This window comes from Dolichospermum sp. FACHB-1250 (genome assembly GCF_014696335.1).
Taxonomy (GTDB): domain Bacteria; phylum Cyanobacteriota; class Cyanobacteriia; order Cyanobacteriales; family Nostocaceae; genus Dolichospermum; species Dolichospermum planctonicum.
Map to the genome: position 1 here is coordinate 1 of NZ_JACJPZ010000038.1, position 47,537 is coordinate 47,537.

A 47,537-nucleotide genomic window follows, 5' to 3' on the forward strand; every position below is an offset into this window, starting at 1 on the left:
TTCCTCAATATGGGCTGCAACTATTTTTTCTCGGAGATCCACTGAATATGCTTTCATGACAGTATTATCTTTATTATTACTAACTGTACCTCATAACTTCGGAAACTGCTGTATAAAAATTGATAGAGTAGAACCACAGTAAAAGCAAGAAATAATTGAGATTTTACAAAGTTTATTAATGGAATATAAGCCTACTGGTGAGCAAACGAATGATGGTAATTTACGCAGGTATAGCAATATTTTATTAGAATTGGGAACAGCTTATATTAGTCAGCATCAACCGAAAACAGCGAGGGAATATTTAGCAGAAGCTTTGCAAAATGCGGAAAAATTAGCAGATGTTAATTTTAAGCGTCAGGTTTTGAATGAAATTGGTGATGCTTTTGCTGAGGAAAGAAAATTTGCAACAGCGATTAATTATTATCAACAGGGTTTAAATATTGCCCAAGAATTAAATAACCGTAATGGTGAAAGTTATGCTTTGTTTAAATTAGGTAATGCTTATTTCGATTTACGGCAATTTTTAGAAGCTAGGAAATATTATCAACAGTGTTTAGCAATTTATCAAGAGTTAGATGATCATGATAACGAATCTCGAACCTACAACCAGTTGGGAATATTAGCCCAAGAAATGCGGGAATATGCCCAAGCACGGGACTTTTATCAACAAGCTTTAGCTATCTGTATCGAATTTGGCGATCGCTTTTCTCAAGCCGCAACCTACCACAATTTGGGAATATTAGCCCAAGAAATGCGAGAATATGCCCAAGCACGGGACTTTTATCAACAAGCTTTAGCTATCTGTATCGAATTTGGCGATCGCTATTCTCAAGCTAGAATCTACCACCAATTGGGAAGAGTAGCCGAAGAAATGCGGGAATATGCCCAAGCACGGGACTTTTATCAACAAGCTTTAGCTATCTATATCGAATTTGGGGATAGATATTCTCAAGCCTCAACTTACCACCAGTTAGGAATATTAGCCCAAGAAATGCGAGAATATGCCCAAGCACGGGACTTTTATCAAAAAGCTTTAGCTATCTATATCGAATTTGGCGATCGCTTTTTTCAAGCTAGTACCTACCAACAGTTAGGAATATTAGCCCAAGAAATGGGGGAATATGCCCAAGCACGGGACTTTTATCAACAAGCTTTAGCTATCTATATCGAATTTGGCGATCGCTATTCTCAAGCTAAAACCTACCACTGTTTAAGCACACTTGCAGAGGCACAGGAAGATTATACAGAAGCAAGGGTAAATTTACAAACAGCCTTAGAGATATATATTGAATATAAAGATGAATATTGGGGGAATATTGCGAGGGAGAATTTAGAGAGATTACCAGAGTGATGCTAAAAGATAGAGTTTTCAGATTCATTCAGACGCTATCTTTGTGGGATTAACAGCTATTATTTCCGAGTAACGAGCAAAATCCTTGGTGTTAAATGTCAGAATGTGAGTTATCCCATGAACAAGCATTGCAGCTACAAGTTTCGCATCATGCACATTGATACCAATAACAGAATGAGTAATAACAAGCCCTTCCCATTCTGAATAAACTGCTTCGGTGTCTAAAGCAAGATGAAAAATAGTTTTTAATCGTTTTATTTCTACTTCTGCTTCTATTGCTGTACGTCCTAATCCATTTCTCTCAATGGGACGAGTGTAAACATTCCAAAACTCAATTAAGTTTTGCGGGACGATATGTAATGTTTCTCCCTGGCCTAGCAATTTATTGATAGCATTGACAGCATCACTATTCATGGGATGAGATAAATCAACGCTACGTAATAATATATTTGTGTCTATAAGATAAGGCATTTAACCCCTGTCACCATAAATACTTTCGCGGCTGATTGCTTCATCAGAAAGGTTTGGGAAATTCAGATTTTTGTGACTCTCTACCCATGCTTGAAATGCAGCTATCTTTTGTTCTGGAGTAGCAGTTTCATCAACCTGAGTTTCTTGTTGCGGTTTTACCAATTGCGTTAGTATTCTATCTAAATATGGTTTAATTTCTTCAGGATTACGGTTAGTTATATCAACCAAAATTTGAGTGATTGTTTCCAAATCCTGTTTATGTGATTCTTGTAAAAAATGCAAAACGTCTGTATTCATAACTTGAGTTATTTGTGAATATTTTTACCTAAATTCCTAAACTTCCAGGACGGGGAAATCCCGCCCCTACATCATAAATTATTTGGCTGGGGGTAAAGTTCCACCACTAGCAGCCGGCGGTTCTGTGTAATCGCAAAAGATATTGACCCCTATTTTCAGGATATATAAAACTATCACAGTGGCGATCGCCGGATCAAGAGGTAAACCACTGGATGAAGCTAAACCCACTCAGAAAACTATCACACCAGTGAGTAAAGGAGAACTACTGGGATTTTTGGTATATTCTTTGATTTGACCACGAAACCCGTCATCACCACAAAGTTCATTTCGCAAGGCTTTGAGGGTGATTTGTAACGGTGACTTATCTCTCCCCATCATAGCTTGACCATTTTTTGCCTGCCATAAATCTTGAAAAGCCCTTTCCATGTCGCCATTGTGCCTTTCTAAATGATCCATTGCTTCGGGGTCCAGGGGTATAATCGGGCATTAATTCCCGCATAGCTTGGATTTCACTATTAGTGATTTGCATAACTAATTCAGATTTTTTACTGAGTGGTGACAAAATTAACTACATTATAGAAAAGGTTTAGTCATTAAGAAATGATAAAATGTCACCAATATACACAAAAAGTTTGTACTTTTATAAAGTATAATTAAGAAAAATATCAATATATCTAGCTCAAGAGGCTCAGTTAGTTAGCTACTGCTGCTAGATGCGGTTAAAGTTTTTTTCTCAAGAGAAAACTACCGTGATCCTGTACAAACAACTAAGTTAGCACGGGATCATGGCGACGGTGTAAAATTCCCAGTTGGAGAGGCAAATAAAGGCGTGGGTCAGTATCAATCTACTGAATTAAAACAGTATAATCCAGAAGCGATCGCTCGTTACTTTCGTTACCGTCCCTGGCTGGTTTGGGGACGACTACTGAGCATCATCTGGTCTTTTGCGGGATTTGTATTTAGTCTCAAGTGGGACGAATGGCAAGAACAAATCGAAGAAAATCAAGGACAAAGAGCTATTGAGTTAAGAAATTTACTCACCCGTTTAGGTCCGACATTTATTAAAGTTGGTCAAGCTCTCTCAACCCGTCCTGACTTAATCCGCAAAGACTTTTTAGCAGAACTAGTAAAGCTACAAGACCAGTTACCACCTTTTGATAATGCTCTAGCATATCAGATTATTGAAACAGAGTTAGATCGCTCCATTGGCGAGATTTTCCGCGATCTTTCCCCTCAGCCGGTAGCAGCGGCCAGTTTAGGTCAAGTCTACCACGGGTGCCTGGTCAGTGGAGAAGAAGTGGCTGTGAAGGTACAACGCCCCAATTTACGCCCCTTACTGACAAAAGACCTGTACCTCATGCGTTGGGTTGCCAGTTGGCTCGCACCCTGGCTACCACTGAATCTCGGTCACGATTTAACTTTAATTGTAGACGAGTTTGGCACAAAGTTATTTGAGGAAATTGATTACATCAATGAAGGGCGCAATGCGGAAAAGTTTGCCCATAATTTCCGTAATGACCCCCAAGTAAAAGTTCCAGGTATTTATTGGAATTATACCAGTAATCATGTTTTAACTCTGGAATGGATTAACGGCTTTAAACTCACAGACACTCAAAATATCCAAGCCGTAGGTTTAGACCCAGAAGCAATTATTCAAATAGGTGTAACTACTGGGTTACAACAACTATTAGAGCATGGTTTTTTTCATGCTGATCCTCATCCAGGTAATTTGTTCGCCATGTCCGATGGTCGCATGGCTTACATTGATTTTGGCATGATGGATCAATTGGAGGAAACAACCAAAGAAAGTTTAGTTGATGCCTTAGTGCATTTAGTAAACAAGGATTACGCCGATTTAGCAGCAGATTTTGTCAAATTGGGCTTTTTAACTGCAAATACCAATATTGCCCCCATTGTACCAGCATTGGAAGCCGTACTAGGAAACGCTATTGGTAAAAATGTCAATGACTTTAACTTCAAAACCATTACTGATGAGTTTTCGGAATTGATGTATGAATATCCTTTCCGTGTCCCGGCGAAATTTGCTTTAATTATTCGTTCTCTCGTGACACAAGAGGGTATTGCGCTAAGTCTCAACCCCAATTTCAAAATCGTAGAAGTTGGTTATCCTTACATAGCACGGCGGTTATTAACTGGAGAATCTCCCGCACTACGGCGGCGGCTATTGAATGTATTGTTTAAAGATGGTAAATTTCAATGGCAACGGTTAGAAAACCTGATTACCATTGCTCGTACTGATAGTCAATTTGATGTTTTACCAACAGCGCGAATGGGTCTGGAATTTATACTCTCAGAAGAAGGTAAATTCTTACGTCGTCAGTTGGTATTAGCCCTGACCGAAGATGACCGTTTACACACGGAAGAAGTCCAACGCTTATGGGATTTGGTCAAGGATGATTTACCACCAAATCGCTTACTAAATGTGGCAATTAGCCTGTTAACAGAGTTTTCCAAAGAAAGTGTAGCAGCTATTTTAGCAAAGTAATTTGTTACCAAATAAAAACGAATTTTAATAACAACCAGGAGTTTTCATGTACTATTACCCTTTACAACCGCCCTACTTTTTACTATTAGTTGGTTTTCTCACGGCTTTAACTTCTGGTCTGGCTCTATCTGGGACATTAAAAGTAATTGTCCAGCAATGGCCTGATGATAAGTCTACTCAAGAAAATACTAATACTCGTTCTTTTTATAAACAATTATTAGTCCCATTTATTGGTATTACAAGTGGTGTTTGTTTATTTCTTGCTTGCGGTTTAGAGATATTCGGTTTTCCCTCTGAACTGGCTTTGGGTGTGGGTTTACCAATAAGTTTGTTAACTTGTGTATTTCTTTGGTGGCAATTAGGAGGTTTGCTAGATTATGTGAAAAGTCAAGGCATGCAATCTCTAGATTTAGATTCTTGGTCTTAATAGATGTTTGAAAAGTCATCAAATGTATAAATAAAACCCTTTTGTAAACCTCTCCTGGCTTAGAGGAGAGACCTTTAAATACCCTCTTTTCTCTTAGTCAAGGGGGTTAGGGGGTTTTATTTATGTAGACGCGGTTTCTAACCGCCAAAACTTCTCAGTTCATTCAATGAAAATACTTCCAAAACGATAACCTTTCCCATAAACAGTATAAATAAGTTGAGTTTTATTCCCTACTTCTACCTTACGACGCAACAGACGAATTAAAGCGGGAACAACATTACTATTAGGTTGTTCCTCATGTTGCCATAAATGCTGTAAAATTTGGGCATGAGTTAATAATTGTCCAGTGTTTTCCATAAAGTATTGTAATAACTGACTTTCTTTTTGCGAGAGTTCAATCATTCTTCCGTGACGATAAGCTATTTGATTTTGGATATCAAGTTCTAAATCTCCTACAATTAATTTTCCCGTTATATTGCTATGAGATTCTGTACCACCACGACGCAATAAAGCCCGAACTCTTGCTAGTAATTCCCGCAATTCAAAAGGTTTTACCAAATAATCATCAGCACCCGCGTCTAAACCTTGAACTCTATCATCAAGAGTATCTTTGGCCGTCAGAAATAACACAGGAGTTGTTTTACCTTGAGAACGTAATTCCTGGCAAATCTCCAACCCCGTTTTTCCTGGTAACATCCAATCTAAAATCAGTAGATCATAACTGCCTATTTTTGTCAAATTGCTGCCACTGATGCCATCATAAGTAGTATCAACACTGTAACCTTCACGGGTTAAAAGACGACTTAAAGGGTCAGTTAGTTCAATTTCATCATCAACTAATAAAATTTTCATTTTGTTGGTAATGGACAATATAGATATATTCTCAATATAGTGAATTATAAACACATTAAGGACATCAAAAAAAGAATGTTAACTGTTGCCATACCAAAAGGTGTATTACTTAAACCTACTCTTCAGCTATTACAATCTGTGGGATTAGATTTTAGTGCTTTCTTAGAATCAGGAAACCGTCAATTGCAAATTCCTGATACTAGTGGACAAGCCAAAGGGCTGTTAGTCCGAGCGCAAGATGTGCCTGTTTATGTAGAATATGGTCAAGCACAGTTGGGAGTTGTGGGTTACGATGTTATTAGAGAAAAACAGCCCCAAGTAGCGCAATTAGTAGATTTAAAGTTTGGATATTGTCGAATGTCTGTGGCTGTAAAAGCAAACAGTTCTTACAAATCTCCTTTAGATTTACCCGCACATGGTCGGGTTGCTTCTAAATATGTAAATTGTGCGCGAGAATATTTCCAAGGTTTAGATTTACCCATAGAAATTGTCCCTTTGTATGGTTCTGTGGAATTGGGTCCAATTACGGGAATGTCAGAAGCAATTGTTGATTTAGTTTCCACAGGCAAAACTTTAAAGGAAAATGGTTTAATTGAAATTGCCACTTTGTATGAAAGTACAGCGCGGTTAATTGTTCACCCTTTAAGCTACCGTTTGAATACAGGTAATTTACATCAATTAATTGAACAAATGCGGTTAGAAATACTCAACCCAGTTTAATTTATTAGTATAAGCAATTAGTAGGTTGGGTTGAAGAATAAAAACCAACATTTTCGAGATTTTTTTGGATTTCCCAAAGCCTCAACCCAACCTACAAAATTATTCACCTTTTTCTATTTTGCTGACCGAACTAAGTTGATCTAAAATTGTCAAAACTTCTTGTTCAAATGCAACTTGAGCGCGGTTAGTTTTACCCCCAATATATAAAGTCTCACCTTTTTGTAAAGCCCAAATTTGGGAATGGGAAAAATAACTCATGACTACACCCAACATTAATAAACCAAAGCCAGTATAAACAATGGGAATACCAGGATCAAATTTAATTTGTAAACCTGTACTACCAATGACATCAATAATTTTTAAATTGACTCCATTTACAGGGATAGACATTCCTGCACGCACAGTATTAATTAATTTACCTTGAGCATCATAAATTAATACCATTCCTTGTAAATCTTTGGCTAATAGGGAAACACCTTCGCTTAAATCAGGTTTTGTTGGTATCCAAGTTCCCCAAATTCTACCTTTACCTTTGGTGTCTAATTGTGCCATTGGTAATTGGAAAATTGGACTTTTATTTAATCTTACCTGAACGCTGGAAATTCCCCAATCTGTTTGATAGAAAACTACACCATGATAACGCAGAGGTTTGTTAACATAAATCTTCTCATGATTAACTTCTTCACCCCGATTATTCAGCACAGACATATCTGAATAAAATTGGTCAATTCCTCCCGTTGGTGTGTAATCAATCCAAAAGCGATTGACACGCACAGACCAATCTTTTAACACATCTTGAGAAGACCAAGCACCAGCATCAACAATATTTTTTACTTGGAATGTATCCCCACTAGAAATCATTTCTTGAGCCATAAATCCCGTCATTGATCCACAAATTCCGCCTAATAAAATGGCGACAATACCAATGTGAACAATGATCGGACCAATCCGACCAATTATACCTTTACGAGCATAAAGAATATCATCTTTCTCTTGAAAAATTCGATAACTTTTTTGCTGCAAAATTGGCATAATTGACTGTAGGGAAACACCATCTAATTCAGCACTCAAAGCTAATTTTTGAAATTGGCGAGGTTCTTCGTAATATTTCCATTTTTGAGCAGCTTTCAGGGCTGGTAATTGACGAGTAAAAGTACAAGCTGTTAAACTCGTTCCAAATAGAACTAATAAACTCAAAAACCACCAAGTTCGATATACATGATCTAACCCGACTACTTGAATAACTTTCCAAGTGAGAAACCCAAATAAAGCGGGATGTTCTGGATAGTTAGATTGGTAAAATGCAGGTAATTGTCCTTGTTCAATGACAGTACCACTAACACTAAATAAGGCAATTACTAATAAGAGGATAATTGCCAAACGTAAATCAGTTAATATGGGTAAAATTTTTCGCCGCATAAATTTCCCAGGTATTAACCACCAAATTAATTCTGTGGATGTTGTTTGATCTAAAGTCATTATTTAGAAACTACTAATAGGGATACGAGAAACTAAGGAAAAAACACCAAAACCTACTAATAATGCCCCGCTAACAGGATTTATCCAGCCAGACCAACGGCGCAATTCTAATAGTTTTTTAATACTAGCAGTAAACGTACCTGCTAAAATTAATGGAGCTACATATCCCGCTGTATAAGCAAGTAGTAAAACAGCACCTAAAACTAAATCTTGGCTATTAGCAACCCAACCCAATAAACTCGCTAAAACTGGTGTGCTACAGGGGGAAGCAACCAACCCAAATGTTAACCCAATGGAGTAGGAACGCACTCCGGGTGGCAAATCTTCAGAAATCCAAGTGTCATTTAAAGAAGGAAATTGTATGGGTAATGCTTCTAATAAGTTTAATCCCATAATAATAGCAATAATACTGACAATAATTGGTAAACCAATTCCTATTTGACCGTAGACTTTACCTATTAAACCTGCTATAATGCCCATTCCTGCCAGTGTAGTTGCTAATCCTAACGCAAACCAAGTTGATTGAACTGCTGCTTGCAAGCGGGTTTTAGCTTCATAACCACCAATATAGCCAATAGTAATGGGCAACATAGACAGCATACAGGGCGTGAGACTCGTAAGCAAGCCCGCAGTAAAAATAATGCCAATACTCACAATACTTAAGTGGGTGAGTTGGTTAGTAACCAGGGTATTAGCAAATTGTTCCAGTTCGTAAATTCGGGTTTCTAGAATTTCTAACATGAGTATGTTTAAGTAAAAAATGCTTACTCTGGTTGAATTTTAACATATTTTGGGTGATCAAGTGATGAAAACAAGTAAATATTAATTAGGATTAATTAGGGTGTTGCCAGATATTTTCCCGGATTTTTGTGAAAGATTGATGAATTTATAGTAAAGATTGCCCATAATCAGGTTAATTATCCTGAAGATTATTTTAGGATCAAATCAACATCAAATATCCGCATAAAACAGAAAATAGTAGTTGAAAAGGAATCTACCACCATGGCTCAGAAAACCAGCAAAGTTTTACAACAATCTGGAGTTATTCCCTATAGAATAATAGAGGGAAAAGTAGAAATTTTATTAATTACAACTCGTAAACGTCAAGGTTGGGTGATTCCTAAAGGGGGACTTTGTAAAGGTATGAGTCCTCATGAGTCAGCAGCAAAGGAAGCATGGGAAGAAGCGGGAGTTTTAGGTAGAGTCACAACGGAAAAATTGGGTAATTATAAATATCGAAAACGGGGGAATATCTATCGAGTAAATTTATTTTTATTACCTGTAGAAGAAGTATTAGAAGATTGGCCAGAAGCCACTGCAAGAGAAAGAAAATGGTTAGAAGTTAACCAAGCTGCTGAATTAGTGAAGGAAAATTCACTAAAAAGAATTATTCAGACTTCATTAATAATGAACCAATAAAAGAGTATTTAAATTATCTCAAAGGACAAATTATGACTTTTGAGATAATTATGGGTAAAATGGTCTACTAAATTTGTATCACTTAATTCTAAATTATAAAAATCTACAAACTCATGATCAAAATATGGTCCTGCGTGCCAAGTTCCCACATCTAATTTAATAAAACAACTACCGGGAATCTGAAAAGCCGCAATTTTTGATAATTCAGGCTCATTTATATGATTATTTGGTGGACAAACTACCATGAACCAATCTTTACCATCTAAAGAACCCAAACATTGAGTACATTTGACATGACGAGTAATGTGGTGAAATTTTCTACCTTTTTCCTGTAACCGCATAATATAAAAACGGGGAATACCATTTTGTAAATTTAATTGTGCATCTTCTTGATCAAAATTTTTGCCATCTTTACTTACATATATTACCTGTCCATAGGGTTGAAAATTCTCTGGTGTAATTAATTGAGATGGTAATTTTTGTATTTTTGATAATGTACTCATAAGTTCTTGACTAAATATTTAGGTGTGACTGAATTAAATTAGAAAAAACCAAGATTTGAAATCTCAAACTTTGCGACTTTGCAACCTTGCAGCTTGGCGCGAAAAATACAGCAAGTTCAGCTTGAATGAGCTACAATGCGGGCAAGATGCCCGCACCACTGTAATACCGAGAAAAAGAGAGAGGAAATATATTTTCCTTCCTCTAATTTCCAGTTAGCAAAATTTAGATTTTGCCAATGTAATGTAGTCCTAAAATAATACCGGCTCCCAAGATATGTCCAAAAGAAGCAGTTGCTAATACAGCGGGTAAACCAAAACCACCGAAAAATTGAGGCGCTGGTAATTCTGGTTTAGCGTTAGGCTGCTGAATGGTAAATTTGCCCACAGCGATCGCAAAAATATTGGCTACAATCATAATGATGCCAATATTGGGACTCCATTCTAACGTTGTTGTAGCTGTAGCCAACAAAGTTGAAGTTAACATCTAAATTTACTCCTGATATTTGGGGATACTTAACAATATCATCTAAATATTCGGTAATAAAAATCTATATCATTGCTTACTTTGTAGCGAAATTTAACATTTGTTTGCAATTCACAATAGAAACAATCCTTGTACTGAATAGCCAGTTTTAGTGTTTGATCATACTTATGGTATCTGGAAGGGCTGATAATTGGTAAGATAAGAGTAATTACTTCCTGAACTTGATCATGTCCTCAACTCTTAACTCTTTACCACCTGCGCTGAAAAAAATTGTCGAACGCTTTCAAAGGGCTACAGAACCCAAAAGACGCTATGAACAGTTAATATGGTACGCTCAAAAACTGCAAGAGTTTCCTGAAATTGACAAACTCCCAGAAAACAAAGTTCCCGGTTGTGTTTCTCAAGTATATGTCACCGCATCTTTAGCAGATGATAAAGTAATATTTCAGGGTGATTCTGATTCCCAATTAACCAAAGGATTATTAGCATTATTGATAGAAGGATTAAATGGATCAACACCTACAGAAATAGTCCAACTTACTCCCGATTTCATTCAAGAAACTGGCTTAAATGTTAGCTTAACGCCTTCTCGCGCTAATGGCTTTTACAACATTTTTAAAACTATGCAAAAAAAAGCTTTAGAATGTAAGTTAGAAAGTTAGAGATGAGGAAATAAGTAAATTCTTTTTAATTATGAACTTAATCAGATGTCTACTAATTTATTAACAAATCCCGCTGCTGCATTTGGTGGTAAAGTACAGGAATATCCTTGGCAATGGGAAAATCAGGAATTACGAATAGTATATGAAACCATTGGCCAAGGTTCACCCATTCTATTATTACCAGCCTTTAGCAGCGTTTCTACCAGGGCAGAAATGGCAGAATTAGCCAGACTACTCGCACCCCATTTTCAAGTCACAGTCATAGACTGGCCTGGGTTTGGTGACTCTTCCCGACTCGGTTTAGATTACAGACCAGTCATATATCAGCAATTTTTGGCGGATTTTGTCAAATCTGTATTTAATACGACAGTTTCCGTAATTGGTGCCGGTCATGCTGCTGGTTATATTCTAGAACTAGCGTTTAAAGAACCGCAAATACTTAACAAAGTTGTATTAATAGCCCCAACTTGGCGTGGACCTTTACCAACAATGGGCGCAACTCAGGAAATAGCGGCTATGGTACGGGGAATTATCAGATTTCCCATTATTGGTCAATTCCTGTATAAGCTCAACACAACACCATCTTTTTTAAGATGGATGTACACTCGTCACGTTTTTAGTAATGCTGACAAACTTACACCCAATTTTATCGCCAATAAATGGCAAACTACCCAAAAAACAGGAGCAAGATTTGCTTCAGCGGCTTTTGTCACAGGTAATATTGACACATTTTACACTCAATCAGAATTTCTTTCTCTAGCTCAATCTTTGTCTGTACCAATTATGGCAGTTATTGGCGCATCTAGTCCGACAAAATCACGTCAGGAAATGGACGCATTAGCAGCTTTACCAAAAATAGAGAGTGTGGTAGTTCCTGGTTCTTTAGGACTTCATGAAGAATTTCCAGCAGAGGTTTTTCAGTTTATACTACCATTTTTAAATCGGTTATCATAGGCAAGATTATCAAAGTTGCTTTGACATTATGATGAATTCAGAAACATTTAGTTCAATACCAGTAACCGTTTTAACTGGCTATTTAGGTGCTGGTAAAACCACCTTATTAAACCACATTCTTACCTATGAACATGGTAAAAAAGTCGCCGTCATTGTTAACGAATTTGGAGAAGTAGGTATTGATAATCAATTGGTAATTGATGCGGATGAAGAAATATTTGAAATGAATAATGGCTGTATTTGTTGTACAGTGAGAGGTGATTTAATTCGCATTATTGGCAACTTGATGAAACGTCGAGATAAGTTTGATCATTTAGTCATTGAAACCACTGGATTAGCTGATCCTGCACCTGTAATTCAAACCTTTTTTGTAGACGAAGATTTGCAAAGTCAATTGTCATTAGATGCAGTGGTTACAGTTGTTGATTCCAAGCATATTTGGCAACATTGGGAAGCAGACGAAGCCCAGGAACAAATTGCTTTTGCTGATGTGATTTTATTGAATAAAACCGATTTAGTTACAGCAGAAGTTTTAGATGAATTAGAAACCCGGATTCGGTCAATGAATGCAATGGCAAAAGTTTACCGCACTCATAATTCTCAATTAGCAATGTCAGCTTTATTAGGAGTAAAAGCATTTGATTTAGATCATGCTTTAGAAATTGATCCTAATTTCTTAGGAGAAGATGCTCATGTTCATGATGAAAGTGTTTATTCAGTCGCTATAGTATCACCTGGGACTATCAATGGTGAAAAATTAAATGTTTGGCTATCAGAATTACTCAGAACCCAAGGAACAGACATTTTCAGAATGAAGGGAATTTTGAATATTGAAAATGAAGATAACCGCTTTGTTTTTCAGGGAGTACACATGATATTTGAAGGTAAAGCAGATAGACCTTGGAAAGCAAATGAAACTCGCAAAAATGAACTTGTATTTATTGGGAGAAATTTAGATGAAGCACAGTTAAAAAAAGATTTCTTTGCTTGTATGAGTTAAGTGAATAAAATTCACAGCTATACAGACAAAACCCACATAAGTGGGTTACAAATCTAGTAAACTTAGTCCACCTCGGTGGACTTTGATGGTGTAGTAGCTACTTCTATTCGCCTAGTATTTCTGATCAATAAAAGATAACAAATATGAACCTAACAACCAGCAAATCTCCAGAATTTACTCAACACTATTCCACAAAACTTACAGATTATGTCACCGCTTTAGCTTGGTCTTCTCAAGCAGAAATACTGGCTGCTAGTTCCGCTGCTGGTGAAATTGTTTTATGGGAAAATCACCAATTAATTACCTTACAAACAGCTACAAATCAAGCAGTAAATTGTCTAGCATTTTCCCATGATGGTAAATATATAGCCATTAGCGGACAAGATGGAAAAGTAAAAATTTGGTGCGAAAATCAATTAATTACAACTTTAGAAAATGCACCTGTTTGGGTTGATCAATTAGCATGGAGTTATACCAATAATCAACTAGCTTTTAGTTTAGGACGTTATGTGCAAATTTGGGATGCAGACACATCAGAAGTCGTTGTCACTCTTAACTTTAATGATTCCTCTATTTTAGGAATTGACTGGCGTAAAGATGGCAAATATTTGGCTATTAATGGTTATAAAGGTGTAAAAATTTGGTCTACTCAAGATTGGAATGCAGAACCATTTATCCTTTCCATGCCTACCGCTAGTATAACAACAATTTGGTCAGGTGATGGTGAATATTTAGCCTCTGGAAATATGGATCGCACTCTCACCGTTTTACAATGGGAAAATCCTGATCCTTGGGTCATGCGCGGCTTTCCGGGAAAAATTCGTCAACTAGCTTGGTCAGACCTCAAAACCCCCACAGGTGCGCCAATTTTGGCTGCTTCCAGCGTTGAAGGTATAGTAATATGGGATAAGTCCGTAGATGAATCTGTGGGTTGGGAAGCCCAAGTATTAACCAATCATCTGGATATTATTCAAGCAATATCTTTTGCACCCCAAAGCTTGATTCTCGCTTCCGCTGGTGCTGACGGTTGGTTATGTTTATGGGATGAAAATAGGGAAGTATCACAGATTTTTACCGATACAGAAGCAGGTTTTTCTACTCTATCTTGGCATTCCCAAGGACAATTATTAGCCGCAGGTGGTGAACAAGGAGAATTAATTATTTTGTCGACTTCTTTGGGGAATTAAAAATTTAACCCTGAAATTGTGTAGGTTGGGTTGAAGAACAAAACCCAACACATTCATTAATGTAGAGATAATTTAGAGAATTTGTGATAAAAATTTCTTAGTTCTCTCTTCTTTGGGATTAGTAAAAAAAGTGTCGGGGGTAGAAGATTCAACTAATAAACCGCTATCCATTAGTACCACTCTATCAGCAACTTCTCGCGCAAATCCCACTTCATGGGTAACAACTACCATTGTCATTCCCTCACTAGCGAGATTTCCCATGACATCTAAAACTTCTCTCACCATTTCTGGATCTAATGCTGATGTCGGTTCATCAAATAGCATAATCTTAGGTTGCATTGCTAATGCACGCGCTATAGCCACTCGCTGTTGTTGTCCACCAGATAATTGTCCGGGATATTTTTGTGCTTGTGCTAAAATTCCCACTCTTTCTAATAATTGCATTGCTAATTCTTCCGCTTTTACTTTGGATATTTTGCGGACATATATTGGCGCTAAAGTGATATTTTGTAAAACTGTTAAATGGGGGAATAAGTTAAATTGCTGAAATACCATTCCCACTTCTCGACGAATTGTTTCAATGTTTCTTAAATCATGACTGAGGATAATTCCGTCAATACTAATAATTCCTTTTTGATATGCTTCTAAAGCATTAAACGTACGAATAAAAGTTGATTTCCCTGAACCAGAAGGACCCATTAAAACAACTACCTCTCCTCTTTCTACACTTAAACTTATACCTTGGAGAACATGAAATTTACCATACCATTTATGGACATTTTCGGCAATTATTATCGGTTTTATTTCTGTCATATTTTACTCTTTTTTGAATTTGAATCTTTTTTAACTAACCACAGAGGCACAGAGGACTCAGAGTAAAAGAGGAAGAAGCGTTCAGCTTACTCTTTGGAGAACATGAAATTTACCATACCATTTATGGGTATTTTCGGCAATTATTATCGGGTTTTTTTCTGTCATATTTTACTTTTTTTTGAATTTTTTTTAACCAACCACAGAGGCACAGAGGACTCAGAGTCAGAAAGGAATAGATGTTTTATTAAGTTTCATTAAAATTAGTTATTTAATTGGTTTTCTAATTTTTTAGCAGCTAAGGACATTGAATAACAAAATAGCCAATAAATCAAACCAATAAATAAATAGACTTCTGCATATCTTCCTAAAAATTGCGGTTGGGCTAATATGGAACGTGCCATTCCTGTTAATTCCACTAATCCCACTAATGATAAAAGAGATGTATCTTTAAATAAGCCAATAAATTGACCCACAATTGCAGGAATAACTGCGCGTAATGCTTGAGGTAATATTACTAATGTGAGTAATAAGGGTGTATTTAATCCTAATGCTTTTCCTGCTTCTATTTGTCCCCTGGAAATTGATTGTAGTCCTCCACGCACGTTTTCGGCCATGTATGCTCCACTAAATAATATTAGTCCCACAATACTTCTGAATAATCTATCTAAACGCAAATCTGCTGGTAAGAATAAAGGTAACATAACTTGGGCTAAAAACAAAATACCAATTAATGGTAATCCTCTGACAATTTCAATATAAAGAATAGAAAACCACCGCACTACAGGTAAATTACTTGTTCTTCCTAATGCGAGTAAAACTCCTATGGGGAAGGAAAGCACAATACTAATTATTGCTATTAATAGGGTTAGTAATAAACCATTCCATAAATTTGTAGATACAGCTTGTAACCCTAAACCACCACCAATTAACCAGATAATTATCGGAAAGGATAATAACCACATTAGGGAAAGCCAAGGTGTGATAATTTGAGCAAATTTTTGACCAATTATCACACCTAAAATTATTAAACCTGTAATTAATAATAAAGACAAACGACTAGTTAATGGTAGAGGTAAAATTAATAATAAAACCCCAACAATAAAACCAAAAATTAGAGAATTGCGTTTTGTGAATATTGCTTCTTTAGTAAAAGCACCCCCAGTAATTGCGGTTAAAGTTGTAGATATTCCCAAAACCAGCCAAATTCGCCAATATAAATTCTGGGGAAACCTTCCCACCAAAAATAAATGTAAATTAACTGCAACTACTTGCCATTGTGCCTTAGTAATTAACCAAATTGCAAATCCTTGAAATAGCCAAAATAGAAAAATCGAACAAACAACAGTTAATAAACAATTGTACCAATTATTAAACAGATTTTCTCTTAACCAAATAAACTTAATCATCATAGAGATCCTAAATAAAATATTTTCCTATAGCGTACCATAAACATAAAATCTCTTCCTCTCTTCCTCTGTGGCCTCTGTGCCTCTGTGGTTCGATAAAAAATAAATCCTGTTCACAAATCAAATAAAATTGCTATTTTTTATCTTTCCTGAATTTGAACAGAACGATTAAATAAATTCATAATTAGAGAAATAACTAAACTCAAAATCAGATAAGTAATCATAATCAATAGCATTACCTCCACGGCTTTTCCAGTTTGGTTAAAAGTAGTAGAAGCAACAAAATAAATATCAGGATAACCGATAGCGATCGCTAAACTGGAATTTTTTGTTAAACTGAGATATTGACTAGTTAATGGGGGAATAATCACCCTTAAAGCTTGGGGAAAAATTACCAATTGCATTGCTAAACCTGGCTTTAAACCCAGAGATGTTGCTGCTTCCCATTGTCCTTGAGGAACTGATTTAATTCCCCCCCGCACAATTTCCGCAATAAACGCACCCGTGTAAAAAGTTAACCCTAATAACAAACTAGAAAACTCTGGAGACAAGGTAAACCAAGGAAATTCAATGCCATTTTGACTAAAGTTAGCGAAACCGAAAACAGAAATTTTATTTTCGGCTTTGGGGAAACTCAAGAAAATTGCAAAATACCAAAATAGCAATTGTAATAATAATGGTGTATTCCGAAAAATCTCCACATAAACAAAACTAATCTTCCTGACTAACCAATTATCTGATAGTCTAGAAATTCCCGCAGTAATTCCCACAATTGTAGTTAGTAAGATACTCATTATTGCTATTCGTAAAGAATTAATTAATCCCACTAATAAAGCATAATTATAAGTATCCGTTGGTTGATAATTAACGATAGTTTCACCAATATCAAAAGATGCTTGTTGCTTGAGAAAATTAAATCCAAATTGAATTCCTAATTGCTGTAAATTCCGTCTGACATTACTCCACAATATCACGACTATAAATACTGCTAAAAATACAAAAATTAACTGAATAGCATTTTGCCAAAAACGATGATCACGCCATAAAGGAGGTTTAGAATTAGTCATTATTTTAATTTAGTATTATAGTATTACCGGAAGGGTGGGGAATAGAGTAATCCTCCTTTTGTCGCTAATTGATTTTGACCACGAGGGAGATTTAGTTTTGTCTTGGTTCCCAAATTGCGTTCATAAATTTCGCCATAATTACCAACGTGTTTAATAATTCTGGCTGCGAAATCATTTGTTAAACCAATTCCTGCTCCCAAGTTTCCTTCTGTTCCTAAAAAACGTTTAATATCGGGATCTTTACTATTTGCAAACTGTGATAAATTTTGAGAATTAATTCCCAATTCTTCACCTTTGATCAAAGCATAAACAGTCCACTTAACTATATCACTCCATTGAGTATCACCCTTAGCAACTGCTGGCGCCAGGGGTTCAGAAGAAAGAATATCATCTAAAATGATGTTATCTTCCGGTTTCGGTAGGGTTGCGTACCGGGAAACCAAACCAGAACGGTCTGTGGTGACAGCATCACAACGTCCTTCTGCATAGGTAGCAAAGGTAACATTCACATCCTCAAAAACAACGGGTTTATAAGTCAAATCCCGTTTCCGCATTTGGTCTGCTAAATTCTGTTCGGTTGTCGTCCCTGTTTGGACACAAATAGCTTTGTCTTTCAGGTCTTTAATAGATTTAATATTCCTATTTTTGCGCACCATAACCGCCTGACCATCATAAAATACCACAGGTGCAAACTCTAAACCCTGAGCAGTCCCACGGCTAAAAGTCCAGCTGGTATTGCGACTCAAAATGTCTACTTCTCCAGTTTGTAAAGCTGTAAATCTCTCTTTAGCGTTAAGAGGACGGTATTCTACTGCGTCTGGATTATCAAATATCGCCGCTGCTACAGCCCGACAAATATCAACATCAATACCGCTATATTTACCGTCAGTCCCCACAAAACTAAATCCCGGTAATTCACCGCTAATTCCACAAACAAGCTGACCACGGCTTTTAATGCGATGACCGATCACGCGAGTAACCTGTCCTTGGGGAGTATTAACCTTACCCCCTGGCGTTTGCGGTTGATCACTACAAGCAGTTAGAGAAAATATTAACTTCAGTGTGACAATACCAGATATAATAGGTCCAATAGTAAATAATTTCCTAGACTTCATAAGTAAGCAATGAGCGATATTTAATCCCGATCTAATCTAAGTTTTGCACAAAAACGTCAAAAAAGCACAAGATATATCAAAGATCTATCGAGGATCACATTTAATTAAAACCAAACTTCCCAATTAACAATATGCTAAATTTTCTCAATTCCTTTCTCGGTCGTCATCCAGAGCGCGTCAAAGCCAATGTAGAGATTTATACTTGGCAAACTTGCCCCTACTGCATCCGTGCGAAAATGCTACTATGGTGGAAAGGTGTTAATTTTACAGAATACAAAATTGACGGTGATGAAATAGCCAGGGAAAGTATGTCCATACGCGCTAATAATCGCCGCAGCGTTCCCCAAATATTTATTAATAATCAACACATTGGCGGTTGTGATGATCTGTATCGTCTAGATACGAAAGGTCAACTGGATGATCTTCTTTATTTACACTGATGATGACTTGGTTTAAATAAACCAAATCACCCAAATTTAACTAGATGTTGTAGTGCGGGCATCTTGCCCGCTAGAATTATACTTAAATGTAGTACCGCTAGAATTATACTTAAATGTAGTACCGCTAGAATTATACTTAAATGTAGTACAGTTTATAGCTATATCATAATCATAGCGATCGCCTGATTTTTAGCTGTTCTAATATTGTATCAGATAAAATAAAAACAAATCAACCAGAGGCAGTGATTATGATCACCCAAATCAGTGAAATCAAATCTCCCACTGAACTGGTAATCTCTTGGGAAGCCTTACCCGATGATTTTCAGTTAGAGGACGAACCGGTGGAAAATACAGGACAGCCACTTTTGGCTGGTGCTTTGCGAGAAAGTTTAGAAATTGGGGGTTTTATTCAACCGCAGATGTTGATAGCCTCGAATTTTGGTTTATGTGCGACATTAGACGGTAAATTTATTGCTAAAGCACCTGATTGGTTATATATTCCCGCAGTCAAAGAAATTTTACCTGAACGCAAAAGCTACACACCGAATTTAGAAGGAGATATTCCCGCTATAGTTATAGAATTTTTATCAGATCAGGAAGGTGGAGAATATTCTTTTAAACGCACATATCCACCGGGAAAATGGTTTTTTTACGAGCAAATTTTGCAAGTTCCCATCTATGTAATTTTTGATCCAGATGGCGGTTTATTGGAATTATATCAACTGGAGAATGGTCGCTACGAGTTAAAACAACCCGATGAAAATGGTCTACATTGGATTGACGCAATGGGCTTATTTTTGGGAACTTGGTGGGGGGAAAAAGAAGCTAGAACTGGATATTGGTTAAGGTGGTGGAATGAAGCAGGTAATTTACTACCTTGGTCTGTAGAAAAGATTGTAGAAGAACGTCAACGGGCTGAACAAGAACGTCAACGGGCTGAACAAGAACGTCAAGAGAAAGAACGGCTAATAGCGTACTTAAAATCCCAGGGGATTGATCCGAGTAATTTACCTTAAATAGTAGGGTGCGTTAGCTGTCTTCGTAACGCACCTAATTGAAATCAATAATAACTGACCACAATAATAAATATAAATCAATAATAAATATAAATATATGCTGGAATTACCAGAATATTTAATACATAGAAAATGGATGAATCACGCCCTAGAATTAGCACGAGCAGCGGGTGATGCGGGTGAAGTTCCCGTTGGTGCTGTAATTGTTAACACAAATAACCACCTGATTGCTGTAGGAGAAAACCGGAAAGAACGGGATCAAGACCCTACCGCACACGCGGAAATTATGGCGATTCGCGCTGCTAGTCAAATTTTACAAAGTTGGCGCTTGCATCAATGTACATTATATGTCACTCTAGAACCCTGTCCGATGTGTGCCGGTGCTATAGTTCATGCACGATTGGGAAAATTGATCTATGGAGTGGACGATACCAAAACTGGCGCAATTCGGACTGTTCTCAACATCCCTGATCACCCTGCGTCTAATCACCGTCTAAAAGTGCTAGGAGGTATTCTGGAATCAGACTGTCGAGAACAATTACAAAATTGGTTTGCTACCCAACGTCAGCAAAAATAACAGACACAGATAAAACTGTCCAGATGGGAAAACAAAAACTACCCAAGAAAATATACGGTGGACATAAGCAATTTGTGTAATTTTTTATTCTTCTAAAAACTAGCCACCGTAATGATTAAATCAGACTCTGCTTCTACTACCCGTCATTCACAAACCATAAATAAGTCTGTAAGTTCTCACCTCAACTCCGCTCGGAGGCCTTTGATAGCTCACAGTATACCAGGGATTTCCCCTTGGTTAATTCCTTTAGGGTATTTTATTGGACGTTATATCATTCTGCCATCTTTCTTTAGGCAGATTAAAATTACTGGACTAGAAAATATCCCCAAAAGTGGTCCGGTAATTCTTGCTCCTACCCATCGTTCTCGCTGGGATTCATTAGTTTTACCCTACGCTGCTGGTCGTCATCTCACAGGTAGAGATATGCGATTTATGGTGACAATTGATGAATGTCAGGGGTTACAAGGTTGGTTTATTCTCAGAATGGGCGGTTTCCCGGTCAATACTCAACGTCCAGCGATCGCTACTCTCCGTCATACAATAGAGTTAATGCAACAAGGGGAAATGTTAGTTATTTATCCTGAAGGTGATATCCATCGTGATGGTCAAGTTCACCTGCTGAAGCCAGGAATAGCCCGTTTAGCCTTAAATGCTGAATCTAAATACCCAGGGCTGGGGATTAAAGTTATACCTGTTAGCATCCAATACAGCGAATCCTATCCTCACTGGGGTGCAGATGTCAACATTCGCATTGATGAACCTATCAAAGTCACAGATTATCTAAATGGAAATTTCAAGCTGGAAGCTAAAAGGCTCACAGCAGATTTAACCCATCAATTAAAACAATTAAGTCAGGAGTCAGGAGTCAGAAGGAACATAGAACCAGAAAATTCCTCCCCTGCTTCTCCTCCCTCCCCCTGCTATACATCAACTACTTCCCGTGTCCAATCCAATTACCAATTCCCAGTGATTAAGTTTGCCCACATCCAGGGCAGCGTAGTCAATAACTTGTAATTCCCAGTTACCTTGTGCGGGTAGGGAAAGTAATTGTTTCAGGGCTGGATGTGATCGCACTGTGTAAGTATTTTGTAATTGGTTACGACGGCCTAATGTGCGACTTTGCAATAAAATCCGCTGATTGTTAGGAGCAATTAAATAAATTTCTAAATCTCCTAAAAAATCATGGGTGATATTAACCGTAACTTGGATATCACCAATATTAGCAGCTTCATTAATAGCGATCGCACTTTTAATTCCCTCTTGATCATTATCAGGAATATTCACAACTTGAGTATTTTTTACCTGTGTTTGTTCATTAGTAATTTGGGCAACGACACCCATTTGTTTTGCTAGTCTCACAGCCTTAGCTGCATTGACTTTCCCATAACCAAACCATTGACTATGACCATTACTATCATAAGTACCCCCATCAATATTCAATTGAGGATCAGGGCTATTATCAATAATTTTATCAGCAGTATCTTGAAGAATCTGTTTAACTTGTTGAGCCGTTAAATCAGGATTAGCTGATAATACTAAAGCTGCTACTCCTGCGACTATGGGAGTGGCGCTAGAAGTACCACCAAAGTTATTAGTAAAGTTTCCAGCATCATAACCTGCTGCTCCTAATTGATCTGCAGTCAAGATTCCCAACCCAAACAGAGAAGAGACAATTGCCGGTTGTGTATAAACAAAACCGGTTTCTTGAAACCACATTCCCGGAGGAGCATTATTACTAGGAGCGCAAACAGAAATATTATCTCCCCAATTACTATAAGCAGCTTTTTTATTCAAACTAGTGGAAGCCGACACGGTAATTACATCAGGATGAACTGCAAAACCGCTTAACCAATTTGTGTTACCTTTCACAATATTTTTCGGCCAATTTTGTTCATTGATAGTCCCATTAATCGGACGGTTAGTATTTCCGGCTGCAAAAACAATTACACATCCTTTACCATTGCGTCCATTGGTAGCAGCATGACTAATAGCTGCCCTTTGACGGATAGAAAGGGGAAAATAAACAGCAGAAGCTCCCCAACTACAAGAAATTACACTTGCTCCCTTTTCCACCGTCCAATTAAAAACATCCTCAATTGATTGATCATCTAAAAAACCGGTAGTCCGAATGGGCATCATTGCACAACCAGGAGCAACTCCGACAATTCCCGTGCCATTTTCTTCTGCTACAGCTAGTCCCGCGCAAGCAGTACCATGACTAGTTTCTTTTTCTCCTGGTAAGGGTAAAAAATCATTTTCTTTTAAATCTCTAGGAGCAACAATTTTACCATTACCTTGAAAATCTGGGTGATTCAAGTCAAAGGAATCATCTACTACAGCGACGATAATAGAACGAACACCGCGAGTAGTATCCCAAGCTTGTTCTACGGAAATGTGAGAACCAGCTACCAATTGATTCCCCCCATTGTGATTGAGATACCACTGTTGAGGATAAAGGGAATCTTTGGGCCGATAATGAGGTTCTTGTTGAATGATAATATTTGGTTCTGCGGCTAAAACTTCTGACAGTTTTTGTAATTGATTCGTGATTTTAATTGGGTTTTGTTTAGCTTGTTTACTCACCAGAAAAATAAAAGTATTCGACATTCCTACAACTGGTTGATCTTGAACTAAATTAAATCTATTGGCAATAATATTAATTTTATTCATATCTACCCAAGTAGCAAATTGAATTGTGATTTGATCACTTAGATAAACCAAACTACCGGGATTATTTTCAAGTTTATAAACATGACTCACAAAGTCTACATTTTTATCAGCACGTACTTGAGACATTACTGTTTCTAGCTGCTCAGGAAAAACCGTATACAGTTCTAACTTTGCCTGGGATATACTGCGCCGCCATACACATCCACGTATTTGTGATACTTGCTCACGTGTAAAGTTAGCATTAGGACGGATAGTGAAGCGATATAATGTTTTTTCTAGTATCAATTCTTCGCCACTGCGTTGTAAAATTAATGCTTCGTCGCTATTTGTGACATCTGGTTCGAGAAAATCTGGAGAATTAATATTATCACTCATAAAAAATTGGGATTAGTTGAAAATTAATTGGCCTCTTGGCTCTTGCCTGTTTAGTCCTTTGCCAGAGAAATTTTTTCAGTCACTTGACTTTATCATCGGTACAAAGAGAGTTAAAATACATCAAGTTTTTCAAATTTTTTCCATAATTATTTTACTAATTAACCTCATGAATGTTGCTACGGATCTATTAATTCGCTTTAGCTGCTTATCATTTATAGCGTTCTTAGGCATATCATCATCTGCTGAAGCTCAGGTAAAAAAGCCCTCAGTTCCTATTAATCCTGTTAGTGAAACTAAACCGACGACTGGGGATAAGACTAACACCCTCAGTCCCGCTGGACAGGGTAATAATATCTTGAGTATAGCGGCAGGCGATCGCTTAATGAAAGAAGCAGATCAAGCGATTTCTAGTCAAAACTACGCTTTAGCAGCCAAAAAACTCCAAGAAGCACGCCAGGTTTATAATCAGTTATCCAGCTTTTATCAAGAATTAAATTCTAGTTTTGGAGGTATTGACATTCGTTTATCCGATTCCCAGCGCCAAAAAGCCTTAGCAACTGCCCAAAAGCGAGATGAAGCCAGCTACCAGTTAGCCTTAGTATATCGAGCGCAAAATCAGCCAGAACTAGCCATACCTTTGCTAGTGCAAATCATTAAAAGTCAAAACCCCACGAGGGAACTGGGGGGAAAAGCTTATCAACAATTATTTGAATTAGGTTTTGTGGATGCACCCTATTCTCGTCCAAACAAAAAATAATCAGCATAAGTTAATTAGCAACAACCAAGAGTTAGATATCTGTTAATAATAGAGAAGTAAAGTTTTTTCAGGAATTGCGATGATGAGTCCGCAACAGGTAGAGGGAATGATCAAGGCACAACTGCCAGATGCCCAAGTGCAAGTACAAGACTTGACGGGTGGTGGTGATCACTATCAGGTGACAGTAGTTTCATCGCAGTTTGTAGATAAGGGACTAGTGCAACAACACCAGCTAGTTTATGGCGCATTGAAACAAGCCATGTCCAGCGAAGCTATTCATGCTTTAGCTCTGAAAACCTACACTCCCGAAGCTTGGCAAGTAGTAAACTAATTTGAGATTTAGGATTTTGCCTTGAACAAAATCTAAAATTGCCTTGAATTTTGACTTTTAACTTTTAACAACGCAGGAAATAACTAATCATGACCCCAGAACTTAAAGAAAGAATTGATACTTTGGTAGAAGAAAACAAAATTATGGTTTTCATGAAGGGTAACAAATTAATGCCCCAATGTGGTTTCTCTAATAACGTTGTGCAAATTCTCAATACATTAGGAGTTCCCTTTGAAACTCTTGACGTACTTGCAGATCAAGACATTCGTCAAGGAATCAAAGAATATTCCAACTGGCCAACAATCCCCCAAGTATATATTAATGGCCAATTCGTTGGCGGTTCTGATATTTTGATCGAAATGTACAACAAAGGTGAATTACAACAAATGGTAGAAGTAGCCCTGGCTTCTTAATATCAACTATTAGGTGTAGGTTGGGTTAAGGAACGCAACCCGACACCTTATTTTTATTAGATTTGCAATTTTAAATTAATGCTCATAAGTTGAAAATTATTTATGCCTAAATTACCACATTTTTGATGAAAACTATGAATAATAAAACAAATATAGAAGACTGTGGTTATACATTCATAGGTACAGCGGTTGATAATTTAATTCGCCATTTTGAGGGTCAATCATCTGTACAATTATATCCTGATTTTCGAGAACGGCGAGAACGTGCAAATGAATTATTATTTGATTTAGTTGGTAAACAACCTGGTTGTTTTTATATTCGTCGTCAAGGGACTGGAAAAGAACCAGGAGAAGAAATTTGGGAATTAATTATAGCCACAGACCAAGATAATTTTCAATTACCAAAAAGACTGAAAAAATTAGGAAAGACTTTAGGATTTAAAGCTGCTGTTCGTCAAGACGGATCTGGAGGTTTTAAAATTTTATCAGCTTATTTATTACCAGAATTGCGGGGAATTGTTGACGGTTATGCTGTACTTTATTGGTTATGTTTAATTCCTAATTATCAAGAGCGTCTTGATATTCCCACACCATTATTGGCAAAAATAAAAAATATACCAATTTGCGGAAATCATGTTCCTACAGAAGATCAACTTCAAGCATGGAAAGCTTTTTTAAAGGTTGAAGAAAATATTGCTAAATCTCGTCAATTTTGCGTATTTTTTATCAATAAAAATAATAACCGCTCAAATTCTCGACAAATCACTTTAGAAATTAAAATTAATTCGGCTACTTTAGATGGTTCTGAAGAACATTTTTTAGGTTTAGAAAACTTTTGGGAACGGGTCAAAAAAGCCAAAAATCAGGAAGTTAAATTTTTAGATTCTGTCCCCACAGAAAAAAATCGCCGTAACAGTCGTCAATTAGGAACTATTGAAAAAATTGATCAAAAACATAATCTTATTAATATTCGACTAGAAAGAGAATTAATTGAATATATAGCCAAAGGTAATTATCAACTTCCCAATAATGGTTACATATTTTTTGATGCTGCTGGAGACATCAAACAAATCGAACGTAAAGAAAAAGCTTTAGAACAGTTAAGACAAGGAAGGACTCAAAACCCCTATTTAGGTAATTTTCTATTTGACGCTTCTCAAGCGAGAACTATTACAAAAAGAGTGAAACTGAAATCACAAGATTTATTGTTGTCTTCTGCTAATGCTGGACAAAAAACCGCAGTGGAAAAGGTACTTTCCGCAGAAGATTTAGTTTTAATTCAAGGACCACCCGGTACAGGAAAAACAACAGTAATTGCAGAAATTTGCTATCAGGTAGCATTACGCGGGGGACGGACATTAATTACCTCACAAGCGAATTTAGCGGTTGATAACGCCCTCAGTCGCTTAGTTCATAATCCCCTTATTCGTGCTATTAGAAAGGGAAGAGCCGAAAAAGTTGGAGAAGAAGGACAGCCATTTTTAGAAGATCAAGTAATTAGTACATGGTTACAAAATACCGCTACTGACTGCGAAAATAATCTCAGTCAACGTCAGGGAAATATTACAATTTTAACTCAATTATTACCATTATTACCACGATTTACAAACTATTATATATTTGAAGAACAGTTTAATCAGGAACAAAATGAACTGAAAGCAGAAAAAGAGAATTTAAAGACAATTTATCAAAACCAAAAAACTAAATATGATCAAATTTTATTAAATAAAAATGAAATTGCATCCTTAATTACTGGTTTAGGGAATATACTAAAAAATTCCCAAAATATAGACTGGGAATCTCTAGAAATCAAGGATTTCTTAACCCATATTCAACCCTATACAGAAAATAACAAACAAGTAGAGATTTTCCGAGAAAATGTAATTCAAGCTATTAAATGTATTGAGGAACTTGGTTTTGTCCGTCCTGATTTTGGTGTATTTGGTTTAGCAGTTTGGTTACAGGAAACCATTATAACTCAACTTTCTGAATTTAAAGCTGGATTAAAAGATATTAATAATCTCGCTTTAGCTATTGCGGAAGTAGCGGAATTAGTTGATATTTTTCAACAAAATTCTGTATCTTTACAGAAATTAGAAACAGATTTGCAAAAATTTAGTATTCACAATAATATACAACCAACAATCCAAATCTGGGAAAATCGTCAACGGGAAATTGATTATATTGTTGAAGCAGTTGTAGAATGGAAATCTACAGGTTATAATAATTTATATCAAGTTTTGAAAGAATGTCAACAATCTGATTTACTTTTAACAGAAAATATGGTAAATTTACCATTAGGTTTATTGATGTTTGCTCAAAACTTAAAATTACCTATTGTTCCCAAAAATTATAAAATCAGTTTACCAGCTTGGGGAGTATTAACAAAAGCCATAGCTTATGAAATAGAGGGAAATTTTACTGATAGAAAAGGTAAACAGCATAATTTTAGTTATTTTTTACAACAAAGTTTTAATCAAATTCCCATAGTATTATCAAAAAGTGATCAGACTCAGTGGCAAAAAACCTATCAAGAGTTAAAAAATTATCAAATTCTTAACCCTAAACAGAGGAAATTGCTAATTGAAAATATTCAAGTTTTTTTAATTAGATTGGAAAAAACTTATGGTAAGTCCTTTGAATGGAATAATATTGAAGCTACTCTTAACCGCATTACCCAAGAACTACTAGAGATGATCTTAATTAATGCGCGTCAATGTGTTTTAAAAGTCAAAACCGAAGCTCAACAACAATTGCAAATTTTAAAACAGCAATTTCAAGAACTTCCAGAAAATGTAATTTCTTCCCAACAAATATCTGAAGCTAAAACTCAGTTAGAAAACAGTAAACAAGCTGCTAATTTAAAACTTGCAGCAGTTATTAATAATTTACAAGCAATTCATAAACAGCAAAATATACCTCATCAATTAAGGAATTTAACAGAAAAGTATCTAACTAAACAAGCAAATATTTGGGAACAACCACAGGAATTTTCTCAACAAGTTAAGTTTTGGGAAAATCGTATTTATGAATTAGAAACTCTGATTTCATCATTAGCACCCTTTACCATTTTAGAAACAATTAAAGACGCTTTAAATCAGCAATTTATAAATTTGCAAGAACAAACTGATGTTTATCAAGAGCAACTTGAACAATTACAAATAGAAATATCTGATCTAGAAGACAAATTACAATTACAATTATCAGACAATTTAATTATAGAACGGAATTGGTGGGAGTCAACTTGGCCAATTATACCAGATAAATTTAAGCCAGAATTATCTCACCATGATTTATTTAATTTAGAGTTTTTAACCAAAGTCAGAAATAAATTCAAATCATGGAAACAACAACTCCAAAACGAAGAAAATTATCTAGATAAATATCAAAATTTTGTTCAAGATTGGATTACAAAATTACGTCAACCTTCCGAACAAGATAGTAATGATTTAAGACGAATTTATTTAGATAATGCTAACGTTGTCGGTATTACTTGTGTTCAAGCTGCAAATTATAGTTTCTCCGAAGAATTTCAATCTTTTGATGTTGTAATTATAGATGAAGTTAGTAAATGCACTCCCCCAGAGTTACTAATTCCCGCGTTGAAAGGTAAAAAATTAGTCATGGTAGGAGATCATCGGCAATTACCTCCTATGCTTGATACTAGCACAGTGGCAGAAGTGGCGCAATCCATGGGTAATTCTAGAGAAGAATTGCAATTTTTAGAAGAATCATTATTTAAAAGTCAGTTTGAAATTGCTGATAAAAGTATCAAGAAAATGCTGAATACTCAATATCGAATGCACCCCATGATCATGGGAGCAATTAATCAATTTTATCATGGTAAATTAGAATGTGGCATTTTAGAACCTGATAGGAAACGCGCTCATAATTTAGCAGGGAAAATCATTCAACCTGATCATCATTTATGTTGGGTAAAAATGCCTAGAGAAAATGAATTTCAAGAAGAACGCAATGGCACTTCATTTGTGAATACTAAAGAAATTGATGTAATTGAAAATATTTGTCACCAATTTGAGCAGGTTTGGTTTCATAAAGTTGCGAATGGAGAACCAAAAAAAGAAATAGCTGTAATTACATTTTATGGCGCTCAATTAAGAAAAATTGATGAACGTTTGCAATCTGAATTTTTTCCCTCTTTACAAATTAGAACGGGTACAGTTGATAGATTTCAAGGTATGGAAAGACCAGTGGTAATTGTGAGTATGGTCAGGAATAATCATCAAGGAGATGTGGGATTTGCAAATAAACCAGAACGGGTGAATGTGGCTTTTTCTCGCGCTCAAGAATTGTTAATTATTGTCGGTTGTCACGATTTATTTACAGGTAAATCTGGTACAGTAGGTAATATGTATTCTGAGGTTGCAAACATTGTTAATCATCATGGAGGTTTTATTGATGTTTCCTGCTTCTGTAGTTAAAATAATTGATAATAATTTGAAATATTTAGTTGATAAAATTGAAGCTGAAAACCCTTATTCATCGGTTTTATTAGCACGTCAATTTTACTATCATGTAACGCAAAATTTCCTAGAATTAACTATTAAAGAACCTCGGAAATTTAATGTTTTAGAAGAGTTTATTATTCGCGCTGGTATGGAATTTAATCCCCCCCCTACAGCTAATGAATTAGCATCTATTTTAGGACTTGATTCTGTATTTGTTAAAAGTACCATTGCTAATCTTCAATCTTTACAAACTCTAGCAAATACACCGCAAATTACTGTCACCCCAGAAGGAAGTTTATTCTATAAACAAGGTTCTGTTCCTAAACCTCCATATTCCGTCCAAATTTATGCCATTACTGATAATTTACTAGGAACAATTACATTTCAATATGAACAATTAGATCATATAATAATTAACCAAAACCAACTAGATTTAATTAAGTTTATCAATATTCAACAAGAAACTCCAGCACTTTCTAATTTACAACTTGCGGATATTCAGGAAATTATTCAATCTTCCGATTTAGCTCTTCATGTCCCCACAGCAGGTAAATTTGTCACTGATTTTAAATTGCGAGGTAGTAAACAAACTATTGCCAGAAATATATCACTATTTGTGATTTTTGATCAAAATCAAAATAAATTAGATATTCAAATCAGAAGGGGAAAGGAGATTTTAGAACCCGCCACAAAAAAGATTCAAGAACTATATCATCAAGAAAAAATATCTCTCGAGAAATTATCTCAATATCCCAATTAATTACCATCACTTGTAACCAACAACAGCAAAATTCCCCTCAGCAGCATCAAACTGAGGGGAGTATCAAAAATTGTACTACAGTCGCTGTCGTCAGATGGTAGCTACTTGATCAAATCAGAATCTACCTTTAGTAGTAGCGATGTTGTCTTTCTGGTTCCGGTTGAACCATTGTAAAATTAGATACATCATGCAAGTAGCGGCTGGCTTCCTCTTCTAAGCGATGAATCCAGTAGGGTTCAATGATATTACTATGTCTGAGTGCGGCTAGGTATCCATCCAAATACATCCGCATATCATCCATACGATAACCGCGATTCCATAATTCGACGAAGGCGTCGGTAAGTCTTTGGTAGTAGCGGATGGTTTGTGTGTCTTGGAGCATAACTGCTGTATTAGTCTCTTGGGAATGAGAATTGTAGATGATGATTCACGCTCAATGAAGTATCACTTCCTGCTTATGTATTAACTCATAAGTAATATTTTGACTTTGGATCAAACCCCTCAGCAGCTAAAAACTTAATTAGATCCTAGGCCAAAAAACTGGACATAAGGTGATTTTGTAGTGTGTTTTTACGATTCTTTGTCAAAAGTTAGATTTAGCAATCTAGCGTCGTGTTAACCTGGTATTGATAATCACAGAGGCTAATTGATATTGCTCCAATTTTTGTGCGTCTTTCTTGAGGAATACAAATTTAGCCATAGTCCAAACCTGTATAATCAAGTTTTATAAATTCTTAGCCACCTCATGGATAGAAAACAAGTCTTGTTTAACTAAGAGTCATAATCAGGTGTGAATTTTATCCTACTCCCTTTGATAAATGATTGTTATCTGAGTTTATCATATCTCTTTAGGAGTAGGACAAATGACTCAAATTAAAGTTTAATCATAGGTAGAGGTTGGCAAGTAAACAATTTTATACCAGTTACCAGAAATTACTAAACCACCCTAGACAAATAGCAATTTGAGTTTAGAGAATGTAAATGTAATAATAATTTAATAAAGCCACCTGCTTTATTGCAAATAAAGTAAAAAATAAATTTTTTGCAAGGTTTTCTTGAGGGAAATGTGAAGAATATCTTCATTGAGGTAACAAAAACTACAAAACCTTGACCACGAGATTGTTAATTTGAGATTCATCAACGCTAAGGGGTTTTGCCACTGTGGGTTCGGTTTGTATTGAAATTGTTGAGGGGAATCCCCATCTGAGATCGTTATTGGGTTGGCACTTGCAACAACTAGAATACCGAGTTCATCAAGCTGCCAGTATTTATCAAGCAAAAGAAGTATTTCAAAGCCATCAACCAACTCTAATCATTTTAGATGCGGATTTATCCGATGGCGATGGTATGGAGTTGTGCCGCTGGTTACATCGTCAACAACAGCCTTTAATTTTGATGTTATCTGCTCGTACCAATGAAGCCGATATTGTTGCCGGTTTAAAAGCAGGAGCAGATGATTATTTAAGCAAACCCTTTGGAATGCAGGAATTTTTGGCTAGGGTTGAGGCCATTCTTCGTCGTCACCGCACACCTAATGCACCAGCTTATTTAGATTATGGCAGTTTGCAAATTGATTTAGTCCAGCGTCGGGTTCGTTTCCAAGGGGAATTTATTGACTTGACCCCCCAGGAATTTAGTTTATTGTACGTCTTAGCACAAGCTGGAGGAGTGCCTTTAAGTAGATCAGAATTATTGCGTCGTGCTTGGCCTGACGCTATTGATAACCCGCGTACCATTGATACTCATGTTTTATCGCTGCGGAAGAAGGTGGAACTTGATCCTCGTCAACCCAGTTTAATCCAAACTATTCGTAATGTTGGATACCGATTTAACATGGAAATTTTGAATGCTAATATCGCTCAACAACAAGCGAAATTACCAAGAGAAAGATTTACTAATCAACTTCCCGTATTAACCGCTCAAAGTTCTTAATTCCAGGGAACTCTTAACAGATAAAATGACCACTGATTAATAACTAATTGTCCATTCTTCTAATTCTTGGCTTTCTGCTGCTGTCAGGGTGACTGCTAAGTTTTCCCAATCTACTTCAGCCGCAGGTTGATTAACCACTAATTGACCTTGCTGAAGATGTAAAACATGAGTACAAAACTCCTGCACTAAATCCCTTTGCCGATTTACCATCAAAATTGCCGAAGAATGGGCTTGATTTGATTGAGTCAGGATATTAATTAAATTAGTAATTGCAGGAGTGTCTAAGGCCGACGTAGGCTCATCTAATAGTAAAATTTCCGGTTCGGTAACTAAAGCGCGAGCGATCGCAATTAACTGTTTTTGTCCTCCAGAAAGTTGTACTTCTGTCCGTCCTAACCATTGTTCAGGAATTTGCAGTTTTTCCCGCCAATAACTGACTTTTTCCTGAATAGTTGGTTTAGGTAAACCACGCAAAATTAAAGGATAAGCTAAATTTTCTCCCACTGTCATCCCCAACAGTTTAGATTCTTGTTGCACAAGCATTATCTGTTGACGAAGTTGAATTACAGGAATTTTGTCATATTCCTGATTTTTAAAATATATTTTCCCGCTAGTAGGTTCATTTAGCCGATTAATCAGACGTAATAAAGAAGTTTTACCAGCACCAGATGGACCAACAATAGCGAAGCGATCGCCCGGTGATACTCTAAAAGAAATATTCTGTAAAATTGGGTATTGACGTTGATTCTGTAAACGTCTAGATAAACTAACAGATTCTAGTATAAGCATAATAATAAACTACATTTTTAATGTAAATAATTAAAATCTTAATGTAACTTAATACATTCTTAATGTAAAAGTTTAGAATATAAATTCTAAACTTTCTTGGTTAAATTGAGATAATTACAGAATTAAATTATTGGCATTGCTAAATTAAAGCATCAAATCAGATATACAATGCCAAATAATTTATTGAAATTTAATCACCCAAATACTTATTACCCATGACCCATAACTAATGCAGCCTGAATAGTCCAAATATCTACTAACAGCAATAATAAAGTCAAAGCTAACAAAATTAAATACATCCAAGGCTGTGATAAAGGACGAACATCTTGAGTATCAATACCAGTTTTCGCTTCAACAATATTGATAAACTTAGCAAATCCAGACATTCGCATAGGTAATAAATAAGCCTTACTATCCTGAGTAATAAAATAATATACTAAACCACCTTGTCCAGTCGTTCGTGGCTTTAACTCCTTCACTTCCGACCATGATAAACTCCAACCGCGACGAAAAAACTGAGAAAACCAAACCGAGTAAGTAACCTTAATCCCTTCCTCATCTAAAATCACCCTTTCAGTCAAAACAGCATATAACAAAATAAAACCGCAACCAATTCCTATCCATAATAACCAGGGAGGAATAGTTGCGGCTGTTAACTGAGCTAAAAACGGTAAAGGAACCGTTAACGCTAAATATAAACTTAACAAAGTGATCCGAATCAGAGGAGAAAGACGAAAAACAGAGGTTAAACCATTAGTTAAATTAGCCGTCATGGTGCTACAATCATTAACGATATATTTATCGTAACGATAAAACCACCAAAATTTGACAAAACCATCAACATAAAACTCTCTGCGTCTAGAGCGTCTTGGCGTGAGAAAAAAAGCCCTGATGTAGCCTAAGATTGTTGTAAAATTCCCAAAACAGGAGTTAACTCAGTATTATTAACTTGGGGATTTAACAAACCACCAGCATAAACACGGGGATTAGTTTGGGAGATAATAGTATAAGATTGGCGAACATGACTATTCACAGCCACAGTTGTTGCATCATACATTTGCATGGCAATTTTAGGATAAAAACCAATGCCAATAATTAACACTAGAAAAGAAGCAGCAATGAAAATTTCTCGTGGCCTAGCATCAGTATACACAGTTTCCGTTGGTAAAAGACAATCTGTACCAAAACAAGCAGTCCCTTCATCTTCTTGATTTTGAATACCTGCATTGTTAATATCACAGATCAGGTCTGCACCAGAACCGTAAAATACTTGACGTAGCATGGAAAGGAGATAAATGGGTGTGAGGATAACCCCTACAGCAGCGAGAAAAACCGTCACAGTGCAAAAAGTGGTAGTGTAAACATCACTAGTAGTGATACCCACAAATACAGAAAGTTCACCGACAAAACCACTCATTCCAGGTAAAGCTAAAGAAGCCATAGCTCCCATTGTAAATAGAGCAAATACTTTTGGCATTGCTTGACCAATACCACCCATTTCTGCCATCATCATAGTATGAGAGCGATCATAGGTGACACCTGCGAGAAAGAATAAGACAGAAGCAATTAAACCATGGGATATCATTTGTAACATTGCGCCATTGATACCCAAATCGGTAAAAGATGCAATTCCTATGAGGACAAAACCCATGTGAGAGATTGAGGAATAGGCCAAACGACGTTTCATGTTCGTTTGAGCGAAGGAATTTAAAGCACCATAGATAATGTTGACAACACCGAGAATAACGAGAATAGGAGCAAAGTAAACATGAGCGTCGGAAAGTATGTCAAGATTGAGGCGAATTAGTCCATATCCGCCCATTTTTAAGAGTACACCGGCTAAAATCATAGATACTGGAGAAGAAGCTTCACCGTGAGCATCAGGTAGCCAAGTATGTAGGGGAAAAATTGCCAATTTTACCCCAAAGGCAATTAATAAACCCGCGTATAGTACTAGTTGGAAGGTGAGGGGATATTCTTTGTGTGCGAGTTGAGCGATATCAAATGTGACATTTCCACCGCCATATAAACCCAGTCCGAGCGCTGCTACCAAGATAAATATAGAGGCTGCTGCGGTGTAAATAAGAAATTTAGTAGCTGCGTAGCGTCGTCTTTGTCCACCCCAAATACAGACTAGTAGATATACGGGAATGAGTTCCACTTCCCACATAATGAAAAATAATAGCAAGTCTTGGGCGACAAATACTCCAACTTGTGCAGAATATAACACAAGTATGAGAAAGTAAAAGAGCTTTGGTCTGCGATCAACTTGCCAAGCGGAAAAAATGGCAAGGGTGGTAACAAAACCTGCTAAAAGCACCAAGGGAGCGGAAATACCATCAACGGAAACCGACCAATTTAAGCCTAATTGGGGCATCCAAACGTAATTTTCTACGAGTTGAAAACTAGCATTACTGGCATCATAATGCTGCCAAAAAGCTAAACACATCAAAACAAAGTCTGCTATACCTACACCTAGCGCGTACCAACGGACAACCTTGCCGTCCTTATCAGGGAATAAGGGGATAAGAAAGGAAGCCAGGAGTGGAAATAGGACAATTGCGGTAAGCCAAGGAAATTGATCCGCTATCATGTCAATAGGAAAAAATACTTATTTGTCTAATCAGATTATTGTACTAAACTTTTTAACAATTTCTTTATAAGTTTTTACCCAAGTTAGGTATAAGAAAATATTTACTTAAAAATATCTTATGATGAGGATTGAATACTTTAAAAAATTGGTTTGTCTAGATAATAGTTTAAAATTATACCATTTGTGTGTAATGCTGGCGCGATCGCCTTTTCTTCCGTAATTAAAAAAGTTAGCGATAGCGTAACTTCTCTAATTACCGTATTTTAGCAGAATTATATATGCTTCAACTAGCAGCAAAATCGGTAAATTTCCGTTTGTATGGAGCTTTAAAACCCAAAACTATATCTTGTTTAGGAACTCCAGCTTCTACTAATTCATTAGCTACTCCGATTTCTGTGCCATCGCGTTCAATCCAAATTTTGCCATCTTTAATTTCTACGTAAATAATACAACCAAATATTCGCGTTAGTTCTTGCCAACCAATATTAATAACTTGATAATGATCACGATCCGTATCAAATATCAATTTGACTTCTGTTTGATTATTTGGGCGATTTCTTGCGTGACCTTCCAGAATTGTTTGGACTATTTCTTTGTAATTTAGTCTCTCCATATCACAATCTCCTCTTGATCTGGGTTAAAAATCAGTAATTTTAGGTCATATTCGCCAACTATTCTTTGAATAAACTTCCGACTAAAAAACTCATCATAAACATCTATTGTCCATCCATCTTTTGTCAGGGCTGTTTTAACTGTATTATGAAATAAATCTTTAGCTGGCATACATAAATTAAACTTATTTAACCACTGTTAATAGCATAATATCTCAGATGAAAGGTTCAAAAGGCAATTAAAGATTTAGAAACATAAATTATAGTAACAAAACCCAGTTTATACAGAATTAGGTTTATCGATTTGTGAGGAAACAAGGGAAAGGCTATCAACCACGACAAAAATGTAGGGTGCGTTAGCGACAGCGTAACGCACCGAAAATCAGTAAATAAACATACATAAGGTGCGTTACATTTCATTAACGCACCCTACAAGATCAGGCGATCGCACTGATGGTAATATACAGTATGATTGAGCAATTCACCTGGTGTTGGGTTTCACTTCGTTCTCCCCAACCTACTTGGACGACTTTGACTACTTCTGATATTGTATTCCCAGTCTCTAGACTGGGAACGACAAATTTACCCAGCCTACTTTTTTAGAAGTTACTAAAGTTAGTAATTGCTTCTGTGATTTTACTCACAACCTCATCTACAGATATCGCTCCCAATTCCCCAGAAGCCCGGGTACGAATACTCAAGCTGTTGGTTTCCACTTCCTTCGCACCTATTACAGCCATTACGGGGATTTTATCCTTCTCTGCGTTGCGAATTAACTTACCCAAGCGATCGCCACTGGTGTCTACTTCCGCACGAATACCGAATGCAACCATCTTCCCAGCCACCTCTTTACTAAAATCTAACTGCAAATCACCTACGGGTAATAACCTAATTTGCACAGGTGCTAACCATAACGGGAAATCACCTGCGTACTCTTCAATCAAGATCCCTATTAACCGCTCTAACGAACCAAAGGGAGCGCGGTGAATCATCACTGGGCGTTTACGCGAACCATCTTCAGCGACATACTCTAAATCAAACCGCTCAGGTAAATTATAATCTACTTGCACAGTTCCCAATTGCCATTCCCGTTCTAAAGCATCACTGAAGATAAAATCGAGTTTTGGACCATAGAAAGCCGCTTCACCAATTCCTTCAAAATAGTCCATTCCTAATTGTTGCACAGCGCGACGAATTGCCCCTTCTGCTTGATCCCAAACTTCATCACCACCAATATATTTATCACTGGCTGGGTCACGAAAACTCAATCTAGCTTTAAAATTCTTTAATTGCAGACTTTTGAAAACGCTCAAAATCAAGTCCACAACATTGAGAAATTCGCTATCTAGCTGTTCGGGAGTTACAAATAAATGAGAATCATCAACAGTAAAACCACGTACTCTGGTTAAACCACCCAATTCTCCCGATTTTTCATAACGGTAAACTGTGCCAAATTCCGCCAACCGCATTGGTAATTCCCGGTAAGAGCGTAATTCACTCTTGTATATTTGGATATGAAAAGGGCAGTTCATTGGTTTGAGAACAAAACCCTGTTCTATGGCTTTCGCTTCCTCATCTTCAGCCATTAACGGAAACATATCTTCCTTGTATTTCTGCCAGTGTCCCGATGTTTTAAATAAATCAACTCTGGCAATGTGGGGAGTAACAACAGGTAAATAGCCCCGTTTTAACTGTTCTTTTTTGAGGAAGTCTTCTAAAATTGTCCTTAATAAAGTCCCTTTGGGAGTCCACAAGGGTAAACCAGGTCCAACTAAATCGGAAAAGACAAATAATCCTAGTTCTTTCCCTATTTTACGATGGTCACGGCGTAAAGCTTCTTCTTTGCGACGTTTGTACTCGGCCAGTTGTTCGGGGGTTTCCCAAGCAGTGGCATAAATGCGCTGTAATTGAGCTTTTTTCTCATCACCGCGCCAATAAGCACCTGCAACGCTTTCTAATTCTATAGCTTTGGGATTAATTTCGCTGGTATTTTCTACATGAGGACCAGCGCACAAATCCCACCATTGGTCTCCTAAATGGTAAATTGTGATGGGTTCTTGTTTGATATCGGCCAGAATCTCTAGCTTATAGGGTTCTTTAATAGCTTCAATGCGCTCTTGTGCTTCCTCGCGGCTGACTTCTTCCCGAATTAATGGTAATTTACGATTAATAATTTTGACCATTTCTTTTTGAATGGTTTTCAAATCCTTATCGCTGAAGGGTTCTGGGCTATCAAAATCATAATAAAACCCATTTTCAATCCAAGGACCAATTGTGACTTGCGCTTTGGGAAACAGCTTTTGTACTGCCATGGCCATTATATGGGAAGCTGTGTGGCGAATCTTCTTTAATGTTTCTGACTCGCTGGTACGGGGTAAATAGATTTTTTCGGCTGGTGCGGTTTCTTGATTTGGCGACATTGGCTGTTAAACTTTTGGCGAAGTGTTAAAAATAGAATTGACAAAAAATATCTTTACAACATAAATAATAGTCTACTGGCTATGGTTTCTCCTAAATTTAGCAAAAAACTGCACTTAGCTCCTAGTCAGGACTCTAGTCCTCTCTTTGGGACAGATGATTTTTTTTGTCAGGTTGATTTCTTCCTTTAGAGGTATCTAGAGTTACTCCCAAGGGGCTTTACAACACCATTGCCAAATTTATATAATTGTGATCTGTACGCTATTGTTACAGATTTTTTCAGATAGGAAGTTATGAACTGATTGTTAAGAATCGTAAATAACGTTAATATAAAAAAAATTAGGAAATATGCTTCTCATATATGGAGGAATCAAATCTACCAAATGCTGATTTACTGGAAGCCGTCTTACAACCGCTGTTAGAGGATTTTCAATATTGGTTTGAGCGATATCACCAAATTCTGGAAAATGAGAAGATCCCTTTTATGAGTGAAGAAGAGCAATTTAACTTACTAAAACGAGTTGAAAATGCACAAAATGAACTCAACACAGCCAAGATATTGTTTACAGTCACAGGTAAACAAGTGGGAATTGATATGGCAACCGTAACACCTTGGCATCAATTAGTTACAGAATGTTGGAGTGTGGGAATGCGTTTAGGTCAATTAAAGGAATTGTAAAGCCTTTGAAACAATCTAAATCAATCTAAATCAATCTAAATCAATCTAAATCAACCGGAAATCGTCAGAATACCAGACAATTCTTAACATTGTTTTCATAAAAAAATAATGTCTCTCATGTTACCTTAATCTCAATATAAAGATTGCACTAGATAACATAGGGGCATAAGTACAGGATTTTACATTCTCTTTTACCGTAGATAGTTTATTTACGGAGTTTAAGTTTTACAAAAAAACATTCTCAACCTTGCTATTCTGGAGGAAAACTCGATGCTACACCTACTCTATATTTTAGCGTTCACCGTTCTGGCATTTATGGCCGTTGGTAATTTAATTCGGAATTTGATTATGTTCAGTTTTGACAGGGAAAGGACTTATTCTAGCAACCAATCATCACCAGGTGGTTTTGGTTATTATGCAGCTAGAAGGCAATATGTTCCCCACCCTGAATTGTTAGACAGTGCTGGTAATATAATTAAAGAACCTTTGTTGGTAATGCGTTCCATTAATGTTGAAGATGCGCGAGAACAGTTAGATGCTCTTTATGAATCTTCCCCTAGTCAGAAAATTGATCATTCAGAAGGAGCTTAATTAATACTCTACCGCATTAAGTATGATTCTAGCGGACAAGATGCCCACACCACAACATTCTTGAGTTGGTAACAACTTATGGAAAGATGAACAGGATTGATCATGTATTTTATCGTCATCCTGTAAATCTTTAAATCCCGTACATCCTGATTCAGACTATTTACGCTTCAATCACTACCCGCAGATTACCGCGTTTTTTCGCAACCCGACAAGCAGTAGTGCTACCAGAACGCTCAAATTCTAAATCCAAAATAGTCCCACCAACACGCAAATTATGTAATGATAAACGATTGATGGATTCTGGTAAAGCCGGGTCAATAATTCGCAAACAATTATTTTGCGCGTCTGGGACTAAATTCACGATCATTTGCAATAATTGAAAGATACTACCAGTAGCCCAAGCTTGGGGTGTACAAGCAACAGGATACTGTACTGGTGCATTATCACCTTTCATTTCATAACCGCAAAATAGTTCTGGTGGACGTTGATAAGGTTGCTGGGAAGTCATATCAAATAACCCTTGAAATAATTCCAAAGATTGATCAATTAAACCTAAACTTCTTAATCCCATGGCAATTAAACTATTATCATGAGGCCAAACTGAACCAATGTGATAACCCATGGGATTGTAAGCTGGTGATAAACTACTTAAAGTTCTAATTCCCCAACCATTAAACATATCCGGCGCTCGTAATCTTTCGGCTACACTGTAGGCCTTTTCTGGGAGAAAAATTCCTAAAGATAAACAGTGTCCAGGGTTGGAGGTAATACTGTCCACTGGTTTACCTTCTCCGTCTAAAGCTAAAGCACAAAAATCTTGATCTTCTATCCAAAAATCTTCATTAAAACGAGTTTTTAGATCTCTAGCTTCTTCTAACCAAATTTCTGCTAAATCTAGCTGTTTTTTCGTTTTTGCAATTTCGGCTAATTTAACTTTAGCAGCATAGACATAGGCTTGAACTTCACATAGAGAAATTGGACCTATGGCTAATTCTCCTTTGAAGTTAACAATACAATCACCAGAATCTTTCCAACCTTGGTTATTTAAACCACGTTTTGACCGCCGATAATAACTAAGATAACCAGTTTTTTGCATATTCCGATCTATCCAATCCATGGCGGCTAAAGCATTCGGCCAAAGTGCTTCCAAGGTTTCTTGGTCATGAGTCCAGACGTAGTATTCAGCATACAACATTAACCACAATGGAGTCGCGTCAATTGTCCCATAATAGGGTGTATGGGGAATTTCTTCACACCGCGCCATTTCTCCTAAACGCAATTCGTGTAAAATTTTTCCTGGTTCTTCTTCCTTCCATTCATCTTCGTTTTTCCCTTGATAATCAGCTAATAACATCAATGTTTCTTTAGCAATTTGGGAATTTAACATCAATGTTTGGGAAGCGGTAATAATAGAATCCCGGCCAAATAACGTTGAAAACCAAGGTACACCCGCAGAAACAGTTTTATATTTACCAAAGGATTGGCGTAATAAGTAAATATCTTGTTCTGCTCTTTCAATAACTCGATTGAAAAGACTTTTATCGGAACTAATGCGGGTAATTTGTTGTACCCAACTTTGCTCCTCCATCATCTCCGAGGCTTTGGCTTGTGCTAAGGTAATAGCTGGATTTACCGTTGAACCACCATTGTTATTAATTAACAAGTTCAAACGATAACCGAGTTTTTGGGTTTCGTGAGAGCCTAATTCTAGCCGCCAAATCGCAGTATAACCTTGAAAATCATCCGGTTGTCGGTGTTGGAATTGAATCCGCGATTCCATGATCGAATTATCTAAACCTTGATAGGCTAGAGTTAGGGATTCTTCTTTTTGGTGTTGAGATTGTACGCAAGGGATTAAGTCAATTTCTGGATTTTTTGGTTCTACTAAACGTAAAATTTGTCCCCGTTTTTCCCGACTATGACCCCGAACTTCAAATAAATCTACAAAATCTGCATCAAAGCTGAGACTTAGTTCAAAATTAATGGTGGTAGTGCTGTAGTTCGCTATTTCTATTTCTTCAAATAGTGCGCCATTGAGAACAATTTCCCGATGTATCCCAATTGTATCAGGTTTTAACTCCTCTGTGATTTTGGGATTTGTACATAAAACCGATAGAGCAAAACCCTTGTCAGTAGTGCTACTCAGTAATACAGGCGATCGCCCATTAATCTGTAATTCTAAACGACTCAAAAACCGAGTATCACGACAAAACAGCCCCATGCTAGAATTACTTTCATCCGGGGAACAACTAGAAATATTCCCCATAGTATCCGTCACCAAAAATAAATCATCATCTTTAACTGTCAGCGTTGGTTGTGGTCTTTCACTGACAACACAAGGCCATTCTGGAATTGGTAATTTTTCTGCGGAAATAAATGTTTTTCCATCTAAAACAATTTTTTCTGATAGTTTGCTTGGTGTAGTCATATTTATTAATTTATCTGATATCATTAGTTGAAGTTACCTGTATAGGTGTAAATTGGTTTAGTTTGATGCGGTTCAATTAAAGGGGAAAATATTAACGTTACAACAATGAATCTCTCTAAATGTATACCTTTTTTTTTAAAAGTCAAGGCTGAAAAATGACTATTTTTCAAGAGTTTCTTCCTTGCTAAACCTTGAGAGATGCTAAAGGTAGAGAATACTTACTCAGACACAAAATCTGATGTAAATTATAAAAAAGCTGGGGAAGGATGCTCACAGCCTCAGAACTATGTAACTAGTTAATTACCTCTACTTAGTTTATAGTTCACCTAATCAAAAACCTATGTGTAATTATAAAGACCAGGAATCTTCTATTATGTCTACAACATCAGAAATTGCAGTGGAATTTCGTAATGTCAGTTTTGAAATTAATCACCGTCCTCTATTATCTAACTTAAATATTAGTATTTATCAAGGAGAAGCCTTAATTTTATTGGGGCGTAGTGGTAGCGGTAAAACCACAACTTTAAAATTAATCAATCATTTACTTTTACCCACCCAAGGGGAAGTTTTAGTAGGTTCAAAATCTACAACTAATTGGGATGCTATCAAATTAAGAAGACGTATCGGTTATGTCATCCAGGAAACAGGGTTATTTCCCCATTTTACCATCGCGGAAAATATCGGACTTGTACCATCTTTAGAAAAATGGCCACTACAAAAAATTCAAAATCGAGTCTATGAAATGTTAAACTTAGTAGGACTAGAACCAGAAAAATTTGCTCAACGTTATCCCCACCAATTATCAGGAGGCCAACGTCAACGGGTGGGAGTTGCTAGGGCTTTAGCAGCAGATCCACCTATCCTATTAATGGATGAACCTTTTGGCGCACTTGATCCTATCACTCGTTTGGAATTACAACAACAATTTCAATATTTACAACAACAATTAGGAAAGACTGTGATTTTTGTCACCCATGATATTCAAGAAGCTTTCTTTTTAGCCTCTAGAATTGGTTTAATGTATGAAGGAAATTTAGTGGAATTAGGAACGAAAAGAGAATTTCTTAGTTCTCAACATCCAGAGGCACAGGCTTTTTTAGCTTGTTTAAATGCGGCAAAAAGTTGGGAACAACTTAACTAAGATTAGCATACAATTAGCATAAAATCATGTTTTTATTTCAATACGGTTCAGAAATTATCCTTCACAGTGGAGAACATTTAATCTTAGTAATCATAGCTATGACAATAGCTATTTCTATCGGGCTTCCTGTGGGCATTTTTATCACTCGTCAACCACAACTAGCTTCTCCTATTCTGGGTTTAGCAAATGCAATTCAAACTATCCCTAGTCTAGCCATCTTTGGTTTTTTAATTTCCGTGCCATTTTTGGGAGGGATTGGTAAAATACCAGCCATATTTGCTTTAACTCTTTATGCTTTACTTCCCATAATTCGTAATACCTATATTGGCATTAATAGCATCAATCCTGCTATTAAAGAAGCTGGAATAGGGATGGGAATGACAGACAAACAGTTATTATTACAAGTAGAAATTCCCTTGGCTTTACCAGTTATTTTAGCAGGGGTGAGAGTAGCCACAGTTATATCTGTAGGAATTGCTACTATTGCTTCTGCTATTGGTGGTGGTGGTTTGGGAGTATTTATTTTTCGGGGTATTTCGATAGTTAATAATGAATTAATTTTAGCCGGAGCAATACCCGCAGCTTTAATTGCTTTGAGTGCAGATTTTGGTTTAGGATTATTAGAAAAAAACCTAACTAAACCAACAGGGAATAAATCAAAGTTGGCGATTATTTTAGGAATAATTACTTTAATTATAGCTGGATTAATTGCATTTAACTATCAACAAAAACCAGCGACGATTATTATCGGTTCAAAAAATTTCACAGAACAAATTATTTTAGGAGAATTATTAGCACAACAAATAGAAAATCATACTCAGCTAAAAGTAGATCGTCGTTTTAATTTAGGAGGAACATTTATTTGTCATGAAGCAGTTAAAGCGGGAAAAATAGCCGGGTATGTAGAATATACGGGTACAGCATTCACAGCAATTTTAAAGCAAAAACCGATTAATAATCCTGAAACTGTTTATGAAAAAATCAAAGAATACTATGATAATAATTTGAAATTAACAGTGATGAAACCTTTAGGATTTGAAAATACCTATGCTTTAATTATTCGCGGTGAAGATGCAAAAAAATGGCAAGTTAAAACCCTTTCTGATATTGCTAAATATACTTCACAACTGAACGCAGGATTTGGTTATGAATTTATTGATAGAGAAGATGGTTATCGGGGGTTAGCAAAAACATACAACTTCAATTTTACCAAATCTCCTCAACAAATGGAATTAGGATTAATGTATAAATCTTTAAAAGCGAAAAAAGTAGACATTATAGCAGGGAATTCTACAGACGGTTTAATTCCATTTTTAAACTTGGTGATCCTAGAAGATGATAAAAAATATTTTCCACCTTATGAAGCTGTACCTGTTTTTAATGAGGAGATTCTGCAAAAATATCCAGAATTAAGAGATACCATTAATCAATTAGGAGGTAAAATTTCTACAACTGAAATCCAAAAGATGAATTATCAAGTAGATAATCAATCTCAACCAGTGGAAAAAGTTGTTAGTGAGTGGTTAAAATCTCAACAATTGTAATTTTCAGATGTTTGATTCTCAAAAATATAAAATTTTTGATCAGGTTTTCTCGGCAATTTCAATAAATTTTTTGCTTTGTTCAATCAAAATTCTCACATCTTCCTCACTCAACTCAAGGGTATCATCAATTAAGCTTTCTTTAGCTTTTTTTATAAATTTTTTCTCCTCCGATATCATAGAAAAATACCTTCTTTTTTGACATTATAATTAAAGGGAGTATTTTCATTTTCAAACTTTGCTGAAGAGATAAAGTGACGAGAAATAACAACATCGTTTTTTAGACAAATGTTTGAGATTATTTGACTAGTTTTATCAATTTCATGATAGGGATTAATCTCTGATTTCAGAACAACCAGAATATCAATATCAGAAAATTCTTGAGCGTCTTCCCTCGCTTGAGAACCATATAAAATAATTGCTTCCAGTTGGTTTTGATAAAGTTCTTGCAAAGCTTGTTTAACTTCTTGTAATATCAAATTAAGCTGTGATTTGTTCATTGCTTAAATCATCCCTTATAGTTAAGATTTTTGGTGTTTGTTCGTAAGTATTTAGCAACCAGCTATCAGCTTTACATATTGAAATTCAAAAAAACATAAATAGTGTATAAATTTATTCATAAATTGATGCCAATGATGATAAATAGCTGATAGATTCTATTATAGCAGTGCTGAATAGTATATGAATTATCAAGTAAATATTCAACCTCGTCCTGTGGAAAAAGTTATCAGGGAGTTGTTAAAATATCAAAAATTATTGCTTATCTTAACTAAAAAGTAAAAGCAATGCTAAAATAGAAGAAATATTTAACAGTGTAAAAAAATGAATGCCTATCAAACTTATTTAACCATTGATAATTCTCAACAGGTAGTTCTCTCTAATTTACCTTTTGCAGTAGGAACAAAAGTAGAAATCAAGATTCAGGTAGTTGATGAAAAAAGATTAGCAGCAGCTAATCAATTGCAGTCTTTATTCAAGGAAATTCAATCTTTACCTTCTTCCCAAGAAATCACAGAAGAAGAAATTAGTGAAGAAATTGATGCTTACCGGAGAGCAGAATGAGGGTTATTATAGATACGAATATTCTCATATCGGCTGCTTTAAAGAATAGAGTTCCTGAACAAGTAGTTTTATTTGTTGCCTGTAATTTAGAGTATACTTGGTTAGTGTCAGAAGAAATTCTTGAAGAGTATCAATCAGTATTAAATAGGGAAAAGTTAAACATTAATTTAGATAAACGAAATCTTTTTCTAAAATGTATAAAAGATGTTACCACGTTAATTAGAACTGATAATACTATTGAGTTTAAAAGAGATAGAAAAGATGCCAAGTTTCTTAGCTGTGCTATAGCAGCTAAAGCTGATTTACTAATTACTGGAGATAAAGATTTTAGCGAGGCACAGACACTAATTGAGACTAAAATTATCTCAGTTTCTCAGTTTAAAGAAGCATATTTATCTTGATGGAAATTTAAGTTAAATTAGAGGATGTTGGAAAAGTTTTCGGCGAATATAATATGGCTTACGCCACGCTGCGCTATCGCTACTACACAAGCGAAGTCCACCTTCGTGGACTATTATATAGATAATTTATCCGTGATGTTCATGAGTTGTCAAACTATCAATTTTGACAACTGAAATTTTCCTTATTTACCATCCCCAAGTACCGGGTTCACCTTTAAATGGTCCAACAATATCACTAGTTATCCATCCTCCATAAAAATTACCAGCTTGAGGTATAACTAACTCATCATTAACATAACAAGCATCCATTAAACCAGGGTAAAAACTATAATATTCCTGAATTGATTGAAAATTAGGACTAGGTTGAATATATTTCCAAGCAGCATTATGAATATACTTGTCTCCCACAGAAACATCATAATATTCACAGACACCTTTCCATTCACAATAACTTTTTTTAGGTGTCTCTATTAAATATTCTAACTTAATATCTTCAGCAGGAATATAATAACCTGGTGGATGACTAGTTTCTAAAACTCTTTTTCCTTTGGTTGTTTCTGCTAAAACAATCCCATTACAAATAACTTTGAGATGTTTGTCGGTATCTTGTAAAATTGCTGGACGGGGATAGTCCCAAACAGATTCTTGGCCAGGTTGTGGAGTAATAGGTTGTGGTTTCATGATTTATGACCTCTAAGTTCCTTGGGAATAAACACTTACAGCAGTTTCCGAAGTTATGAGGTACAGTTAGTAATAATAAAGATAATACTGTCATGAAAGCATATTCAGTGGATCTCCGAGAAAAAATAGTTGCAGCCCATATTGAGGAA

At 36.2% G+C, this 47,537-nt stretch carries 48 protein-coding genes and 1 pseudogene; 25 read left to right on the forward strand and 24 right to left on the reverse strand.

Annotated features, from left to right (window positions below; translation table 11 throughout):
• The first annotated feature begins 178 nt into the window (after positions 1-178).
• Entirely contained in the window at positions 179-1,351 is a 1,173-nt protein-coding gene (locus H6F39_RS14070) for a tetratricopeptide repeat protein (RefSeq protein ID WP_242028650.1), read from the forward strand.
• A 24-nt stretch (positions 1,352-1,375) separates the two neighbouring features.
• Here the strand turns inward: H6F39_RS14070 and H6F39_RS14075 are convergent, their stop codons facing one another.
• From H6F39_RS14075 to H6F39_RS14085, 3 genes and pseudogenes are all read right to left on the reverse strand, one after another.
• Positions 1,376-1,822, reverse strand: a complete 447-nt coding sequence (locus H6F39_RS14075; RefSeq protein ID WP_137906482.1) for a type II toxin-antitoxin system VapC family toxin — start codon at positions 1,820-1,822, stop codon at positions 1,376-1,378.
• Positions 1,823-2,119 (reverse strand): hypothetical protein, encoded by a 297-nt coding sequence (locus tag H6F39_RS14080; protein ID WP_051347516.1) that lies wholly within the window; start codon positions 2,117-2,119, stop codon positions 1,823-1,825.
• A gap of 78 nt (positions 2,120-2,197) precedes the next feature.
• Positions 2,198-2,648, reverse strand: a pseudogene (locus tag H6F39_RS14085) (hypothetical protein).
• Positions 2,649-2,948: 300 nt separating this feature from the next.
• Here H6F39_RS14085 and H6F39_RS14090 point away from each other — a divergent pair.
• Positions 2,949-4,625 (forward strand): AarF/UbiB family protein, encoded by a 1,677-nt coding sequence (locus H6F39_RS14090; protein ID WP_190371080.1) that lies wholly within the window; start codon positions 2,949-2,951, stop codon positions 4,623-4,625.
• A 46-nt stretch (positions 4,626-4,671) separates the two neighbouring features.
• Positions 4,672-5,052 carry a hypothetical protein gene (locus H6F39_RS14095; protein WP_137906484.1) on the forward strand — a complete coding sequence of 127 codons (381 nt, stop codon included), beginning with the start codon at positions 4,672-4,674 and terminating at the stop codon, positions 5,050-5,052.
• 159 nt (positions 5,053-5,211) lie between these two features.
• On the opposite strand, the gene rppA is transcribed toward H6F39_RS14095, so the two are convergent.
• The gene (gene rppA / locus H6F39_RS14100; protein WP_137906485.1) at positions 5,212-5,904 is read right to left on the reverse strand and encodes a two-component system response regulator RppA; all 693 of its coding nucleotides are present in this window, start codon (positions 5,902-5,904) and stop codon (positions 5,212-5,214) included.
• Between the two features lie 75 nt (positions 5,905-5,979).
• On the opposite strand from rppA, the gene hisG reads away from it, so the two are divergent.
• A complete protein-coding gene (gene hisG / locus H6F39_RS14105; RefSeq protein ID WP_137906539.1) occupies positions 5,980-6,624 on the forward strand; it encodes an ATP phosphoribosyltransferase in 645 nt (214 codons plus the stop codon).
• 99 nt (positions 6,625-6,723) lie between these two features.
• Here the strand turns inward: hisG and H6F39_RS14110 are convergent, their stop codons facing one another.
• Both H6F39_RS14110 and H6F39_RS14115 read right to left on the reverse strand, forming a co-directional pair.
• Complete coding sequence (locus H6F39_RS14110; RefSeq protein ID WP_190396892.1) at positions 6,724-8,103, reverse strand: cytochrome c biogenesis protein; 1,380 nt, start codon at positions 8,101-8,103, stop codon at positions 6,724-6,726.
• 3 nt (positions 8,104-8,106) lie between these two features.
• Complete coding sequence (locus H6F39_RS14115; RefSeq protein WP_137906487.1) at positions 8,107-8,844, reverse strand: cytochrome c biogenesis protein CcdA; 738 nt, start codon at positions 8,842-8,844, stop codon at positions 8,107-8,109.
• A gap of 261 nt (positions 8,845-9,105) precedes the next feature.
• On the opposite strand from H6F39_RS14115, the gene H6F39_RS14120 reads away from it, so the two are divergent.
• The gene (locus H6F39_RS14120; protein ID WP_137906488.1) at positions 9,106-9,522 is read left to right on the forward strand and encodes an NUDIX hydrolase; all 417 of its coding nucleotides are present in this window, start codon (positions 9,106-9,108) and stop codon (positions 9,520-9,522) included.
• An 8-nt stretch (positions 9,523-9,530) separates the two neighbouring features.
• On the opposite strand, the gene H6F39_RS14125 is transcribed toward H6F39_RS14120, so the two are convergent.
• Positions 9,531-10,025 carry an ureidoglycolate lyase gene (locus tag H6F39_RS14125; protein WP_190371082.1) on the reverse strand — a complete coding sequence of 165 codons (495 nt, stop codon included), beginning with the start codon at positions 10,023-10,025 and terminating at the stop codon, positions 9,531-9,533.
• A gap of 223 nt (positions 10,026-10,248) precedes the next feature.
• A complete protein-coding gene (gene psaK / locus H6F39_RS14130) occupies positions 10,249-10,509 on the reverse strand; it encodes a photosystem I reaction center subunit PsaK (RefSeq protein WP_028083052.1) in 261 nt (86 codons plus the stop codon).
• Positions 10,510-10,736: 227 nt separating this feature from the next.
• Between psaK and H6F39_RS14135 the strand changes: the two genes are divergently transcribed.
• The 4 genes from H6F39_RS14135 (at position 10,737) to H6F39_RS14150 (ending at position 14,312) form a co-directional block, all read left to right on the forward strand.
• Positions 10,737-11,171 carry a SufE family protein gene (locus tag H6F39_RS14135; RefSeq protein ID WP_137906490.1) on the forward strand — a complete coding sequence of 145 codons (435 nt, stop codon included), beginning with the start codon at positions 10,737-10,739 and terminating at the stop codon, positions 11,169-11,171.
• A 45-nt stretch (positions 11,172-11,216) separates the two neighbouring features.
• On the forward strand, positions 11,217-12,125 hold the full coding sequence (locus tag H6F39_RS14140) for an alpha/beta fold hydrolase (protein WP_190371083.1): 909 nt from the start codon (positions 11,217-11,219) through the stop codon (positions 12,123-12,125).
• Between the two features lie 28 nt (positions 12,126-12,153).
• A complete protein-coding gene (locus tag H6F39_RS14145; protein WP_190396893.1) occupies positions 12,154-13,125 on the forward strand; it encodes a GTP-binding protein in 972 nt (323 codons plus the stop codon).
• Positions 13,126-13,268: 143 nt separating this feature from the next.
• Entirely contained in the window at positions 13,269-14,312 is a 1,044-nt protein-coding gene (locus tag H6F39_RS14150; protein WP_190396894.1) for a WD40 repeat domain-containing protein, read from the forward strand.
• Positions 14,313-14,384: 72 nt separating this feature from the next.
• Here H6F39_RS14150 and H6F39_RS14155 read toward each other — a convergent pair whose 3' ends face one another.
• The 4 genes from H6F39_RS14155 to H6F39_RS14170 form a co-directional block, all read right to left on the reverse strand.
• The gene (locus H6F39_RS14155; protein ID WP_137906494.1) at positions 14,385-15,125 is read right to left on the reverse strand and encodes an amino acid ABC transporter ATP-binding protein; all 741 of its coding nucleotides are present in this window, start codon (positions 15,123-15,125) and stop codon (positions 14,385-14,387) included.
• 260 nt (positions 15,126-15,385) lie between these two features.
• Positions 15,386-16,531, reverse strand: a complete 1,146-nt coding sequence (locus tag H6F39_RS14160; RefSeq protein ID WP_137906540.1) for an amino acid ABC transporter permease — start codon at positions 16,529-16,531, stop codon at positions 15,386-15,388.
• A gap of 140 nt (positions 16,532-16,671) precedes the next feature.
• Positions 16,672-17,598, reverse strand: coding sequence for an amino acid ABC transporter permease (locus H6F39_RS14165; protein ID WP_137906495.1), 927 nt, complete (start codon positions 17,596-17,598; stop codon positions 16,672-16,674).
• A gap of 23 nt (positions 17,599-17,621) precedes the next feature.
• Positions 17,622-18,713: an amino acid ABC transporter substrate-binding protein gene (locus tag H6F39_RS14170; protein WP_190396895.1), complete on the reverse strand. Its 1,092-nt coding sequence runs from the start codon at positions 18,711-18,713 to the stop codon at positions 17,622-17,624.
• Positions 18,714-18,844: 131 nt separating this feature from the next.
• Here H6F39_RS14170 and grxC point away from each other — a divergent pair, with 131 nt between their 5' ends.
• The 4 genes from grxC to H6F39_RS14190 all read left to right on the forward strand — a co-directional run bounded on the left by grxC (position 18,845) and on the right by H6F39_RS14190 (position 21,760).
• Positions 18,845-19,153: a glutaredoxin 3 gene (gene grxC, locus H6F39_RS14175; RefSeq protein ID WP_137906497.1), complete on the forward strand. Its 309-nt coding sequence runs from the start codon at positions 18,845-18,847 to the stop codon at positions 19,151-19,153.
• Positions 19,154-19,401: 248 nt separating this feature from the next.
• Positions 19,402-20,169: a Uma2 family endonuclease gene (locus H6F39_RS14180; protein ID WP_137906498.1), complete on the forward strand. Its 768-nt coding sequence runs from the start codon at positions 19,402-19,404 to the stop codon at positions 20,167-20,169.
• Between the two features lie 136 nt (positions 20,170-20,305).
• Positions 20,306-20,746 (forward strand): tRNA adenosine(34) deaminase TadA, encoded by a 441-nt coding sequence (gene tadA, locus H6F39_RS14185; protein ID WP_206753555.1) that lies wholly within the window; start codon positions 20,306-20,308, stop codon positions 20,744-20,746.
• A gap of 111 nt (positions 20,747-20,857) precedes the next feature.
• Complete coding sequence (locus H6F39_RS14190) at positions 20,858-21,760, forward strand: 1-acyl-sn-glycerol-3-phosphate acyltransferase (protein WP_137906500.1); 903 nt, start codon at positions 20,858-20,860, stop codon at positions 21,758-21,760.
• Here H6F39_RS14190 and H6F39_RS14195 read toward each other — a convergent pair.
• Entirely contained in the window at positions 21,674-23,791 is a 2,118-nt protein-coding gene (locus H6F39_RS14195; RefSeq protein WP_137906501.1) for a S8 family serine peptidase, read from the reverse strand. The genes H6F39_RS14190 and H6F39_RS14195 overlap by 87 nt on opposite strands.
• A 166-nt stretch (positions 23,792-23,957) precedes the next feature.
• Between H6F39_RS14195 and H6F39_RS14200 the strand changes: the two genes are divergently transcribed.
• The 5 genes from H6F39_RS14200 to H6F39_RS14220 all read left to right on the forward strand — a co-directional run bounded on the left by H6F39_RS14200 (position 23,958) and on the right by H6F39_RS14220 (position 30,521).
• Positions 23,958-24,548 carry a hypothetical protein gene (locus H6F39_RS14200; RefSeq protein WP_137906502.1) on the forward strand — a complete coding sequence of 197 codons (591 nt, stop codon included), beginning with the start codon at positions 23,958-23,960 and terminating at the stop codon, positions 24,546-24,548.
• A 79-nt stretch (positions 24,549-24,627) separates the two neighbouring features.
• Positions 24,628-24,879, forward strand: a complete 252-nt coding sequence (locus H6F39_RS14205; RefSeq protein WP_137906503.1) for a BolA family protein — start codon at positions 24,628-24,630, stop codon at positions 24,877-24,879.
• A gap of 89 nt (positions 24,880-24,968) precedes the next feature.
• Complete coding sequence (gene grxD, locus H6F39_RS14210; RefSeq protein WP_137906504.1) at positions 24,969-25,292, forward strand: Grx4 family monothiol glutaredoxin; 324 nt, start codon at positions 24,969-24,971, stop codon at positions 25,290-25,292.
• Positions 25,293-25,417: 125 nt separating this feature from the next.
• A complete protein-coding gene (locus H6F39_RS14215) occupies positions 25,418-29,734 on the forward strand; it encodes an AAA domain-containing protein (protein ID WP_370539394.1) in 4,317 nt (1,438 codons plus the stop codon).
• The gene (locus H6F39_RS14220; RefSeq protein ID WP_199290942.1) at positions 29,712-30,521 is read left to right on the forward strand and encodes a hypothetical protein; all 810 of its coding nucleotides are present in this window, start codon (positions 29,712-29,714) and stop codon (positions 30,519-30,521) included. Before H6F39_RS14215 ends, H6F39_RS14220 begins: the two co-directional genes overlap by 23 nt.
• A 127-nt stretch (positions 30,522-30,648) precedes the next feature.
• On the opposite strand, the gene H6F39_RS14225 is transcribed toward H6F39_RS14220, so the two are convergent.
• On the reverse strand, positions 30,649-30,903 hold the full coding sequence (locus H6F39_RS14225; RefSeq protein ID WP_028083035.1) for a DUF6761 family protein: 255 nt from the start codon (positions 30,901-30,903) through the stop codon (positions 30,649-30,651).
• Positions 30,904-31,682: 779 nt separating this feature from the next.
• Between H6F39_RS14225 and H6F39_RS14230 the strand changes: the two genes are divergently transcribed.
• Complete coding sequence (locus tag H6F39_RS14230; RefSeq protein WP_137906506.1) at positions 31,683-32,453, forward strand: response regulator transcription factor; 771 nt, start codon at positions 31,683-31,685, stop codon at positions 32,451-32,453.
• 36 nt (positions 32,454-32,489) lie between these two features.
• On the opposite strand, the gene H6F39_RS14235 is transcribed toward H6F39_RS14230, so the two are convergent.
• The 6 genes from H6F39_RS14235 to thrS all read right to left on the reverse strand — a co-directional run bounded on the left by H6F39_RS14235 (position 32,490) and on the right by thrS (position 38,866).
• A complete protein-coding gene (locus tag H6F39_RS14235) occupies positions 32,490-33,242 on the reverse strand; it encodes an ATP-binding cassette domain-containing protein (protein WP_190396897.1) in 753 nt (250 codons plus the stop codon).
• Between the two features lie 209 nt (positions 33,243-33,451).
• Entirely contained in the window at positions 33,452-34,015 is a 564-nt protein-coding gene (locus tag H6F39_RS14240) for a hypothetical protein (RefSeq protein WP_190396898.1), read from the reverse strand.
• Between the two features lie 125 nt (positions 34,016-34,140).
• Entirely contained in the window at positions 34,141-35,835 is a 1,695-nt protein-coding gene (locus H6F39_RS14245) for an NAD(P)H-quinone oxidoreductase subunit 4 (RefSeq protein WP_190396899.1), read from the reverse strand.
• A 283-nt stretch (positions 35,836-36,118) separates the two neighbouring features.
• Positions 36,119-36,448, reverse strand: a complete 330-nt coding sequence (locus H6F39_RS14250) for a XisI protein (protein ID WP_137906510.1) — start codon at positions 36,446-36,448, stop codon at positions 36,119-36,121.
• A complete protein-coding gene (locus tag H6F39_RS14255; RefSeq protein WP_190371089.1) occupies positions 36,436-36,618 on the reverse strand; it encodes an element excision factor XisH family protein in 183 nt (60 codons plus the stop codon). Before H6F39_RS14255 ends, H6F39_RS14250 begins: the two co-directional genes overlap by 13 nt.
• Positions 36,619-37,045: 427 nt before the next feature.
• Entirely contained in the window at positions 37,046-38,866 is a 1,821-nt protein-coding gene (gene thrS / locus H6F39_RS14260; protein WP_190396900.1) for a threonine--tRNA ligase, read from the reverse strand.
• Positions 38,867-39,225: 359 nt separating this feature from the next.
• Between thrS and H6F39_RS14265 the strand changes: the two genes are divergently transcribed.
• Both H6F39_RS14265 and H6F39_RS14270 read left to right on the forward strand, forming a co-directional pair.
• On the forward strand, positions 39,226-39,543 hold the full coding sequence (locus H6F39_RS14265; RefSeq protein ID WP_137906513.1) for a DUF2605 domain-containing protein: 318 nt from the start codon (positions 39,226-39,228) through the stop codon (positions 39,541-39,543).
• Positions 39,544-39,813: 270 nt separating this feature from the next.
• Positions 39,814-40,134: a DUF2973 domain-containing protein gene (locus H6F39_RS14270; RefSeq protein ID WP_137906514.1), complete on the forward strand. Its 321-nt coding sequence runs from the start codon at positions 39,814-39,816 to the stop codon at positions 40,132-40,134.
• Positions 40,135-40,294: 160 nt separating this feature from the next.
• On the opposite strand, the gene H6F39_RS14275 is transcribed toward H6F39_RS14270, so the two are convergent.
• Positions 40,295-42,562 (reverse strand): amylo-alpha-1,6-glucosidase, encoded by a 2,268-nt coding sequence (locus tag H6F39_RS14275; protein ID WP_137906515.1) that lies wholly within the window; start codon positions 42,560-42,562, stop codon positions 40,295-40,297.
• Between the two features lie 373 nt (positions 42,563-42,935).
• On the opposite strand from H6F39_RS14275, the gene H6F39_RS14280 reads away from it, so the two are divergent.
• Together H6F39_RS14280 and H6F39_RS14285 are read left to right on the forward strand one after the other, a co-directional pair.
• Positions 42,936-43,703: an ATP-binding cassette domain-containing protein gene (locus H6F39_RS14280; RefSeq protein WP_137906516.1), complete on the forward strand. Its 768-nt coding sequence runs from the start codon at positions 42,936-42,938 to the stop codon at positions 43,701-43,703.
• A 26-nt stretch (positions 43,704-43,729) separates the two neighbouring features.
• A complete protein-coding gene (locus tag H6F39_RS14285; RefSeq protein ID WP_137906517.1) occupies positions 43,730-45,247 on the forward strand; it encodes a glycine betaine ABC transporter substrate-binding protein in 1,518 nt (505 codons plus the stop codon).
• A gap of 39 nt (positions 45,248-45,286) precedes the next feature.
• On the opposite strand, the gene H6F39_RS14290 is transcribed toward H6F39_RS14285, so the two are convergent.
• Both H6F39_RS14290 and H6F39_RS14295 read right to left on the reverse strand, forming a co-directional pair.
• Positions 45,287-45,424 carry a hypothetical protein gene (locus H6F39_RS14290; protein WP_162501166.1) on the reverse strand — a complete coding sequence of 46 codons (138 nt, stop codon included), beginning with the start codon at positions 45,422-45,424 and terminating at the stop codon, positions 45,287-45,289.
• Positions 45,421-45,744: a nucleotidyltransferase domain-containing protein gene (locus H6F39_RS14295; RefSeq protein WP_137906518.1), complete on the reverse strand. Its 324-nt coding sequence runs from the start codon at positions 45,742-45,744 to the stop codon at positions 45,421-45,423. Before H6F39_RS14295 ends, H6F39_RS14290 begins: the two co-directional genes overlap by 4 nt.
• A gap of 322 nt (positions 45,745-46,066) precedes the next feature.
• On the opposite strand from H6F39_RS14295, the gene H6F39_RS14300 reads away from it, so the two are divergent.
• Positions 46,067-46,306: a hypothetical protein gene (locus H6F39_RS14300; protein WP_137906519.1), complete on the forward strand. Its 240-nt coding sequence runs from the start codon at positions 46,067-46,069 to the stop codon at positions 46,304-46,306.
• Entirely contained in the window at positions 46,303-46,707 is a 405-nt protein-coding gene (locus tag H6F39_RS14305; RefSeq protein WP_190371092.1) for a putative toxin-antitoxin system toxin component, PIN family, read from the forward strand. The genes H6F39_RS14300 and H6F39_RS14305 overlap by 4 nt, the downstream gene beginning before the upstream one ends.
• Before the next feature lie 186 nt (positions 46,708-46,893).
• Here the strand turns inward: H6F39_RS14305 and H6F39_RS14310 are convergent, their stop codons facing one another.
• A complete protein-coding gene (locus H6F39_RS14310) occupies positions 46,894-47,388 on the reverse strand; it encodes a DUF427 domain-containing protein (RefSeq protein WP_190371093.1) in 495 nt (164 codons plus the stop codon).
• Between the last annotated feature and the right edge of the window lie 149 nt (positions 47,389-47,537).

Coding starts and splice junctions, on each gene's coding strand:
- H6F39_RS14070 (WP_242028650.1), top strand. CDS start 179: ATGGAATATAAGCCTACTGGTGAGCAAACGAATGATGGTAATTTACGC.
- H6F39_RS14075 (WP_137906482.1), bottom strand. CDS start 1,822: ATGCCTTATCTTATAGACACAAATATATTATTACGTAGCGTTGATTTA.
- H6F39_RS14080 (WP_051347516.1), bottom strand. CDS start 2,119: ATGAATACAGACGTTTTGCATTTTTTACAAGAATCACATAAACAGGAT.
- H6F39_RS14095 (WP_137906484.1), top strand. CDS start 4,672: ATGTACTATTACCCTTTACAACCGCCCTACTTTTTACTATTAGTTGGT.
- rppA (WP_137906485.1), bottom strand. CDS start 5,904: ATGAAAATTTTATTAGTTGATGATGAAATTGAACTAACTGACCCTTTA.
- hisG (WP_137906539.1), top strand. CDS start 5,980: ATGTTAACTGTTGCCATACCAAAAGGTGTATTACTTAAACCTACTCTT.
- H6F39_RS14110 (WP_190396892.1), bottom strand. CDS start 8,103: ATGACTTTAGATCAAACAACATCCACAGAATTAATTTGGTGGTTAATA.
- H6F39_RS14115 (WP_137906487.1), bottom strand. CDS start 8,844: ATGTTAGAAATTCTAGAAACCCGAATTTACGAACTGGAACAATTTGCT.
- H6F39_RS14120 (WP_137906488.1), top strand. CDS start 9,106: ATGGCTCAGAAAACCAGCAAAGTTTTACAACAATCTGGAGTTATTCCC.
- H6F39_RS14125 (WP_190371082.1), bottom strand. CDS start 10,025: ATGAGTACATTATCAAAAATACAAAAATTACCATCTCAATTAATTACA.
- psaK (WP_028083052.1), bottom strand. CDS start 10,509: ATGTTAACTTCAACTTTGTTGGCTACAGCTACAACAACGTTAGAATGG.
- H6F39_RS14135 (WP_137906490.1), top strand. CDS start 10,737: ATGTCCTCAACTCTTAACTCTTTACCACCTGCGCTGAAAAAAATTGTC.
- H6F39_RS14140 (WP_190371083.1), top strand. CDS start 11,217: ATGTCTACTAATTTATTAACAAATCCCGCTGCTGCATTTGGTGGTAAA.
- H6F39_RS14145 (WP_190396893.1), top strand. CDS start 12,154: ATGATGAATTCAGAAACATTTAGTTCAATACCAGTAACCGTTTTAACT.
- H6F39_RS14150 (WP_190396894.1), top strand. CDS start 13,269: ATGAACCTAACAACCAGCAAATCTCCAGAATTTACTCAACACTATTCC.
- H6F39_RS14155 (WP_137906494.1), bottom strand. CDS start 15,125: ATGACAGAAATAAAACCGATAATAATTGCCGAAAATGTCCATAAATGG.
- H6F39_RS14160 (WP_137906540.1), bottom strand. CDS start 16,531: ATGATTAAGTTTATTTGGTTAAGAGAAAATCTGTTTAATAATTGGTAC.
- H6F39_RS14165 (WP_137906495.1), bottom strand. CDS start 17,598: ATGACTAATTCTAAACCTCCTTTATGGCGTGATCATCGTTTTTGGCAA.
- H6F39_RS14170 (WP_190396895.1), bottom strand. CDS start 18,713: ATGAAGTCTAGGAAATTATTTACTATTGGACCTATTATATCTGGTATT.
- grxC (WP_137906497.1), top strand. CDS start 18,845: ATGCTAAATTTTCTCAATTCCTTTCTCGGTCGTCATCCAGAGCGCGTC.
- H6F39_RS14180 (WP_137906498.1), top strand. CDS start 19,402: ATGATCACCCAAATCAGTGAAATCAAATCTCCCACTGAACTGGTAATC.
- tadA (WP_206753555.1), top strand. CDS start 20,306: ATGAATCACGCCCTAGAATTAGCACGAGCAGCGGGTGATGCGGGTGAA.
- H6F39_RS14190 (WP_137906500.1), top strand. CDS start 20,858: ATGATTAAATCAGACTCTGCTTCTACTACCCGTCATTCACAAACCATA.
- H6F39_RS14195 (WP_137906501.1), bottom strand. CDS start 23,791: ATGAGTGATAATATTAATTCTCCAGATTTTCTCGAACCAGATGTCACA.
- H6F39_RS14200 (WP_137906502.1), top strand. CDS start 23,958: ATGAATGTTGCTACGGATCTATTAATTCGCTTTAGCTGCTTATCATTT.
- H6F39_RS14205 (WP_137906503.1), top strand. CDS start 24,628: ATGATGAGTCCGCAACAGGTAGAGGGAATGATCAAGGCACAACTGCCA.
- grxD (WP_137906504.1), top strand. CDS start 24,969: ATGACCCCAGAACTTAAAGAAAGAATTGATACTTTGGTAGAAGAAAAC.
- H6F39_RS14215 (WP_370539394.1), top strand. CDS start 25,418: ATGAAAACTATGAATAATAAAACAAATATAGAAGACTGTGGTTATACA.
- H6F39_RS14220 (WP_199290942.1), top strand. CDS start 29,712: ATGTTTCCTGCTTCTGTAGTTAAAATAATTGATAATAATTTGAAATAT.
- H6F39_RS14225 (WP_028083035.1), bottom strand. CDS start 30,903: ATGCTCCAAGACACACAAACCATCCGCTACTACCAAAGACTTACCGAC.
- H6F39_RS14235 (WP_190396897.1), bottom strand. CDS start 33,242: ATGCTTATACTAGAATCTGTTAGTTTATCTAGACGTTTACAGAATCAA.
- H6F39_RS14240 (WP_190396898.1), bottom strand. CDS start 34,015: ATGACGGCTAATTTAACTAATGGTTTAACCTCTGTTTTTCGTCTTTCT.
- H6F39_RS14245 (WP_190396899.1), bottom strand. CDS start 35,835: ATGATAGCGGATCAATTTCCTTGGCTTACCGCAATTGTCCTATTTCCA.
- H6F39_RS14250 (WP_137906510.1), bottom strand. CDS start 36,448: ATGGAGAGACTAAATTACAAAGAAATAGTCCAAACAATTCTGGAAGGT.
- H6F39_RS14255 (WP_190371089.1), bottom strand. CDS start 36,618: ATGCCAGCTAAAGATTTATTTCATAATACAGTTAAAACAGCCCTGACA.
- thrS (WP_190396900.1), bottom strand. CDS start 38,866: ATGTCGCCAAATCAAGAAACCGCACCAGCCGAAAAAATCTATTTACCC.
- H6F39_RS14265 (WP_137906513.1), top strand. CDS start 39,226: ATGGAGGAATCAAATCTACCAAATGCTGATTTACTGGAAGCCGTCTTA.
- H6F39_RS14270 (WP_137906514.1), top strand. CDS start 39,814: ATGCTACACCTACTCTATATTTTAGCGTTCACCGTTCTGGCATTTATG.
- H6F39_RS14275 (WP_137906515.1), bottom strand. CDS start 42,562: ATGACTACACCAAGCAAACTATCAGAAAAAATTGTTTTAGATGGAAAA.
- H6F39_RS14280 (WP_137906516.1), top strand. CDS start 42,936: ATGTCTACAACATCAGAAATTGCAGTGGAATTTCGTAATGTCAGTTTT.
- H6F39_RS14285 (WP_137906517.1), top strand. CDS start 43,730: ATGTTTTTATTTCAATACGGTTCAGAAATTATCCTTCACAGTGGAGAA.
- H6F39_RS14290 (WP_162501166.1), bottom strand. CDS start 45,424: ATGATATCGGAGGAGAAAAAATTTATAAAAAAAGCTAAAGAAAGCTTA.
- H6F39_RS14295 (WP_137906518.1), bottom strand. CDS start 45,744: ATGAACAAATCACAGCTTAATTTGATATTACAAGAAGTTAAACAAGCT.
- H6F39_RS14300 (WP_137906519.1), top strand. CDS start 46,067: ATGAATGCCTATCAAACTTATTTAACCATTGATAATTCTCAACAGGTA.
- H6F39_RS14305 (WP_190371092.1), top strand. CDS start 46,303: ATGAGGGTTATTATAGATACGAATATTCTCATATCGGCTGCTTTAAAG.
- H6F39_RS14310 (WP_190371093.1), bottom strand. CDS start 47,388: ATGAAACCACAACCTATTACTCCACAACCTGGCCAAGAATCTGTTTGG.